Source organism: Marinimicrobium locisalis (assembly GCF_039822625.1).
GTDB lineage: Bacteria > Pseudomonadota > Gammaproteobacteria > Pseudomonadales > Cellvibrionaceae > Marinimicrobium > Marinimicrobium locisalis.
The window spans coordinates 1-57042 of sequence record NZ_JBDLLG010000003.1; the positions used below are offsets into that span (position 1 = coordinate 1).

The 57042-nt window shown below is 56.5% G+C and carries 55 protein-coding genes (1 of these 55 only partly in view); 20 read left to right on the forward strand and 35 right to left on the reverse strand.

What is annotated here, in order from left to right; translation table 11 throughout:
• The first annotated feature begins 377 nt into the window (after positions 1 to 377).
• On the forward strand, positions 378 to 797 hold the full coding sequence (locus AAE514_RS02960; RefSeq protein ID WP_347330017.1) for a hypothetical protein: 420 nt from the start codon (positions 378 to 380) through the stop codon (positions 795 to 797).
• A 58-nt stretch (positions 798 to 855) separates the two neighbouring features.
• Here AAE514_RS02960 and AAE514_RS02965 read toward each other — a convergent pair whose 3' ends face one another.
• Together AAE514_RS02965 and AAE514_RS02970 are read right to left on the reverse strand one after the other, a co-directional pair.
• Positions 856 to 1167, reverse strand: a complete 312-nt coding sequence (locus AAE514_RS02965) for a winged helix-turn-helix domain-containing protein (protein WP_347330018.1) — start codon at positions 1165 to 1167, stop codon at positions 856 to 858.
• 2 nt (positions 1168 to 1169) lie between these two features.
• Positions 1170 to 1766, reverse strand: a complete 597-nt coding sequence (locus AAE514_RS02970; protein WP_347330019.1) for a hypothetical protein — start codon at positions 1764 to 1766, stop codon at positions 1170 to 1172.
• Between the two features lie 147 nt (positions 1767 to 1913).
• On the opposite strand from AAE514_RS02970, the gene AAE514_RS18550 reads away from it, so the two are divergent.
• Entirely contained in the window at positions 1914 to 2294 is a 381-nt protein-coding gene (locus AAE514_RS18550; protein ID WP_430623873.1) for a DoxX family protein, read from the forward strand.
• Positions 2295 to 2424: 130 nt separating this feature from the next.
• Here the strand turns inward: AAE514_RS18550 and AAE514_RS02975 are convergent, their stop codons facing one another.
• The 3 genes from AAE514_RS02975 to AAE514_RS02985 are packed head-to-tail and all read right to left on the reverse strand — an operon-like array spanning position 2425 to position 4078.
• Entirely contained in the window at positions 2425 to 2949 is a 525-nt protein-coding gene (locus AAE514_RS02975; RefSeq protein ID WP_347330020.1) for a hypothetical protein, read from the reverse strand.
• Between the two features lie 42 nt (positions 2950 to 2991).
• The gene (locus AAE514_RS02980) at positions 2992 to 3756 is read right to left on the reverse strand and encodes a hypothetical protein (protein WP_347330021.1); all 765 of its coding nucleotides are present in this window, start codon (positions 3754 to 3756) and stop codon (positions 2992 to 2994) included.
• Positions 3757 to 3769: 13 nt separating this feature from the next.
• Positions 3770 to 4078, reverse strand: coding sequence for a hypothetical protein (locus AAE514_RS02985; protein WP_347330022.1), 309 nt, complete (start codon positions 4076 to 4078; stop codon positions 3770 to 3772).
• A gap of 497 nt (positions 4079 to 4575) precedes the next feature.
• On the opposite strand from AAE514_RS02985, the gene AAE514_RS02990 reads away from it, so the two are divergent.
• Together AAE514_RS02990 and AAE514_RS02995 are read left to right on the forward strand one after the other, a co-directional pair.
• Positions 4576 to 6165, forward strand: coding sequence for a glycoside hydrolase family 43 protein (locus AAE514_RS02990; protein WP_347330023.1), 1590 nt, complete (start codon positions 4576 to 4578; stop codon positions 6163 to 6165).
• Between the two features lie 71 nt (positions 6166 to 6236).
• Entirely contained in the window at positions 6237 to 6518 is a 282-nt protein-coding gene (locus AAE514_RS02995) for a DUF503 domain-containing protein (protein ID WP_347330024.1), read from the forward strand.
• Positions 6519 to 6608: 90 nt separating this feature from the next.
• Here the strand turns inward: AAE514_RS02995 and AAE514_RS03000 are convergent, their stop codons facing one another.
• Entirely contained in the window at positions 6609 to 6890 is a 282-nt protein-coding gene (locus tag AAE514_RS03000) for a peptidylprolyl isomerase (RefSeq protein ID WP_027328242.1), read from the reverse strand.
• Positions 6891 to 7073: 183 nt separating this feature from the next.
• Between AAE514_RS03000 and AAE514_RS03005 the strand changes: the two genes are divergently transcribed.
• From AAE514_RS03005 to AAE514_RS03025, 5 genes are all read left to right on the forward strand, one after another.
• The gene (locus AAE514_RS03005; protein WP_347330025.1) at positions 7074 to 7652 is read left to right on the forward strand and encodes a TetR/AcrR family transcriptional regulator; all 579 of its coding nucleotides are present in this window, start codon (positions 7074 to 7076) and stop codon (positions 7650 to 7652) included.
• A gap of 40 nt (positions 7653 to 7692) precedes the next feature.
• Positions 7693 to 7980 (forward strand): YciI family protein, encoded by a 288-nt coding sequence (locus tag AAE514_RS03010; protein WP_347330026.1) that lies wholly within the window; start codon positions 7693 to 7695, stop codon positions 7978 to 7980.
• 25 nt (positions 7981 to 8005) lie between these two features.
• Entirely contained in the window at positions 8006 to 8617 is a 612-nt protein-coding gene (locus tag AAE514_RS03015; RefSeq protein WP_347330027.1) for a DNA-3-methyladenine glycosylase I, read from the forward strand.
• A 300-nt stretch (positions 8618 to 8917) separates the two neighbouring features.
• Entirely contained in the window at positions 8918 to 10513 is a 1596-nt protein-coding gene (locus AAE514_RS03020) for a methyl-accepting chemotaxis protein (RefSeq protein WP_347330028.1), read from the forward strand.
• A 75-nt stretch (positions 10514 to 10588) separates the two neighbouring features.
• On the forward strand, positions 10589 to 11137 hold the full coding sequence (locus AAE514_RS03025; protein ID WP_347330029.1) for a DUF2058 domain-containing protein: 549 nt from the start codon (positions 10589 to 10591) through the stop codon (positions 11135 to 11137).
• Positions 11138 to 11236: 99 nt separating this feature from the next.
• Here the strand turns inward: AAE514_RS03025 and AAE514_RS03030 are convergent, their stop codons facing one another.
• Positions 11237 to 13180 carry a choice-of-anchor I family protein gene (locus AAE514_RS03030; protein ID WP_347330030.1) on the reverse strand — a complete coding sequence of 648 codons (1944 nt, stop codon included), beginning with the start codon at positions 13178 to 13180 and terminating at the stop codon, positions 11237 to 11239.
• Between the two features lie 474 nt (positions 13181 to 13654).
• Between AAE514_RS03030 and AAE514_RS03035 the strand changes: the two genes are divergently transcribed.
• Together AAE514_RS03035 and ppk1 are read left to right on the forward strand one after the other, a co-directional pair.
• Positions 13655 to 13969 (forward strand): DUF4156 domain-containing protein, encoded by a 315-nt coding sequence (locus tag AAE514_RS03035; protein WP_347330031.1) that lies wholly within the window; start codon positions 13655 to 13657, stop codon positions 13967 to 13969.
• A 209-nt stretch (positions 13970 to 14178) separates the two neighbouring features.
• Positions 14179 to 16269, forward strand: coding sequence for a polyphosphate kinase 1 (gene ppk1 / locus AAE514_RS03040; protein WP_347330032.1), 2091 nt, complete (start codon positions 14179 to 14181; stop codon positions 16267 to 16269).
• A 104-nt stretch (positions 16270 to 16373) separates the two neighbouring features.
• On the opposite strand, the gene AAE514_RS03045 is transcribed toward ppk1, so the two are convergent.
• Both AAE514_RS03045 and AAE514_RS03050 read right to left on the reverse strand, forming a co-directional pair.
• On the reverse strand, positions 16374 to 17879 hold the full coding sequence (locus tag AAE514_RS03045; RefSeq protein ID WP_347330033.1) for a Ppx/GppA phosphatase family protein: 1506 nt from the start codon (positions 17877 to 17879) through the stop codon (positions 16374 to 16376).
• A 9-nt stretch (positions 17880 to 17888) separates the two neighbouring features.
• Positions 17889 to 19772 carry an ATP-binding cassette domain-containing protein gene (locus tag AAE514_RS03050; RefSeq protein ID WP_347330034.1) on the reverse strand — a complete coding sequence of 628 codons (1884 nt, stop codon included), beginning with the start codon at positions 19770 to 19772 and terminating at the stop codon, positions 17889 to 17891.
• A gap of 78 nt (positions 19773 to 19850) precedes the next feature.
• Here AAE514_RS03050 and AAE514_RS03055 point away from each other — a divergent pair, with 78 nt between their 5' ends.
• Positions 19851 to 20345 (forward strand): TIGR02444 family protein, encoded by a 495-nt coding sequence (locus AAE514_RS03055; protein WP_347330035.1) that lies wholly within the window; start codon positions 19851 to 19853, stop codon positions 20343 to 20345.
• A gap of 11 nt (positions 20346 to 20356) precedes the next feature.
• On the opposite strand, the gene AAE514_RS03060 is transcribed toward AAE514_RS03055, so the two are convergent.
• The 9 genes from AAE514_RS03060 to AAE514_RS03100 form a co-directional block, all read right to left on the reverse strand.
• Positions 20357 to 21259: a SphA family protein gene (locus AAE514_RS03060; protein WP_347330036.1), complete on the reverse strand. Its 903-nt coding sequence runs from the start codon at positions 21257 to 21259 to the stop codon at positions 20357 to 20359.
• A 14-nt stretch (positions 21260 to 21273) separates the two neighbouring features.
• Complete coding sequence (locus tag AAE514_RS03065) at positions 21274 to 21906, reverse strand: putative antibiotic biosynthesis monooxygenase (protein WP_347330037.1); 633 nt, start codon at positions 21904 to 21906, stop codon at positions 21274 to 21276.
• Between the two features lie 7 nt (positions 21907 to 21913).
• A complete protein-coding gene (locus AAE514_RS03070; RefSeq protein ID WP_347330038.1) occupies positions 21914 to 22495 on the reverse strand; it encodes an acyl-homoserine-lactone synthase in 582 nt (193 codons plus the stop codon).
• 382 nt (positions 22496 to 22877) lie between these two features.
• Entirely contained in the window at positions 22878 to 23810 is a 933-nt protein-coding gene (locus tag AAE514_RS03075; protein WP_347330039.1) for a hypothetical protein, read from the reverse strand.
• A 316-nt stretch (positions 23811 to 24126) separates the two neighbouring features.
• The gene (locus AAE514_RS03080) at positions 24127 to 25026 is read right to left on the reverse strand and encodes a LysR family transcriptional regulator (protein ID WP_347330040.1); all 900 of its coding nucleotides are present in this window, start codon (positions 25024 to 25026) and stop codon (positions 24127 to 24129) included.
• Between the two features lie 209 nt (positions 25027 to 25235).
• Positions 25236 to 27119 (reverse strand): asparagine synthase (glutamine-hydrolyzing), encoded by a 1884-nt coding sequence (asnB, locus tag AAE514_RS03085; protein ID WP_347330041.1) that lies wholly within the window; start codon positions 27117 to 27119, stop codon positions 25236 to 25238.
• A 42-nt stretch (positions 27120 to 27161) separates the two neighbouring features.
• The gene (locus tag AAE514_RS03090; RefSeq protein WP_347330042.1) at positions 27162 to 28415 is read right to left on the reverse strand and encodes an FAD-dependent monooxygenase; all 1254 of its coding nucleotides are present in this window, start codon (positions 28413 to 28415) and stop codon (positions 27162 to 27164) included.
• A 24-nt stretch (positions 28416 to 28439) separates the two neighbouring features.
• A complete protein-coding gene (locus tag AAE514_RS03095) occupies positions 28440 to 30371 on the reverse strand; it encodes an anthranilate synthase family protein (protein WP_347330043.1) in 1932 nt (643 codons plus the stop codon).
• Entirely contained in the window at positions 30352 to 31185 is an 834-nt protein-coding gene (locus tag AAE514_RS03100) for an isochorismatase family protein (RefSeq protein WP_347330044.1), read from the reverse strand. Before AAE514_RS03100 ends, AAE514_RS03095 begins: the two co-directional genes overlap by 20 nt.
• 509 nt (positions 31186 to 31694) lie before the next feature.
• Here AAE514_RS03100 and AAE514_RS03105 point away from each other — a divergent pair.
• Positions 31695 to 32444 (forward strand): helix-turn-helix transcriptional regulator, encoded by a 750-nt coding sequence (locus tag AAE514_RS03105; RefSeq protein WP_347330045.1) that lies wholly within the window; start codon positions 31695 to 31697, stop codon positions 32442 to 32444.
• 292 nt (positions 32445 to 32736) lie between these two features.
• Positions 32737 to 33828 (forward strand): 3-deoxy-7-phosphoheptulonate synthase, encoded by a 1092-nt coding sequence (locus AAE514_RS03110; RefSeq protein WP_347330046.1) that lies wholly within the window; start codon positions 32737 to 32739, stop codon positions 33826 to 33828.
• A gap of 210 nt (positions 33829 to 34038) precedes the next feature.
• Here the strand turns inward: AAE514_RS03110 and AAE514_RS03115 are convergent, their stop codons facing one another.
• The 3 genes from AAE514_RS03115 to AAE514_RS03125 form a co-directional block, all read right to left on the reverse strand.
• Positions 34039 to 34653: an FMN-dependent NADH-azoreductase gene (locus tag AAE514_RS03115; RefSeq protein WP_347330047.1), complete on the reverse strand. Its 615-nt coding sequence runs from the start codon at positions 34651 to 34653 to the stop codon at positions 34039 to 34041.
• A 538-nt stretch (positions 34654 to 35191) separates the two neighbouring features.
• Positions 35192 to 36013, reverse strand: coding sequence for a 2,3-dihydro-2,3-dihydroxybenzoate dehydrogenase (locus AAE514_RS03120; protein ID WP_347330048.1), 822 nt, complete (start codon positions 36011 to 36013; stop codon positions 35192 to 35194).
• Between the two features lie 339 nt (positions 36014 to 36352).
• Positions 36353 to 37414 (reverse strand): histidine kinase, encoded by a 1062-nt coding sequence (locus AAE514_RS03125; RefSeq protein ID WP_347330049.1) that lies wholly within the window; start codon positions 37412 to 37414, stop codon positions 36353 to 36355.
• A gap of 308 nt (positions 37415 to 37722) precedes the next feature.
• Here AAE514_RS03125 and bamJ point away from each other — a divergent pair, with 308 nt between their 5' ends.
• Positions 37723 to 38481: a BamJ family beta-barrel-assembly machinery protein gene (gene bamJ, locus AAE514_RS03130; RefSeq protein ID WP_347330050.1), complete on the forward strand. Its 759-nt coding sequence runs from the start codon at positions 37723 to 37725 to the stop codon at positions 38479 to 38481.
• Between the two features lie 77 nt (positions 38482 to 38558).
• Here the strand turns inward: bamJ and AAE514_RS03135 are convergent, their stop codons facing one another.
• Genes AAE514_RS03135 through AAE514_RS03145 form a run of 3 tightly spaced genes read right to left on the reverse strand, consistent with a single transcriptional unit; the run spans position 38559 to position 40621 of the window.
• Positions 38559 to 39575, reverse strand: a complete 1017-nt coding sequence (locus tag AAE514_RS03135) for a WD40 repeat domain-containing protein (protein WP_347330051.1) — start codon at positions 39573 to 39575, stop codon at positions 38559 to 38561.
• 48 nt (positions 39576 to 39623) lie between these two features.
• Positions 39624 to 40091: a sigma D regulator gene (rsd, locus tag AAE514_RS03140; RefSeq protein WP_347330052.1), complete on the reverse strand. Its 468-nt coding sequence runs from the start codon at positions 40089 to 40091 to the stop codon at positions 39624 to 39626.
• A gap of 41 nt (positions 40092 to 40132) precedes the next feature.
• Positions 40133 to 40621 (reverse strand): disulfide bond formation protein B, encoded by a 489-nt coding sequence (locus tag AAE514_RS03145; RefSeq protein WP_347330053.1) that lies wholly within the window; start codon positions 40619 to 40621, stop codon positions 40133 to 40135.
• A gap of 198 nt (positions 40622 to 40819) precedes the next feature.
• Here AAE514_RS03145 and AAE514_RS03150 point away from each other — a divergent pair, with 198 nt between their 5' ends.
• Complete coding sequence (locus tag AAE514_RS03150) at positions 40820 to 41272, forward strand: flagellar basal body-associated FliL family protein (RefSeq protein WP_347330054.1); 453 nt, start codon at positions 40820 to 40822, stop codon at positions 41270 to 41272.
• 36 nt (positions 41273 to 41308) lie between these two features.
• On the opposite strand, the gene gshA is transcribed toward AAE514_RS03150, so the two are convergent.
• The 3 genes from gshA to AAE514_RS03165 form a co-directional block, all read right to left on the reverse strand.
• Positions 41309 to 42919, reverse strand: coding sequence for a glutamate--cysteine ligase (gshA, locus tag AAE514_RS03155; protein WP_347330055.1), 1611 nt, complete (start codon positions 42917 to 42919; stop codon positions 41309 to 41311).
• Positions 42920 to 42975: 56 nt separating this feature from the next.
• The gene (locus AAE514_RS03160; protein ID WP_347330056.1) at positions 42976 to 43278 is read right to left on the reverse strand and encodes a hypothetical protein; all 303 of its coding nucleotides are present in this window, start codon (positions 43276 to 43278) and stop codon (positions 42976 to 42978) included.
• A gap of 139 nt (positions 43279 to 43417) precedes the next feature.
• On the reverse strand, positions 43418 to 44425 hold the full coding sequence (locus AAE514_RS03165; protein ID WP_347330057.1) for a LacI family DNA-binding transcriptional regulator: 1008 nt from the start codon (positions 44423 to 44425) through the stop codon (positions 43418 to 43420).
• Between the two features lie 629 nt (positions 44426 to 45054).
• On the opposite strand from AAE514_RS03165, the gene AAE514_RS03170 reads away from it, so the two are divergent.
• From AAE514_RS03170 to AAE514_RS03185, 4 genes are all read left to right on the forward strand, one after another.
• Positions 45055 to 46107 (forward strand): LacI family DNA-binding transcriptional regulator, encoded by a 1053-nt coding sequence (locus AAE514_RS03170; protein ID WP_347330058.1) that lies wholly within the window; start codon positions 45055 to 45057, stop codon positions 46105 to 46107.
• 130 nt (positions 46108 to 46237) lie between these two features.
• Entirely contained in the window at positions 46238 to 47737 is a 1500-nt protein-coding gene (locus AAE514_RS03175; protein WP_347330059.1) for a xylulokinase, read from the forward strand.
• Between the two features lie 82 nt (positions 47738 to 47819).
• Positions 47820 to 49151, forward strand: coding sequence for a xylose isomerase (xylA, locus tag AAE514_RS03180; RefSeq protein ID WP_347330060.1), 1332 nt, complete (start codon positions 47820 to 47822; stop codon positions 49149 to 49151).
• Between the two features lie 322 nt (positions 49152 to 49473).
• On the forward strand, positions 49474 to 50892 hold the full coding sequence (locus tag AAE514_RS03185) for a sugar porter family MFS transporter (RefSeq protein WP_347330061.1): 1419 nt from the start codon (positions 49474 to 49476) through the stop codon (positions 50890 to 50892).
• A 55-nt stretch (positions 50893 to 50947) separates the two neighbouring features.
• On the opposite strand, the gene AAE514_RS03190 is transcribed toward AAE514_RS03185, so the two are convergent.
• The 8 genes from AAE514_RS03190 to pepP all read right to left on the reverse strand — a co-directional run.
• The gene (locus AAE514_RS03190) at positions 50948 to 51499 is read right to left on the reverse strand and encodes an NUDIX domain-containing protein (RefSeq protein WP_347330062.1); all 552 of its coding nucleotides are present in this window, start codon (positions 51497 to 51499) and stop codon (positions 50948 to 50950) included.
• Between the two features lie 37 nt (positions 51500 to 51536).
• Positions 51537 to 51890, reverse strand: a complete 354-nt coding sequence (locus AAE514_RS03195; RefSeq protein WP_347330063.1) for a DUF3301 domain-containing protein — start codon at positions 51888 to 51890, stop codon at positions 51537 to 51539.
• 161 nt (positions 51891 to 52051) lie between these two features.
• A complete protein-coding gene (locus AAE514_RS03200; protein WP_347330064.1) occupies positions 52052 to 52264 on the reverse strand; it encodes a cold-shock protein in 213 nt (70 codons plus the stop codon).
• Positions 52265 to 52552: 288 nt separating this feature from the next.
• Positions 52553 to 52921: a hypothetical protein gene (locus AAE514_RS03205; protein WP_347330065.1), complete on the reverse strand. Its 369-nt coding sequence runs from the start codon at positions 52919 to 52921 to the stop codon at positions 52553 to 52555.
• Positions 52922 to 52933: 12 nt separating this feature from the next.
• Positions 52934 to 53686, reverse strand: a complete 753-nt coding sequence (locus AAE514_RS03210) for an AAC(3) family N-acetyltransferase (RefSeq protein WP_347330066.1) — start codon at positions 53684 to 53686, stop codon at positions 52934 to 52936.
• A gap of 6 nt (positions 53687 to 53692) precedes the next feature.
• Positions 53693 to 54919 (reverse strand): UbiH/UbiF/VisC/COQ6 family ubiquinone biosynthesis hydroxylase, encoded by a 1227-nt coding sequence (locus tag AAE514_RS03215; RefSeq protein ID WP_347330067.1) that lies wholly within the window; start codon positions 54917 to 54919, stop codon positions 53693 to 53695.
• Positions 54916 to 56190 carry a 2-octaprenyl-6-methoxyphenyl hydroxylase gene (gene ubiH, locus AAE514_RS03220; protein WP_347330068.1) on the reverse strand — a complete coding sequence of 425 codons (1275 nt, stop codon included), beginning with the start codon at positions 56188 to 56190 and terminating at the stop codon, positions 54916 to 54918. Before ubiH ends, AAE514_RS03215 begins: the two co-directional genes overlap by 4 nt.
• A 53-nt stretch (positions 56191 to 56243) precedes the next feature.
• Positions 56244 to 57042, reverse strand: partial view of a Xaa-Pro aminopeptidase gene (pepP, locus tag AAE514_RS03225; RefSeq protein WP_347330069.1) — the 3' portion only. The gene runs 530 nt beyond the window's last position; 799 of the gene's 1329 nt are visible here — the last part of the coding sequence; the start codon falls outside the window, past its right edge; the stop codon is at positions 56244 to 56246.

Genomic DNA, 57042 nt, shown 5'->3' on the forward strand with positions numbered 1-57042 from the left:
CGAAATAGTCTCTACGTTTAGGCCGAAATTATACTGGATTTCCACAGGAATTTACGAAGAGCCGCATTTTTAAATATGGCTTTTTGGTGACCGCGCTTGCGTTGGCAACGCATGCAAACAGTTCGGACCTGAAAGTATTCCCTGCCTCTGGAACCTATCTTGATAAAAATCAATTTGATTTGACCTTTATTGCGCAAACACCTGGCGCTCGTATTCAACACTTGGAGCTCGTATTGAATGGTATTCCCGCTCCTGCACTGGCCGAGCGTTGTTCGTCGGCCAGCAGAACTGAAAAAGGGTTTTCCTACATTCAGTGCAAGAACCTTAGTGGCGCAGCGCTTGGCTCGGGGCCAGTCCAACTGGAGGCGGTATCACACATGGATGACGGCGAAGCCTTGCGCGCCGCAGTACAGTACGAAATCCTATCAACTGCCCCGTCCTACAGTTATACGTTCGAGCTGGCCACCAATAGCCCCAAAACGGTAGAGCTAACGAGCGGCTATGAATACGCCGTCACCGCTTCTGGCCAAGCCACCCTGTGGGCAGAGAACCCTGACTTTCCCGTTTCCTCTCCCTCGGGAAATGGAACTACATGCAATACCTACAACTGTCTCGTACCCGGCGCACCCACCGGCGCCTTGGTCGTCAAGGTCGGCGATAGCAGTTGGAGTCTGCTCGGAAGCCACGGCACCCTGAACCTTCCCTACCCGGAAGAAGTTAGCTTTTCGGTAAATGATCGGCGACTGGAAGACAACATCGGCGCTTACCGAGTCAACATTACTCGAATTCGCCAGTAGCTTTACTGACGCTTACTCGGCGCTCTACCATATTTCAGTCAACGAGGAGTGACATGCCTCAACCCTTGAGGCCCGTCGCTCCCAACATGCTTTCCAAATGGTTTAAGTAGGCTAAAAAAGCCTCCCGCCCCAACGCCGTCAGTGCGACTTCGGTGACCGGCTTTCGCCCTTCAAATCTCTTACTGATAGTGATGTACTCTTTGCCCTCTAGCTTCCTCAAGTGGGTACTCAGGTTGCCGTCGGTGGCCTTGATCTGGTCGCGAATAAAGGTGAATTCCGCCTTTTCCACCCCCGCCAGTACCGCCATCACAGCCAGCCGGATGCGCGAGTGAATCAAGTCATCCAACTGGGTATGATCAAAATCCGACACCGTCACACTCCCGCTGCCACTTGCTGGCGTTGTTTCATCCTTATCAGTACGGTGCCGGGCACCACATACAATACCAACAGCATGAGACTCATCAACAGCAGCACATACATGCCCGGCCACACAAACATCACTAACGATCCAAGCCACCAGCCGAAAGCCAGGTTACGTAGCCAGGGGTAACCGGCGAGCACGCCGGTCAAAAACACACCCGTTCCAATTAACGAGGAAAAAAGCGCCGGCATATGCTGCCCGGGAATCGCTCCCGTGCCCAGACCCGCAAAAAACAGTATCAATTGCGTTACCCCCACTGCCAGCCACACCATACCGATCAACCGGCCGGCGGGTGCCTGAACCGGCTCACGCATATCCTGCCGAACCAGATAGAAGTTCCCCACACTGCCCAGCACAAAACACGCCGTCCAGGTGATAAAAGGCGTCTGAGTCCAGCCTTGGGTGATCTGCAACCAAGTCACCAGCAACGCGGCGCCCACGGCAATGCCCCAGACAATAAAGTAGCCACCGCTAAGACAGGCGGCACGGCGGGTATCGAGCATTAGCTCACGGATATAGGCGAGGTCGGTTTTAGCGTCATTTTTCATGGTCAAGCGTCCTATGCAGTCGGTTTACGTTTGCTTTGTAAAACAAAGTACTTTTCATTCTATTCGGAGTCAAGTGTTTTTTATTGCTTTACGTAGCGAGTTGCAGGCCACCTACAACTCCGGGTCGCTTTCAAGCTCGGCCGCAAGATGTTGCATTACCAAGCGTATGCGCTCGACGCTTCGAAGGTCTGGGTGCGTCAGCAGCCACAGGTTAGACGTCTTCCTGGGTTGAAAAGGAAGTACGGACTCAATCCCCGCTCTTGCCTGATCGCTGGGGAGGCGACTGCGGGCATCGCGATCCTTCTAGGCATTCACACGCGGTGGTTCGCGTTGGCGATGATCCCGGTGCTACTGGGGGCAACATGGGCGTACACCGGCAACGGCTGGCTTTTCACCAATGAGGGGGGAGGTTGGGAATACCCACTGCTTCTGTCAGTACTTGCCGGGGTACAATCACTGCTCGGGGACGGCCGCTATTCAGTTCTTAACCTCAGGCCCTCCGTGGGCGCCATGAGGCCCTCTGCCTGAGTAACCGCCGGAACCTCTTGAGTCATCGACGGGGCGTTTTAATGACATAATCCGCTTCTAGAGCGCCCTCTGTCCCGCGCAAGGGCTCAAAGATGGCGAAAACGCATCCATTCAGTTCTTACACGGCACTCTACAAGCCACCAACCCCCAGATAGAACTGAATTTCCGCCACAAACTCATTGCCTTCCGGAAGCCGCTCAAAACCGATGGTATGCTCAACATTATCCGAGGACCGGGCCGCCTGCAGGGGCAGCCCATACTCGAAGGATTCATCCAGCGTCAGGTCCCGCTGGTTCATTGTCATATTGACGATGTCCTCAAGCGGCGATTTTAGCTGATAGTCCTGGTCCACACTCGTAATAACACTATGGATGACGCCCAGCCCTTTCTCGAAGCTGGAATCGTTGACTTCGGTTAAACGATAAACCACCGTCAAGTTATACATCGTGCAGTATTTCTGCTCGATGTATACCGAATCTCCGCTTTCGAGCCTCAACTCTCGCTTTACAAGGTGTTCACCGCTGTCCTTGTCACGCTCTCTGCTTTCACTGATCACCTGGCCAGAAACGGGCAGCTCCAGGCCGGGGGTGACTTGGTCAGAATAAGAGCAATCGACACCGCTGTCTTCATGCGCCCAAGCCGCACTCGAGAGCATAAGGATGCACGCAGAAAAGGCAGTCTTCAGCATATCACCGATTTACTGGTAGCTTTTAATTATCTGCCAGTCTCCCTCTGCGTCAACTGACAGAACGAAAAGCCGCAGATGCTGATAGCTTCCTCCATCCACGGAATCCCGCGAAGAAATTAGAACATCCTCCACACCGTCGCCGTCAAAATCCCCACGACCGACCGGCTCCAATCGCTGCACCCCTCCCGTCGTATAAAAATCTACAACGTGTGGAGAAATAGCGTCTAGCTTACGAATTTTATTGATATCCCCCCAATACTGAACCGTTGGATCGTTGCGGTTCTTGTCGGATTCCGTTTCCGACGTTTCGAGCGCCAGCTCCGGCGGGAGCTGGTCCGGACTCGAGGCGTTGAGAATAGACTCTGGAATATAGGAGGTACGAGGGTTATCTGCGCTACTCAGCAATTTCGTCGCCCGACACATGATAGCCAGCTCCACAAAGGCATTCATCTCATGCTCACGTAAAGTACGGGTTTCTGGCGTAACTTCTTGAAAGTACTCTTCGCAACTTGAAACGGTCCCCTCTTCTTCGCCGCGGGTATTGATTATGTCAACGGGAGCATACCACTCTTTGCTTAACAGCCCGGATAGTTCCCCTCTCCGTTCAACATTCACGTCTTCAGCCAATAGCTCCGGCATTTTAAAGCCGGAGTACCAGGAGACGGTGTACGCTCTTTTCTCTGTAGCTTTACCCCCCGAACAGCCCCCCAATAAAGATATAAAAAGTGCTATAAACACCACCGGAACAATGCCTTTGCCTTTAACAGAAAACATAGAAATGATCCTATTACTTTGAGTTACCCGCACCAACGGCTTTCTTAGAATCATCCACGCACGCTTCCAGTAGGTCCTTAACGTATTTGTTGCGCGCATCAGATATGGGGGATTTTCGATTTGAGCTGTCTGCGGCTTTCTGCCAGTCCTTCGCTTTTACTGCGGCATTGAAGTTCGGCCAGTTGTTATTGAGCTCGGTCATTCCAAGATTAAATATCAAATCAAACAAGGCCAGGCGAGCCTTGCTAGGGAAGCCGTCAAAATCGCTGTATTTTCTTTTCAGCTCGCCTTCAAAACCATGCTCATCGACGCTCTCAAGCATAAAAAGTCTCTATCGAATAGGCGCGGCCAGTATATCCAACCAAACCAATATTCAGAAGAGAATCAGGCGACAACTACCCCGACATAGAGCAATTGCTCACAGGCTACAGGGCCACGAAAGATCGCCGAGGTACTCCTGAGAACCCCGAACGAACACCTCAGCACCCGAAAGCCTCGTCGTATGGACCCAACCGGCGGCAACCGCATTGGCTTTAGTGGAAAAATCGTGCAAAATCGGGGCATCCAACAATAAGTAGCGGCAGCTGCACGGTATGTAAGCGCTAACAAACGACAATAGGGAGTTCCGAATGCAACCTTACCCTAAAGAGCTGTTAAGGAAACTCTGATTAATCGCTACACAACTTGATGTGTACTCAAAAAATCAGAGCTTCCCTAAACAGGCGCGGCCAGTATATTCAACCAAACCAATATTCAGAAAATAACCCTGACGTCTAGCGCAATCGGATAACGGCTTAGACACTATGGAGCGCAAGAATAATGCAAAAGTTAATGCTAGCGAGCTTCGCTATCCTTACCGCTGCCGCGCTGGGCGGTTGCGTGACCCCTGGGGGCCCACAGGCCCGAAACCCCATTATCTGGGCGGATGTGCCGGATGTATCGGTCATACGGGTGGAAAATACCTATTACATGAGTAGCACCACCATGCACATGAGCCCGGGTTTGCCGATTATGAAATCGGACGATCTGGTCAACTGGGAGCTCGCCAGTTACGCCTACGACACACTGGTGGACAACGAAGCCATGAACTTGCAGCGGGGGCAGAATGCCTACGGCAAAGGTTCCTGGGCAAGCAGCTTGCGGTACCATGAGGGGCGGTTCTATGTATCCACTTTTTCCGATACGTCTGGTAAGACCCATATTTTCAGCACCGAGGATGTGACCAAGAGCAACTGGCGGGAACAATCGTTTGAACCCGTGCTGCACGATCACACTCTGTTCTTTGAAGAGGGCCGCGTTTATATGGTCTACGGCAGCGGCGATATTCGCCTGGTGGAGCTGGAAGACGACCTGAGCGGCATTAAAGAAGGCGGCATCAATAAGGTAATCATTCCTGATGCCGGCGCCGTGGCGGGCGATGACATTATGCTGCCCGCGGAAGGCTCCCAGCTTTATAAGGTCAACGGCTATTATTACCTCTTTAATATCACTTGGCCGCAGGATGACATGCGCACCGTGGTGATTCACAGAGCGGAGAAATTGACCGGCCCCTACGAGGGACGGGTGGCCTTGCAAGATGAGGGAATCGCCCAGGGCGGGTTGGTGCAAACCCCTTCAGGTGATTGGTACGCCATGCTCTTTGGCGACAGGGGCGCGGTGGGCCGAATTCCCTACCTGGTGCCGGTTCATTGGCAGGATGGCTGGCCTGTTCTGGGTGAGAATGGCACCGTGCCCGATCGGTTGAATGTACCGGTGGAAAACAGCAACGTGTCGGGACTCGTCCAGTCCGACGATTTCAGTACACCGACGCTGCCCCTCGCCTGGCAATGGAACCACAACCCGCACCAAGAAGGCTGGTCCCTGACCGACCGCCCCGGTCATCTACGCCTGACCAACCATCGCCTCGTGGATAGTGTCCTACAAACCCGCAATACCCTCACCCAACGAACCTTTGGCCCCAAGAGTCATGTGCACACCAAGCTGGATGTGAGCGGCCTGCGCGATGGTGATGTAGCAGGCCTTCTTTTGCTACAAAAACACTATGGGTATGTCGGCGTGAAACAGGAAAATGGCCAGCGCTCCGTCGTGATGGTCAGCGCGGAAAAGGAAGGAGACGCCTCCCGGGAGCTGGCGAGTCATTCAGTGGAGCAGAGCATTCTCTATTTGAAAGCGGAAGCCGACTTTCGAAAGCAAAAAGATCGGGCCCAATTTTTCTACAGCCTCGACGGCGAGCAATGGACTCCCATTGGCGAACCGCTCAAAATGAGCTACACCCTTCCGCACTTTATGGGTTACCGATTTGGCTTGTTTAACTTTGCGACCGAAACCCAGGGCGGAACGGTGGATTTCGACTATTTTAGAATAGCCCCTCCGCAGCCAATCGTCGAAGGACCACGGCTGAAGCAATAGAGTGCTTCGGTGGCGAGTTAGCGCGAAGCGGCGCCCCTGAAACGAACCCTATGCCTTCAAAGAGGTGGACCATGCATATTGCCATTCTGACCTGCAACGTTTCCCTCCCCGGCTGCGGCTCGCTCAAGGAGAAGCGCCAGCGCATGGGCGGGCTGCACGAGCGGCTGGGTAGAAACCCCTCGATTGCGGTCTGCGAAAGCGGGGAGCGCGACCGTCACGAGGCGAGCGAGTGGTCGTTTGTGGTGACGGGTTTGTCGCGAAGGGATGTGGAGTCGCTGTGTAGCGATATCGAAAACAGGCTCGAACGCTCCGTGGATGGGCGCGTCTTGGAGGTTAACAGAGAGTTTCTGTGAGGGCTGGAATGGCAGGCTACCTCTAGCGGGGATGGCGCGCCAGTCCGTGCCCCACGACCAACCCGGATACCGGATTGGTCGTGTAGGTTTTTAGTCCTGGCGCTGGGTCACTTCCAACAGGTGGTAGCCAAACTGGGTTTTAACCGGGCCCTGGACTTCGTTGACCGGTGCGCTGAAAACGACTTTGTCGAACTCGGGCACCATTTGGCCTGGGCCGAAGGTACCCAGGTCACCGCCACTGCGGCCCGAGGGGCACTTGGAGTGGTCCTGCGCCAGCTTGGCGAAATCTTCGCCCGCTTCAATTTTGGCTTTCAGCTCATTACAGGTGTTTTCGTTGTCGACCAGGATATGGCGTGCAGCTGCTTGAGGCATAGTCGTGGCTCTCGTTCGTGAGTTCATGGGTGTCAAATGAAGCGCATACAATAATCGGTATCACATTTCAGATCCAGTCGGAGCGGGCACTTGACGCTCTAGGACGATTGTCCTATATTTACCAGCGAACTTCCGAAGCCCAAGCGCCCTTGTAGAATCGGGCGACACACAAGACGCAATCTCATGGCTCGCTCCACCAAACGTGATGACATTGTCGAAGCCGCCGACCGCCTGTTCTACCGGCAGGGCTACGAGCACACCTCTTTTGCGGATATTGCCCGAGAGGTTCAGATATCCCGCGGCAATTTTTACTACCACTTTAAAACCAAGGACGAGATTCTCGATGCGGTAATTCAGGCGCGCTTGGGGCATACCCGCCAGATGTTGTCGTTGTGGGAGGCGGAGGGCGACCGGCCCGAGGACCGTATTCGCAGCTTTATCCATATTTTGATCGTCAATCAAGCCAAGATCCTGCGCTACGGCTGCCCCGTGGGGACCTTGTGCTCAGAGCTGGCCAAGCTCGGCCACCCATCCCAAGCCGATGCCAACCAGCTGTTTACCCTGTTTCGAGCCTGGCTTCGACAGCAGTTTGTCCAGCTTGGAAGAACACAAGATGCCGACGATTTGGCCATGCACCTGCTGGCCCGCAGCCAAGGGGTAGCTACCCTGGCCAACGCCTTTCACGATCAGCCATTTGTCGAACAGGAAGTGAAAACCATGTGCGACTGGCTAGCCCACTACACCGAAGCGGCGGCTTCATAAACCAACCCCCACACCGGAACCACCAAAGGAGGGATATTCGATGTTTGTTGTACTACTGAAATTTTCCAGCAACAAGTCTCAAGCGAGTGAGTTCATGCAGGGCCACAACAGTTGGCTCCAACGTGGCTTCGATGACGGCGTTTTTATTTTGGCCGGAAGCTTGCAGCCCAAGCAGGGAGGGACGGTACTCGCACACAATATTTCCAGAGAGGCGCTTGAGGAGCGGTTGGGCCAGGACCCCTTTGTGAAAGAAGACGTGGTCGCCCCAGAGATACTGGAGATCACTCCATCCAAGGTGAGCCAGGAACTGGCTTTTTTGATGCCCTGACCGCATTTTTACAAGGAGACAAACAGTGACTAAAACCATTCCCGGCCCCGACGGCAAGCCACGCTGCCTATGGTGCGAAGAGCTGCCCCAGATGATTGAATACCACGACGCCGAATGGGGCTTTCCCATAGACGATGATCGGCGCCTGTTCGAAAAGTTGTGCCTGGAGAGCTTTCAGTGCGGCCTTAGCTGGCGCACGATTTTGGCCAAGCGGGAGAACTTTCGGGCCGCCTTTCACGGGTTTGATTTTAACAAGGTCGCTCGATTTACCGAGCGCGATGTCAGCCGCCTACTTAAGGATGCCGGCATTGTTCGGCACCGGGGGAAGATTGAAGCGGTGATCAATAACGCCAAGCGGGCTCGGGAACTAATTGCCGAGGAGGGGTCGCTTGCGGCCTACATTTGGCGCTTTGAGCCCACGGCGCCGGCCGATGTGGATCCACAAACCGTCAGCACGTCGCCCGAGTCGGTGGCTTTGTCAAAGGACTTGAAAAAACGGGGCTGGAAGTTTGTCGGGCCCACCACTGTCTATGCCTTTATGCAGTCCATGGGGTTGGTGAATGATCACGCCCACGAGTGCTGTATGAGAGTGGATATTGATAAGGCGCGCCAGCGGTTTAAACGCCCGGCCGCCTGAGATAAGGGCGAAGGCGATGTATTGCGCCCCTTTTGACGGTTCAGCTCCCCTCGGTGGCCGCACGGTGGGCGGGCGCGGACCCATGCCCCAAAGCCTGGGGAGGCCCTTCTTTCATGTGACGTCAAAATCATTTTAAAGCGCTTGACCTGCGTCAAGGCGGCGGCGAGCTCTCGCAGACTAAACTTCACCATCAGGACACAGCGCTCAAGATCAGGGCGCTCGTGACGATACCCTTTAGTAAGGTCGGCTCCGACTCGACACTCCCGTTGTTTTTATTGTCATCCATGGTGGTTCTTCAGCATGCGCACCCAGTTTGCCTTCGCCTTGAATGCGCTAATGCGCACCCTGGGCTTCAAATCCATCAATGCCCAGTTCTCGGTGTCCTTTTTCCTCATTATCGCCCTGGCACTGTCCGCCTCGGCGGTATCGTACCTGTCATTAAGCGCCACGGCCGAGACGGTGGATGTGGCCGGTCGCCAACGCATGTTGATCCAGCGCCTCGCAAAGGAGGCGATGCTCACTGAGCAAGGGGCATTGGATGCCTCCAAGCTAAACGCCACCATCGAGCTCTTTGAGCAATCCCACCAGAGCTTACTCAGCGGCAATGACAGTGAAGGCATTCAGCCGCCGGAGACCCCAGAGATCCGTGAAGCTTTAGGGGCGGTTTCTAACGAGTGGAACCGGTACAAAACGCTGGTTTTCGACTATATCAACTCGGGCAATGGCGCCCTGCTGGAGGAACTCAATCAACAGAGTGAACAATCGTTTCAGGCGATGAACCGAACGGTGGGTCAAATGGCTGAGGCTGCCAACGCCAACGTCAAGCAGCAACAGAGCGTTGTCCTTGGGCTCAGCCTGGCTATCACCGCCATTGCCCTCATTAGCCATTTCTTCGGCTTGAGCTGGCTCATGCAACAAATCGGCTTGCTGAGAGAACGCCTGAACCTAATGTCCGATGGCGACTTCTCCACCCCCATTGAAGTGGAGAGCAGCGACAACGAAGTGGGCCAGATGTTCTCGGCGTATAACGCGGTGATTCAGCAGGTGGGTGACCTGACGCGAGGCATTCAGCAACTGTCGGGCACCATCGTCACACAGATGGGGACGCTGGAGCAGGCCGCGGCGAACACCGAGCAAAGCAGTCACACCCAAAGCCGCGAGCTCGAGCAGGCCGCCTCGGCCATGAACGAGATGTCGGCCAGCGTGGGGGAGGTCGCCAGCCATGCTTCCGATGCCGCCACCCAAGCTGATGAGGCGAACCGAGAGATCGGCCTAACCCATACCGTGGTGCGCGATGCGCATCGCACCTTTGATGAGCTCAATACCACCATGGCTGACACGGTGAGTATCATGCAGGAGCTAGATCGCAACAGCCAGGAAATTGACAAGGTTTTGACCGTCATTACCGGCATCGCGGAGCAAACCAACCTGCTTGCGCTCAATGCCGCCATTGAAGCGGCACGCGCCGGGGAACAGGGGCGCGGTTTTGCCGTGGTGGCCGACGAGGTGCGGACGCTGGCCCAACGAACTCAGCAGTCCACAGCGGATATTCAGGAGATTATCGAGCGCTTGCAGACACAATCCAGACGCGCGGTGACTTCGATGGCATCGAGCACCGAAAAGGCCCAGAGCAGCTCCGAACAGATCAGTGAAGCCAATCGGGCCCTGGAAAACGTCCTCTCGGCCATCGACCGTATCCAGGAGATGAGCACCTTGATCGCCACGGCCGCTCAGCAACAGTCCCAGGTGTCTCAGGAGATTGATCAGAACATTACCAATATCTCCCGAGGCGCTGGCGAGAGCACGCGCACCAGCGCGGAGCTGCGAGACTCGGCCCGCCACCTACAAACAGACACACAGGAGCTGGGGACCCAACTGGCCGCGTTGAAGGTGTGAGTAACCCGCCGTTTCGCGGTGCGCGCCGAGCTGGCATAATGAGAGCCCACGAGCACAACCCAAACGGTAACGATTATGCCTTCCCTACAGGACCAACTGCAGAAAGCCGGCCTGGTGGACGACAAAAAGGCCAAACAGGTCAAGAAAGAGCAGCGCAAGCAAAAGAAACAGGCGCGCCACACCGGTGAAGACCCCCATGCGGAGATTCGCCAGTCGGCCCAGGCCGCCCGGGCGGACAAAGCCGAGCGGGACCGGGCGCTGAACCGCGAGCGCCAGGCGGCGGCGGACAAGAAAGCCATTGAAGCGCAGATTCGCCAGCTGATCGACACCCACCGGCAGACCAAGCGAGGCAGTGGCGAAGGGGAAGTGGAGTACAACTTTACCGATGGCACCAAAATCAAAAAGTTGCTGGTCAGCCCCCAGGTCCAACGCCAAATCATTCGCGGGCAGTTGGTCGTGGTACGCGCCGGCGAGAACTACGAACTGATTCCCAAAGTAGTCTCCGACAAGATTGCCGAGCGCGATCCGGGCTATATTGTGGTGGCCAATCAGAAACCCGACGACAGCGTGGACGAGGATGACCCCTACAAGGACTACGTGATCCCCGACGATTTGATGTGGTGAGCCCAAGGCTGATGCCAATAAGGGGCGGGTAGAGAAGGGAAAACGGCACCGTCCCTGGCGCCTGGGGCAAACACCCCCATCCGTTATGGTTGTGCGATTTTATTCTTCGAATTCCAGGTTAACCTGGTAGACAGCGGTGGTGCCGCTGACTTCGTTGCCCACTATCAACAGGGGCTCGCCGTTGGGTGAGTCCTCGGCGGCAATAAATGTGGAACCTTCGGGCCCCAAGTCGCCCGCCGCCTCCAGATTCTCTGCCGGGTTGTCCACCCAGTTGTCGCGGGAGTTGTAGTAATCAACAAACTGGGCGCTGTTCGGGTCGGTCACGTCGTACACCATAATGCCGCCCATTCGCTCCAGGCTAACAAACGCGAAAACGTTCCCTCCGATATGGCCGATGCTCACGCCTTCCGGCTCGGGGCCCTTGGCATCGCTGCGGCTATCGAAATCGTCGCCATCGTCATGGCCGGAGTTGAAGTAGTCCGCGCAGGGAATGTTGCGCCTTGAACCGGCCCTGCACGCTTCGCTGGCAAGGTACTGTTCGACGCTATCCCTCGCTTCCCACACCAACTCACCCTCGGCATTCCAGATGGCGAAGTCACGGGTTCCGAAGGTATAAAGCCGGTCGTACATGAGGCGGTCGCCTTCCGGGTCTTCCTCACCCTGAGCGTTAAACATCACCGGCTCGCCGGACTCGCCCACACGGTAACCGTGGGTCCAAGTTACATTCAGACGCCCAAGGTTCTCATCCTCGCGGCAATCGCCCGCATCCCCAGCGGTGGCGCCGCAGTAGCCAAAGGCCTCTGGGTTGAGCAGCGCGCCGCTGGCCATGGCCGCCAGATGGGCGGGCATGTCCTCACCCACACGACGGGCGAAGCCGTCCGGATGCACCAGATGTTTAACCCGGATTTCCTCAACAAAGCCTTGAGAGGTGTCGCCGTCCCAGTAGGCCTGGGTGTCTTCACCCCAGGCACGGGCATCGCCTTCATTGGCAGTCACGATATAAGTTTGGCCACCGGCGCTATAGCTGGCAATCGCATCGGGATGGTACGTGCCCCAAAGGCCTGGCCAGGTAGTGATGTTGATTTCATCGTCCTTATCACTGACATCCAGGCCACGACCGCCGCCATACATTTGATCTTCCCGCCCGTGGTTTCGATACCCCAGCGGGAACACATCGGTGACGGTGGCGGCGGCCACGTCGATACGAGCCAGGGCGTTATTCTCCTGCAACGAGACGAACGCCAGGCTACTGTCCTCGGATACGGTGATGTACTCAGGCTCCAGATCCTGAGCGACGGAGGCGTTGGGCCCGAATAGGCGAACACCGCTGGCCCTAAGCGCCTCTTTGCGCTCATTGAAGGACTGGAAGTCGGCGGTGCGAATGCGAATGTTTTCCAGGTCGACGAGGGTCAGAATGCTAACGGAACCTTCCGGATCAACGCGGTAGTCATCGCTGGGCTCGCCTTCGTTGGCTGCCAGTAGGTACTGGCCATCCGGGGTGAAGGTCACCATGTCCGGTTGGGCACCCACTTCTACGTAGGTGATACGCTCCAGGCTCTCGGCATCGTGAAGGGCCACATAACCGTTACCGGTTTTGACCGGGGCCTCTACCGCCACCGCCACCAAACTCCCATGGACGGCAACGCTGTTCACCACTGAGCCTTCCTCAATACCGGTGGTTTCAATGGTACCGACTTTCGTGGGTCGAGTGGGGTCACTCAAATCGAGCACGTCCACCGCGCCCGCCCGGGCGTTGACCACAAAGGCGCGCTGGGTTCCGGCATCAAAGGCGGTCACTTCGGCCGCCGACTCATCAAACTGACCGGTGGCATAGCGGCCAATGAGACTCAGCGAGAGGCTGGAAGGCGTCGCATCTTGGTCATCCTCCACCCTATCGGTTTCCTCGTTATCGGAATCATCATCCGCCGGTTGCTCGCGCCCCGGGCGATCCCCCACCTCGTTTTCGTCTTCGTCACTGCCACAGGCGACGAGCAAGGCCGCCAGGCACAGTGCCACTAACAGTCTTAGCCAGCTCGGCATCATTATGCTTCCTCTCGGTTTCGCGTATCGAAATCAACGTTTGGGCACCGAGGCTAGAGCCCTGTTGTGACAGGGCCGTGTAGCTTCTGTGACGGTTTGACGACAAAACCTATCGAGCTTCATTGATAGCGATGGCGAACCGTGACGCCCAGAGCCAGCAATGGCTGCAAGGGGCAACCGCAGCGGCGCTGGTGGCTTCTGGTGGTGGGACTACAACCGCGCGCTTCGGTGGAAGCAGCCTGGAGGGCATCGCGCCGGTCACGAACGGCACACTCCTTGTGATAGCCCTGGCCTGTTTAGCCAAACGCCAGCCGGTGCCCAAAAGCCTCTGTGTACCGCTTCTTTGCGGCAGGTTCGGTTGTGAGAGGGGGCCGCCCTTTGGTATAAGGGACCACACCTTTTGGGGAACCTGCTCCCGACGGTGGAGTCTCACCGGAGCTGAACGGACCCTATTTCACTGATTGAGAGGATACCTCCATGAAGAAACTGTCTCTGCTCGCCCTGAGCGCCTGTTTTGCCGCTAGCGCCTGTACCTGGGTTAACGTCTCGGAAAAAGCCGAAGATGTGGTGGTGGGCACCATGGGCAACGTGCGCGGCTGCGAAAAACTGAGTGACACCAATGTCAGCGTCGCCGATAGCCTGGGGCCAATCGCCCGCAGCGAAGAGAAAGTGGCTAAGGAGCTGGTAGCCATGGGTAAGAACGAAGCGGTCGAGCTGGGCGGCGACACCATTGTGCCCAAGACTGAGCCCAAAGACGGTCGCCAGACTTTTTCCATTTACGACTGCCAGTAACCCTCGCCCCGCCGTCGTCCGCCCTCTTGGGCGGGCGGCTGAACAAGCTTTCCCCGTTAGCACCTAACCCCGCCCCGGTCCGCCATTGCACCGTGAAACGTTCACGCCGGCCGGCCTGCTATACTCGCTGATAGCACGGCTCAAAGGGAATCCCCTGGCGCCTGACTTATTATTGTCATGTCTTTGTCATAAGGTGGGCAGCGGTTTTTATGACGCAACAGGGTTACATGGTGTCCAACGCATTTTTCAACCGCGAGCTCAGCCTACTCGAGTTTCATAAGCGAGTGCTTTACCAGGCTTACGACCACTCCTTGCCGCTAATGGAGCGACTGCGCTTTGCCTGCATCTTCGCCACCAACCTGGACGAATTTTTCGAGGTGCGGGTGGGCGGATTGGTGGAGATGCTGGAGCTGAATACCTCCACTCCCGCCGGCCCCGATGGGCTGACCCAGGAACAGACGTTGGCCGAGGTATGCGAACGTGCTCACTCTCTGGTGTATGAGCAGTACTACATCCTCAATGAGCAGCTTCTGCCGATGCTGCGCGAGAACCACATTCGGGTACTGCGTCGGGAGGAGTGGAACGAGCTCCAAATCAGCTACCTGAAACAGGTGTTTGAAACCGACATTTTGCCGGTGCTCAGCCCGATTGGGTTGGACCCGGCGCACCCGTTTCCCCGAATTTTAAACAAAAGCCTAAACTTTATCGTCAAGTTGGCAGGCAAAGATGCTTTTGGCCGGAACTCCGGCCGGGCCATTGTGCAAGTGCCCCGCTCGCTCAACCACATGATTGAGTTGCCCTCCGAGGTGGGCGGTGAAGGCCGGACTTTTGTTTTTATTTCGTCCATTATTCACTACTTCATGGCCGAGCTGTTTATCGGCATGACGGTCATCGACAGCTATCAGTTCCGTCTAACCCGCAATTCGGACATCTTTCTGGATGAAGAGGAAACTGAGGATTTGTTGCGCGCCGTGCAGGGCGAGCTGGTCTACCGCCAGTACGGGGACGAGGTACGCCTGGAGGTAGCCGATACTTGCCCCAAGGAGCTTGAAGACTTTCTGGTCCAGCGCTGTGAGATTACCGAACGGGATGTTTACCGCATCAGCGGGCCGGTCAATATGAACCGCTTGTCGGACTTGTTCGACCTGATTAAAGACAGTCGCTATTATTTTGTCCCCTTCGTGCAGGCCATGCCCAAGCTGCCCAAGCGAGCCAACAGCTACTTTTCAGCGCTAAAAAAGCAAGACATTCTGCTCCACCACCCTTTCGATTCGTTTCATGCGGTGGTGGATTTCCTGCGCGAGGCGGCCGCGGACCCCAATGTGTTGGCCATCAAGCAGACGCTGTACCGCACCGGCACCAACTCGCCGGTAGTGGACGCATTGGTGGCCGCCGCCAAGGCCGGCAAGGAAGTGACGGCCATTGTGGAGCTGCGCGCACGCTTCGACGAAGAGCAAAACGTGGCCTTGGCCGAGCGCCTACAACGCTACGGTATTCACGTCATCTATGGCGTGGTGGGTTTCAAAACCCACGCGAAAATGCTGCTGGTGGCACGCCGCGAAGAGAGTAAGCTGCGCTATTACGTACACCTGGGCACCGGCAATTACCACCCTAAAACGAGCATGCTCTATACCGATTACGGTCTGATGACCTGCGACCGGGACATGGGGGCCGATGTCTATCGGGTTTTCCTCCAACTGAGCAGTTTGGGAAAAGCATCGAAAATGGAATGCTTGCTCTACGCGCCCTTTACACTGCACAAGGGCATGGTGCGGCGCATTCGCACCGAGAGAGAAAATGCCGAGAACGGAAAGCCCGCGCGCATTATCGCCAAGATGAACTCATTATATGAGGAAGAGCTCACCAATGAGCTCTACGCGGCCGCCCAGGCCGGGGTAAAAGTCGAGTTAATCGTGCGCGGCATCTGCCAGCTACGCCCCGGCATTGAAGGGCTTTCCGATAACATTCACGTTCGCTCCATTGTCGGGCGCCTACTCGAGCACAGCCGGGTTTTCTATTTTGAGAATAGCGGCAACCCGGAGCTGTACTGCTCCAGCGCGGACTGGATGATTCGCAATATGTTCCACCGGGTGGAGACCTGCTTTCCAATCAAGCACAAGAAAATTCGCGACCGGATTATTGAGGACCTGGAACTGTACTTGGCGGACAATACCCACGCCTGGATTTTGCAGCCCAATGGTAGCTATGAGCACTTGCAACCGAAAGACGGCGAAGAGCCGATTGATTCACAGGCGATTCTGTTGGAGCGGTGGGCGGCCCGGCAGTTGACGCCGGTGTAGAGTCGGCCGCAGAGGTTGCGGATGCGCAGGCTTATCCGCCCTACATGGAACCTCTCAGTAACCCGTAGGGCGGATAAGCTTGCGCATCCGCCATTGCAGGGACTTCACGCGGCAGCCAGCGTTAACTCGTACCCAATTTCTTTAAGATAACCCGCCTCCCCTTCCAAGTCCGCCTGGGTCAGCGGATTGGCTTCCAACCAATTGCCGGGAATGGTCAAACTCAGACGTTTGTCCTCCGCCTTGAACGTCATGGGCGGCAGTTCGGTTTTTTTCTGCGCCCGGTTAAAAATCACCGCCAGGCGCAGCAAGATCGCCAGGTGCACCAGCTCGGTGTTATCCATCGGAAATTTTTTCGCGGGAAAACGCTTTCGGTGCGCCAAGGCCAGCGCCGCCAGCTGGGACTGCTCGGCCTTGGAGCAGCCTGCCAGATCGACGTTCTCGATAATATAGGCGCTGTGCTTGTGGTAGTCGGAGTGGGAGATATCCAGCCCGACGGGATACAGCCGCGCGGCCCATCCCAGCAGCTTGGACGCCTCCTCCGGCTCCAGCTTCCAACCATCGGCCACCTGCTCCACCAGTGACCGGGCCGTGGCTTCGACCGCCGCCGCCTTGGCCAGGTTGACGTGGAACCGCTTGGCCAGCGCATCGACGCTTTGCTGGCGAATATCCCGGTTCTCGAGCCGGCCCTTGAGGTCGTACAGAAGCCCTTCACGCAGTGCCCATTCGGCCGCCTGCATGGTCTTGAAGCGGAGACTCTCAAAGAGCGTCGCCAGAATAATCACCCCGCCGAGAAACACCGGCTCCCGATCACTGGACAACCCCTTAAGGTTAAGATCCAGCTTGCCATGGTCCCGATAGGCTTTAATAATTTTCTCCAGCCCTTCGGCCGTAACCCCGCCGTCGGACCAACCATTTTGGCCACAGACCTTGGCGGCGGCCTTGACCGTGCCCGAAGCCCCCAGCACTTCTCCCCAGCCCCGCTCGGTGAACTCATCCACTACCGGCGTCACCTCCTGCTGGCAGGCTACTCGTGCTTTTTTGATCAGTTTGTCGGTGACTTTGCCGTCCAGAAAGAACCGCTTGGTCAAGGCCACGCAGCCCATGCTCAGGCTTTCCTTAAGCTCCGGCGACATACCCTGGCCCAGAATGATTTCAGTACTGCCCCCGCCGATATCCACCACTACTCGACGGCCCTCTCCCGGCGCAATGCAGTGAGCCACCCCGAGGTACACCAAGCGGGCCTCTTCTTCACCGGAGATGATTTCTACCGGATGGCCTAACCGGCTTTGGGCTTCACTTAAAAAGTCCCGGGAGTCGCGGATGCTACGCAGGGTTTTGGTGCCCACTATCCGCACGCGGCGCGAGGGGTAGTCCCGCAGCCGCTCGCCGAAGCGTTCCAGACAGGCCAGCGCCCGATCGCGCACATCCTCATCGAGCCGTCCGTCTTCCGTCAGCCCCCACCCCAACCGCACCGGCTCCCGGAGTTTATCCAGCAGCGTGACTTGGTCATCTTCCCAACGGGCGATGATCATATGAAAGCTGTTGGAGCCCAGATCAATCGCCGCGATATGACTCGCGCGGGCGCCAAACAGGCGGGATAGATTAAACATTCAGTGTCCCTAGGCCGATTGCTCCAACTCTTCACTCAAGGTGAGCCAGGCTTCCTCGTACTCGTCCAGCTCCCCCTGAGTCTCGCCCTGAGATTTTAGCAGCTCCTGCAGACGCTGCTTATTGGATTCTTCATAAATCTGCGGGTCTGACAACTCGGTTTCAAGCGATGCCAGCGAGGCGCTGAGCTGCTCCATGCGGCGTTCAAGTTTTTTGAGTTTATCGGTCAGCGGCTTGAGTTTCGCCCGACGCGCGGCGGCTTCCTGGCGTTGGGCCTTTTTGTCCTGAGCCGGTGCGGGCGCGGCGGCGGCTTCGGCGGCATTGTCTTCTTGCCGACGTTGCAACAACCAGCGGTAATAGTCGTCCAGGTCCCCTTCGAACGGCTGAACCTGGCCGTCCGCCACCAAGAGAAATTCATCCACGGTACTGCGTAACAGGTGTCGGTCGTGCGAGACCACCAGCACCGCGCCTTCAAAATCCTGCAACGCCAGGGTCAAGGCCTGGCGCATTTCCAGGTCCAGGTGGTTGGTGGGCTCATCCAGCAGCAGTACGTTGGGCTTTTGCCACACTATCAGCGCCAGCGCCAAGCGCGCCTTCTCTCCACCGGAAAAATGGGTGATGGGCTCGAAGGCCATATCCCCCCGGAAGTCGAACCCACCGAGAAAGTTTCGCACTTCCTGCTCCCGCGTTTCCGGGGACAGGCGCAGTATGTGTTGCGCGGCGGAAGCCTTCAGGTCCAGGGCGTCGAGCTGATGCTGGGCGAAATAACCGAGCTTAAAGTTGTCCCCGGTGTGACACTCGCCACGCTGGAGCGGCAGCTCTCCCGCCAGGGTTTTGATCAGGCTGGACTTGCCCGCACCGTTGGGGCCGAGCAGCCCGATGCGGGTTTCAGGCAGAATACCGAGATTCACATTGGCCAGCACCGGCGTTTCCCCATAGCCGATATCGGCGTCATTGAGGTTAATCAGGGGCCGGGACATTTTCCCCGAGGGCAGAAAGCGAAAGTCGAAGGGCGAGTCGACGTGAGCCGGGGCAATGGTTTCCATTCGCTCAATAGCCTTAAGGCGGCTTTGGGCCTGGCGGGCTTTGTTGGCCTGGGCGCGAAAACGCCGCACGTAGGCCTCCATGTGAGCAATCTGTTCCTGCTGCTTTTTATACGCGGCCTCCTGCTGGGCCAGATTTTCGGCCCGCTGGCGCTCGTAGGCCGAATAGTTGCCCACGTATAGGTTGAGCTTCGCCCCCTCAAGTGCGACGATCCGATCCACGACATTATCGAGAAAGTCCCGATCGTGGGAGATGATGATTAAGGTTCCCGGGTAGCGCAGCAACCACTGCTCCAGCCATAACGTGGCGTCCAGGTCCAAGTGGTTGGTGGGTTCGTCCAGAAGCAGCAGGTCCGAAGGGCACATCAGGGCCTGAGCCAAGTTCAGGCGAATGCGCCAGCCCCCCGAGAACGCGGACACCGGCCGCTGTTCATCCCCGGGCGCAAACCCCAGGCCGCTCAGCAGTTGCTGAGCTCGCGCCGGGGCCGAGTAAGCCTGAATATTCTCCATCTCGGCATAGAGTCGAGCGAGCCGCTCGCCCTCATGCTGCGCCTCCTCGATGGCGGCTTCCAGGCGCCGCAGCTCGGTATCGCCATCGAGCACGTAGTCCAGCGCACTACGATCGAGGGTTTCCACCTCCTGAGCCATGTGCGCCACCCGCCATTGCCGGGGCATGTCCCACTGGCCGCCGTCGGCCTGTAAGCCACCGAGCAACAGTTGGAAAAGGCTGGATTTACCGCTGCCATTGGGACCGATCAGCCCCGCTTTCTGGCCGGGAAACAGAGTGAGGTCCGCGTGTTCCAGCAGGAACTGGCGGCCGCGCTGAAGAGAAACTTGCTGAAATTGAATCATGGCCAGTATTCTATCAGGTCTGATTGGGGAGGGGCGCCCCTCCCCGCAAACCAACGACGCTCTCGAAGGACCGCGGCCATGAACCCCGCCCCACTGAATACCCCTTTATGGGACTTCTCCCTCGGTTTGTACCGGCAGCCCGGGGTTGAAGCACTGTGCCTGTCGCTGCAGGACGACTGGGGCGCGGATGTTAACCTCCTGCTCTGGCTCTGCTGGCTAGAACAGGAAGGCCTGGTTCTCAATGAAACCCGGTTGCACCTCGCCGACGCTTCCATCGCTCCGTGGCGCCGCGACGTCATCGTGCCCCTTCGGCGAGTGCGTCAGCACATTAAACGTGAATACGGCACTCAGGACTCCACCGTGGAAGCCAGCCGCCAGGCCATCAAGAGCGCGGAACTGAAGGCGGAGCAAGCCGTACAGGAGCGCCTGGAGAAGCTCGCCCTCACTTGGCTGGACAATGACCAGCGCGCCCCGGTAGAGCCGGGGGCCAACCTGAGCGTTTACGCCCGCCTACTGGCCTTGCCCCACGCCAAGGAGCAAGAGGCGCGCCGGCTGCTCCTTCCGGGCCGCTGAAAACCGGCCTTCTACAGCACCTTGGCGATGCGCAGGTGGTAGCGGGCACCTTCCGAGCGGTTTTCTGCACCGGACTCGAAGTAACTATTAAAGTTGATGGTAAACTTCCCATTGTAGTAACCCAACCCTGGGCCGATCGCAAAAACCTGTTCCTTGGAGCCCGCAATATCCCGCCCGTTCAACTTGTGTTCACTCAGTTGCTTTAGCGCGTATCCAGCGACCCCAAGACGAAAGTGCTCACTTATCTTATAGGAAGTGGAGAGGTTCATGTGAAAGGCTTGACCCGCCTGGGTGCTTTCAGCCTCCTGCAACAGGCTGGGGGATTCATTTTCGTCATTCCACAAATAATGAATGCGGGTACTGACGGCCCAATCCTCAGACAGCTCAAGAGTCGCCGCGTAGTATGGATTGAAGCTGGCGGCATTGCTGCCAATGTTCACGCTCCGATCGGCGCTATAGGTGCCTGTCGGGAGGTTAAAAAACAGGTTGAGCCTGTGCTTATACGGTCGACCGAATAGGCGCGAATCCGTCCACTGAATCATAAAGGGGCTGATGCCAATATCTCCAAGTCCGCTTCCACGACCGCCGAAAGCCTCAACTCTCGCCAGAGGAATCAATGCCTCGTAGCCATAATACCCACCCAATACTTTCCGGTCGGTTAAACGTGCGATTAGCGTCGTCGTCGAAATGCTCTCAACCTCCCCATCGAGGGGGAGCGCATGCCCCTCTTGGTCGGCGAAGGTATCGGCAAAGTAATAAGAAGGCGTTTCCTGAATAAGAATACCGGGGCCACCCACCCCATCCAGAAAACTTGTGGCCCCAAGATTGACTTGGGGCAAAGAAACCTGAGCCGCCACCGTGGGAGCGCTAACGATGCCGATGCCCGCCAGCAGCCTAAAAATCAGTTTGTACATAAAGTCACCTCGTTCTAAGAATTATTCAGTTTGGATACTCTCTTGCGCTTCGGGTGCAACCACGGCCCCAGCAGTTTTTCCAGCCAAGGCATGACCGGGTACGTCATTAGTAAACATATGACCACCACGGACAGAAAAACCCCAAACAGGTAGGGCAACTGCACCAAAATAGGCGCCAAAATAAAGTTGGTAAAAAGAACCAGTGGGTAAACCGCCAATATGCCCAGAACAACCAGCTTGTAGTACGCCGGTGGCTTTACCTCGTCCATCAAGGGGGCGGACTCTGGCTCCAATTCATAAGAGATGTGGAAACCCGTTCTGGTAATGACCAAGTCCCTGGCTCGGGCGATAAGTTTTCGGCAGGCGGATGATTCAAGCCATTTTCTTAAGTTCTCAAATGTGTCAAATTTCATCAAGACAATGTATTCCTCATTATGACTATCCCGAGGCCTGACAATATCAATTCCGGAGAAGCCCGAGAAAACCTTTGCCTCCTGGCTAACGCTACGGGTCCACGCCTCATAACGGACCACTTCATCAGGCCCAACCAGCGCTGCGGTAACAGCGGTCGCAAACTGCCTAGGCAAGCTACTATCATTCGTTGCCTGCGGCTCTGAACTCTGATCCGAGAAACACATATCTTTCATGGTGTACCTATACCTTAAGATTCAAACTTTCATCGACATCCACCCAAAGAGCAATCGACTTTTCAATACCGACCTGCATTGACTGTCCATCACCCATTCTTCGGGTTTTGACACCCAGAATTCGTAGTATTCTTTCACAGGCAACAGTGGTTACCAGGACGTAGGACTTAATCGCCTTTAATGACGCAAAGTCGTAGAATGATTTCACTAGTTTTGCGGTATTCTCGCTCACCATCCCTGGATTTCTTGTATCATGATCCTTACATACGCCGAACCGACTAATTTCCCAAACATCAGGGTCTTGAGGAAGGCGCTCTCCCCGCAGCAGCTGAGGGAACACAGTACCCAGCATATAGGGCCCTTTGGTAGGCAGGGCTCGCCAGCATCCCACAACCTTCTTTTGATTGTCCGTAAGTGCAATATGGCTGACCTCAAGCGCATCGAACTCGTCTTTCTCCAGGCCATTCTCCGAGTTAACCTCCCAACCGAGTCGATGAGAGAATATTTCACTTCGGAGCCTGTAAACATCGTTAATCAAACTGGTTCCTACGCGGGCTTCGTCAGCTTCGATAAAATGAATATTGTCCATCTTCAATTTTCCTTACCTTTGTCAGTGAGTATGTGACAAAAGGTAAAGGGACCCTCGCGTAATAATTAGCTGTGACATCTGACACATAATCCGCGTGCGGCGCCACACCTGCCTATTAATAGGTATGGAACATTCTACAGGGGTCAACATTGAATAGATTCAGCTATAATGACGTTGTGGATGAATGTGTTGTTTCACAATGACTCAGACCTAACAGAGGAGAACTTTTGTCGATCGGTCCGCCCGCAAATAGACAGGCAGAGAACCGATTCAACCCTTCGAACAACCAAGCACGCTCTAAGCGGAACCAAAATAACGTACGGCCGGAACAGCATGCTTTAATTCCGATCTATGTTAAATAGATACAACCCGTTCGTATTAATCAGAAAAGAACCCTAGAAAACTTTATTCTAACGCCTCTTTTCAGAACGCTACTACCGGTCATCTGCCACCCCTCCAACCCCGGAAAATTACCGCGACTGATGGCATCGTCCTCTACTCCATCCGACTCGCCTGAAAGAACCATGCAGTAATGTACAACTTCATCAATCAGATCTAAATTCATCAAGTCCTTTATCATCTCGGCACTTCCGACGAGAGACAACGTTGGAAGCTGAAGTAGATTCTGATAACGGAGAACCTGTATAAAATCCTCAATACTATTAATTCGATAAACAGGCGGTTCTCCGTTAGCAATATTCTTTTCAGGCACAAAGGGTGCATCCTTCTCACCACCTTCGACAGCAATGGCATGGGTTCTACTAACCGTGTCCCGAATATTTAGATTTACCCCAACATCCTCTTCGAAGCCATTTATTGACAAACTGGATCCGTTTAGGTGAGACATGGTTATTCCCGTTACCCAGGGCCTATTCTTTGTCAATAAAGTATAGGGGCCGTGATATATTTGATTGCCTATTTGGTCAACGGGATGTTCAACTATCTTGACACTTGTGGCATTGGCAAAGCGTTTGTCATTAATCTTCTTCCACCACTGCTCCGCGATCTTTGGAATATGAAGCTCCCATATATTGGCCTTCTCCAATGCCTCCAACAATTCCTTTTCATCGACAAATAGCTCATAGGGAGGACTCGACAAGTACACCGCTTCAGCACCGCGTGCCCGACTGATTGACTCGAACAACGTATTGCTCGGGTACCCAGCCATGGTGGAACCGGACGTCACATTACTTCCTTTTACAATAAGCCATGCCACGCCAGCGTGATACGAGGTGTTAATCGCCTTGTCTATTGCCAGACTCAAAGCGGCGGGAGGTCGGGCTGCATCTTCTGCGCGGTCGGTCTCTTTGTTCATACTGAGTCATACCTATATTGCGGGGAGCCCGGCGGGAGGCACCGCCAATTCGGGTGCCACTATCTGGGAGGAAGGAATCAACTGCCATAGGGCGAGACGCGAAGACCTGCTCCATGCTTCTACTCCTCCTCATAGGCGTCCACACGGGTAAAAGTGAACTCTTGCCTACGGTCCTCCGATCATCATTAACAGAAGCATAGCGGGCCATCTTCCCCGACGACACTGTCACATTCCACAGGGTGCTCTGTGCTCGCTGGTTTTGACGAGTTCGGCCTCTGTTTTCTGAACAGAAAGCCGAACAATGACTGACGTCAAATTATTCGTGAAGATCCGGGTTCGCCGCCGCTTCACGTATGATTTTTGCGAGCTTTCGCGCCGCCGGACCCGCCGACTCCGTATCGGCAAAGGCAAGATACAGCGCCACACGACGCTCCGCGCCCTGCTTCAGGGGCAGAGGTTTTAGTTCGCCTTTTTCCAGTTCGCTCTTGATGGCTTCCTTGGGAAACCAGGCATAACCCATTCCCATGGACGCGGCGCGAATGGAGGTTTCCCTGTGGCTTACGGTCCAGCGTGACTCTGATATTTCCATCGCCGCCGGCGTGACGCGGCGAGTGCCGCTGTCGCGAAACATCAGCTGACGGTGTTCCCGAAGGTCTTCCATACACAGCTCTCGCTCAAGCTGGTGCAGGGGATGAGACGGAGCCGCGACTGCCACCAATGCCAGATGCATCAAGTAATCACCAACACAACCGGTCGGAACCTGAGCACAAATCGCGAAGTCAACCTGCCTTTGCTCCAACAGCTCCTCCGTCCCCCCGAGCACCGACTCGTGCAACTCAATGCGAGGTTCGGGTGACTGTTGAGCGAACTGCTCAAGGCATCCAAGCAACAACTTGGGGGGGAAGATCATTTCCACCGCCAGGCTGACCTGTGACTCCCATCCAGCGGCCAACGAAGTGGCCTTCTCTTCAAGTTGGGAGGCCTGGCGCAGCAAGAACTGGCCTTGCCGGAAGAGCACTTGGCCCGCGGTCGTCAACTCTGCTTTCCGGCCCACCAAGTTGAAAACCTTTATTCCCAGTATTTCCTCAATCTTGCTTACGGCATAACTGAGTGTCGATTGGGACTTGTTCAATTGAGCAGATGCCCGCGAGTAGCTTCCACCCTCCACAACTGAAATGAGCGCCTGCCAGTGCTCGAGTGATATTTTTGGTCTCATAAAATTGTTCCATTTGGTCATTCGGGAATACAGAAAACGGACCCAACCGAAGATCCATGACTGATGAATTGCGCGATCCTATTTCCAGGTAGTCGACGGTGCCCAGGGCCGGGTGAGCTTAGTACTCCCCACTGGGCATTCGATGACCTGAGCAGGGGGCCGATTCGGCCGCCCTGTTCATCGACGACTCAATGTTGCGTGCGCTTCAATCAGCTTGCCTTTCGAAGCGGTGCATTGTCGCCCAGATCGACAGTAACATCGTACTCTCTCACCCAGGTTCCAAATTCAACCAAACGTTCCAGCACCGCGCGAGCACTCCAGGGGCCGCCTACCGAATAGGCACCCTGGGGAGCATCGAGCATTTTTTGAATATGGCTTCTGGGAATCAGCTTCAACACCGGTGAGTCCGGGGTAAGGATGGACTTGACCCGTTCACGTAGAGCGAGCTCGTACCCTTGGTCCTGAGTTGAAGGGTACGGGCTCTTCTTCCGATCCAGCACGGAGTCAGGAACCAACCCGCGCATGGCCTCGCGTAACAAGCTTTTCTCACGTCCGTCGTAGCTCTTCATTGCCCAGGGCGTGTTGAAGACGTACTCAACCAGCCGGTGGTCGGTGAAGGGAACCCTGATTTCCAGGCCGGCGGCGCCGCTGATACGATCTGAACGATCAAGAAGGAAGTTCTCCCACCGGGTCAGGTTCAAGTAGTTAATCTGGCGCATGCGTGTCTCCGCATCAGATTCCCCCTCCAGCCGGGGCATCTCCTCTACCGCCTCCTGATAGCGGCTCTCGATATAGCTGCCCAGATTCAGTGAGTCCCACAGGCCGAGTGACTGAAGCGCCCCAATTCCGCCAGCCTTCTCAAACGGGTGATGCCAGGGGAACGAATCCAGCGCGACGGCTTCAGGGTCGTGGAACCATGTGTAGCCACCGAAAAGCTCGTCAGAACCCTCTCCGGATAACGCCACCGTCACCTGGTCCTTCACTGATTTACACAATAGGTAAAGCGAATACTCCATGTCCCCCGTTGATATGGGCAAGTCCTGAGCCTTCAGCGTGGCTCTGCGTGTCTTAGAATCCATGATGTCGTCATTGTTCAGCATGACGTTGATGTGCTCAGCGTTGACCTGCTTGGCCACCTCAACCGCAAAGGGCGTATCGGGATCTTCCCACTGTACGTTCGAAGAGAACTGCTCCTCATAGCCGTCAAAGTCGATTGAGAAAGCCAGGAATGGATCGGTAGCGCCCTTTTCTTTCAGTGCGTTCGCGGCAAGAACGGTAATAGCGCTTGAGTCCAGACCTCCCGATAGCAGAGTCCCCAACGGCACATCCGCCACTACCTGATGGTCGACAATATCAACCATTAGATCGCGAATATTGCCGATGGTATTGGGTAGATCATCGGTGTGCTCTTTCGCTTCTAGGGACCAGTAACGGTGTTCACTCGTACCGGTACGACCGCAGCGCAGAATGGTGCCGGGTTTTAGCTCAAACATGCCCTGAAATATGGCGTGGCCGGGCGTTTTCACAATGCTGAAAATTTCCTGAAGGCCCTCAACATCCACTACGGCTTCCACATCAGGGTGGGCCAGTATGGCCTTGGGCTCGGAGGCAAACAGGATCTCGTCGTCCAGCGGATAGTAATAGAGAGGCTTAACACCCATCCGGTCTCGAACAAGAAGAAGCTCTTGAAGCTTGACATCCCAGATGGCGAAGGCGTAGATGCCATTGAGGCGCTCGGCGAAACTATCTCCCCACGCCAAATAAGCGGTCAGAACCACTTCTGTATCACTCTTGGTATTGAAGCTGTAGCCCAGCTCCATGAGTTCGTCCCGTAGCTCTCGATAGTTATACACCTCTCCAGTATAAGAGATTACAGCCCTCGGCCCGCTGGCATCGCTGACTGTCATCGGTTGGGCACCCCCTTCCAAGTCGATCACCGACAAGCGGCGGTGACCCAGGGCGATGTGATCGTCCAACCAAACTCCCTCCGCGTCAGGACCTCTGCTGGTTAAGGTGTCTGTCATGGCCTGGGCGATTTTGTGCTGGTTGCTCAGGTTTCTTGCAAAACTCATCCATCCGGTCATTCCACACATAGCACTTATTTCCTCTTCTCACATTGTTTCGTTAATGGTTCTTTAAGCCACTGCGTTAAGTGACGATCTTTGGGTTTTTCCGGTTGCAGCCTCGGCTTCACTGCGCTGTTCGCGGTCTCCGATAAAGGGCGGCCTGGCACCGTGCAACCAGTCGAGTACCGAATGCAGGTCACCGGGCGTCATGGAGGCGAAGGTAGCGTTTCGATTAACTGCCAAGTCTCCAGAGGCGTGATATATCTGCGCCCCCATGTACCTTGCGGCATGCACTACATCGGCGGTTCTGTCCTTCCGGATCAAGTTGTAGCGAGTCAAGGCGGCCGCCACACTATCGGCCGCCGCCTCCTTCAAAAGCTCGCCGAGAAGCACGGCATCTTCCAGTGCCATGCAGGCACCCTGTGCCGCATACTGGAGCATTGGGTGGGCGGCATCCCCAAGCAAGGCCACCCGCCCATCAGTCCAGCATTCGATTGGGTCTCGATCACAAAGGACCCACTCTTTCCAGCCTTCACCAAGATTGATCAGGCGCTTGGCCTGGCGATCCAGTCCGCCAAACAACTCCTTGACGGAGTCGGCGCAAGCCGGCTTCCCTACCACGGGTTTGGTCGCTTGATTGTCCACCGTGGCCGCAAGGTTCATGTACTTTCCGCTGGCGATGGGGTAGTGAACGAAGTGCCACTTGGGCCCGGCCCAAAGAGTGACTGCATTCCATCGAAGGTCTTCGGGGACCTTTTCCATCGGTACAATGGATCGGTAAATGGTGTGACCGGATACCTTCGGATCACCGTCGCCCACGAGTTGCCTTCGAATGGAAGAGCGAATACCGTCTGCTCCCAGCACCGCGTCCGCACGGATGTTTTCCCCTCCTTCGAGATTTACCTGCGCATACGTCGCACCCTGGCTGTATCCCACGACGGAACATGACGTTACGAGCTTAATGGCGGAATTGGCTTGGCAAGCGTCCAGGAGCGAGTGGTATAGGTCGGTCCGGTGAACCACCATGTAGGGGTTCCCAAATACAGCCTCGTACTCCTTCCCTAGCGCCAGTTGCGTGATGGTCGACCCCGACGGGCCGTCCATTAAGCGCAATTCATCAACGGGAACCGCCAGTTCCTTGACCCGCGAACCAACCCCCAGATGATCCAGCGCATGAAAGGCGTTAGGCGCCAACTGAATTCCCGCGCCAATTTCGGTAAACTCCCGATTTCGCTCCAGTACGATTGCCTCATGACCCGCATTAGCGCAGGCAATCGCGGCTGCGAGGCCACCTATGCCTCCGCCTGCTATCAGAATTTCCATACATTTATCCTCAATTCTATGTGCTCACGCCACGCTGTTTAGGGCAGCCCTATCGCTCGGCTGGGACTCCAGTACATGCGCGAGAATGCTTTCGAAAATTCGAACCCCATCGAGTGTTAAGATCGATTCAGGATGAAACTGCACGCTGTAAAAACCTGGCCCTCGAATAGCATGTACCTCGTCGGATGACGCATCTCGCGCGACCTCTGCAGTTAGCCGCCCACCTGGCAGCAAAAACTGGTTCTTGGATAGCCGGGCGGCGAATGTGTTGTAAAAACCAACGGTCTCGGTACGCTCAAACAACGAGATGGGTTTTTGCACGCCCTGATTGGGATCCTTGCGTCGGACGACATCGAGTCCAAGAATGAGTGACAATACTTGATGACTTAGGCAGACCGCCGCGAAGGGCTGACCGGTTTTCAGAAAGCGCCTGATAGTAGAGTGAAGGCGCGCCACCTTTGGGTCAGCTAGATCCGAGGGATCCCCGGGACCAGGTCCCATTAGAACGAGATCATGTTCACGGTTTATCGGGAGGCTCTCATCAAATTTTCGTACCTCGACCTTACACCCCAATGATGTCAGCTGGTGTTTGATCATCGCCGAGAAAGTATCTTCAGCGTCAATTACCAGCACTTTTTTTCCGGAAAACTTGGCGTTCTCGGAAGCCCTGCTGGCTCGTTCCGATAACCAAAATGGGGCAATGGAGTTGTTTCTCTCGTTTAGAAGCTCGACAACTTCGGGGCGATTACCAAAGCTCCCGCCTAAGTGAATCCCTATTGCCGACAGAACGCCAGCTGCCTTCGCTCTTGTCTCTTCGGCCTCGGCCAACGGAGTTGATCCACGCACCAAGGTCGCCCCCACCTGTAACCGAAGGCGTCCCTCCCTATTGATGTCGGCCGTGCGAATCAGAATGGACGAGTCCAATGTTCGCTGGCCGTTATCCGTTCCTATAAGTGCAGCCACACCGCTGTAATACCCCCGCCCGGCAGGCTCGTACGCACGGATCACTCTTGCGGCACTTTCTATGGGACTGCCCGTCACCGAAGGGGCAAACATCGTTTCTCTCAGTATTTCGAGAGGTCCGACCGACGAAGTGCCCTTGATGTAGTACTCTGTATGGGCAACATGCGCCATTTCCTTTAGGCATGGCCCTTCTACCACGCCACCGGATTCGCAAATTCGCCCCATCATCTTAAGCTCTTCATCAAGCACCATATAGAGCTCTTCAGCCTCCTTTCTATCTCCCAGAAAGCTCAAGACTTCTGACAACTTCGCCCCCGAAGCGGGGTACCGGTAGGTTCCGCTAATCGGGTTCATAACCGCCACGCCCTGGTTGAGCGTAATATGACGCTCCGGAGTTGCACCCACCAGAACTCTATCACCGGTATAAGCGATGAACGTCCAGTAGGAGCCCGAAGACTTAGCCACCAGATTCTTGAAGATCGCCAAGGCGCCTGCAACTGAGTAGTCTTGGAAGTTACCGGTAAAGGACCGTTGAATAACAAAACTCGCGCCTTTTCCTTCACCGATCTCCTTTCGAAGGATCTCACTCACTGTTTTGGCGTAATCGTCATCTCCCATATCGAACTTAGCATTGGAAAGCGGCATATCTATGCCGGGAATTGCCGCCAACACATCAGCTTTTGACATGCAGCTTTGGTGATCAACATCCATTACCAGCAATTCAGAACCGTCATCTTTGGCTTCAAGGCCGCGCTCACCAATTTGTTTATAAGGAATGAGAATAAACTGCTCATGGCGATCCTTTCCGCCTTTGTCATTGGGCTCTGATAGTTCAACACTGGCTAAAGACTCATGCTCGGAGAACTTTCCCGTAAGAATATCGACTCTATCCGGTCCCGACACTTCGGGACGGTAAAGCACGGCAAAGTTTGGTGGACATGAACCAAGCAACGACTCTATGGAAGAGGGTCCATCACGATAGTTCGGGTTCATGTTTCATCTCCAGCTGTGTTAGCGTTTGAGCGGCCGTAGTCACGTAAGCACACCGAAGTGAGGCATACTCCAGTGCCATGGCATGATCTTCTTCAGAAAAATCCCCTGTCGCATCAGATACGATGAAAGGCTCGATATCGTGAGAGAATGCATCCAAGGCGGTCGCCAATACTCCAACATGGGCATAAACACCACAGATTATTAATTGATCGCGTCCGGCTTCCCGCATCCTGTTCAGCAAGTCTGTTTTAACAAATGCGCTATATCGCCACTTGGTTATCATCCAGTCACCTGATTTCGGCGCGAGCGATGGAGTAACCTCTCGTTCCTCGGGTGCGGTGGTCATGCCAGATCCCCAGAAATCTTTCAACAATCCACGCTGTTCACTCGTCATGCTTCCCGGCTGTGCAGTGTAGGCAACCGGTATTTCCGCAATTGAGCAGGCGTCTCTCAACCGAGCCGCGTTCTTTACCATATCCACAAGGGGAGCGGTGTTTCTTGGAAAGGGCCGAAGGAAATAGTTCTGCATATCGTGTATAAGCAGCACGGCACGATCGGGATCCACGTTCCACTTAGCGATATTGGTTGTGACGTTCCCAGGCACGGGGTACGGTGCAATTGAAGGTATTTTCGACATAAAGGTGGCTCTCCTTAGAAAGTTGTTGATGATATTCATCGGTATAAGCAAGTCACGCCAAACAGCCGTACTACCCATTGCCGTCATTATCATGGCGTCGCCGCGCTCATGCGCTTTCGTCAAAAATTGTCGACCTAAAGCATTCGCACTCCAGGCCGGCCATCGACGATAAGTCATAAGCCCACCAAGCTTTTATGCTTTGCTACTTGGTTTCAGTAGGCTAAACAAGCCGGCTTCTTTGAGATAGCTGCTATATTCGACAGGGTCTTTAAATTCTTGCGGGTTGCAGACGACCCCAATTTCCTTCAATGCGATAAAATCGTTCAATTTGAGAGAGCAGAAGTGGCAGATAACTCTTCTTTACTGGAGCCGATATCAGGAAATTTTCGAACCTACGGGCGACGGACAGGAAGGGTCATACATGGATGTATCGTCTTTGGAGCATGCAGCCTACTAACAAAGTGCTGCGCATAATTCCGCATATCTGCACTGCAAGGCGTTGACGTTACTAACGCAATGATTGGAAATTTATAGGTAGGGTTGACAGGTTTCTGGAGGTACGTCCATAATAACTCTTTCGTAGATTTTGTATTCTATGATTTAGTTATGGACGCGGAGTCGAGCACCGCTTGGGGTTTCAGCTGCTTTGCCCGTACTCTTCTGGTTAAAACTAGTTTGAGTTACTTATGGAAGTTTCCGGATTGCGTGGCCTTGTTTCGGACCTTGAACGCTCCCAAACAAAGGAAGATTTAGAGTCAGTTTGTGGTGATTTTTGTCGACTGGTTAACACCCCTTGGTATTTAATGGGGGTCATCTCTCTCCGTTCCCTTAGTACGACACCGAATATAAATATCCTGACTAATTACCCCGATCAGTGGATGAAGCTGTACACGGAAAAGAGCCGGCAGCGAACTGATCCCGTCGTATCGTATATTATCGCAAAGAATGCACCTATCTACTGGAGTCATCTTATGACTCTGGACCAGTTCAAAACCGCCGAACAGCAATTACTCATGCAGCAGGCAACCCAGCACGGCTTGGTTAATGGACTGAGTGTTCCTATCCACTCGGTATCTGGAGACATTGCTGTCCTTAGCCTTGCTATAGATACTGAAGGAGAGGAAGGAATTAAGTTGCTGGATAACGCACTGCCCTACGCGAATATGTTCGCCATGCATTTGTTTGAGCGCTATATTCTCGTTCTGGAAGATGAATATTTAGTCGAGAAGAAAGTAACGCTTTCGGAACGTCAGAGGCAGTGCCTATTCTGGGCGTGCCAGGGAAAAACCACATGGGAAATCGCAATGATTTTGGAAATAAAGGAGAGAACCGTAGAGTTTCATTTAAACAATGCCACTCAAAAGCTAGGCGCAGCAAATCGTCAGCATGCAGTATCTATTGCTTCAAAAAAGGGGCTAATTGAAATTAGCTTATGAGGTTTCTCCGACAGCATTACTGCACCCTAACTCCGAAGTTTTATCCGTTATTGCACTAGAGGACCGGCATACTCACATTCCAATACCCGCTATTTAATTTCCCTCCCGCCGCAGAATCCCCTTGGACTCATGCTACCTGTTTGATTCAACAGGCTGAACTATGACTGGGTGCGTGCCATGATGACGCCTCAGGGCATGAGCGTTAATAACCTTCGCTTTCGCCTGGTGCGAGGCCTGAAGGCAAATGCTGCAGGTCTCACCGAGTATCATTTAATCGAGCGAGGAAAATTCTGTGGCAAATCGAAGAACGGTAGAAAATATCAATGTGAGCGCGTGCCGCCCCATTATACCTCCGGAGGAGGCACACCGTAGAGTTCCCATGACCAACGATCTGGCTGAGTTTATCGACCAGTCCCGAAAATCGATTGTCGATATACTGAATGGAGATGATCACCGGATTGTTCTCATTGTTGGCCCCTGCTCCATTCACGATCCAGAAATGGCAATGGACTACGCAAACCGATTGGCTAAGCTGGCCCAAGAAGTACAGAAAACGATACTCGTTGTTATGCGAGTTTACTTTGAGAAGCCTAGGTCCACTACCGGATGGAAAGGTCTAATTAATGACCCCAATCTCGACGGAACCTTTGAGGTAGAAGAGGGATTGTACACGGCGCGAGCACTTCTTAGACAAATTACCAGAATAGGACTTCCGATAGCAACCGAGGCACTTGACCCTATTGTTCCTCAGTATATTCAGGACTTCGTTTCCTGGACCGCCATCGGCGCTCGCACCACCGAGTCGCAAACGCACAGGGAAATGGCAAGCGGCTTGTCCTCTCCTGTAGGCTTCAAGAATGGTACTGACGGTAACCTGGACGTGGCTATTAACGCCATAAAGTCCGCCGCCTCTCCCCACTCGTTTTTGGGCGTGGATGAATTTGGTCGAGCCTCAGTGGTACAAACCAAGGGAAACGAAAATTCTCATATTGTACTGCGTGGCGGAAAAAGCCCAAATTATGATCCGGCTAGCGTTCGTGAGTGCGAGTTGCAGCTAGCCAGAAGCGGTCTCCGGCCTAGTATTATGATTGATTGTAGTCATGGAAATTCAAAAAAAGACCACAAAAACCAGCCTACCGTAGCAGCCGATATAGTGAGACAGATTATCGAGGGCAATCGCTCAATCAAGGGCTTGATGATCGAAAGCAGTCTTCATTCTGGCAACCAACCATTCTCCTGCGGCCAAACACACCTACTTTACGGCGTTTCGATCACCGATAAATGTATAGACTTCTCCACCACCGAGAACTTGGTTTTCGGTATCCATGAAGCACTAGAAAGGACTAGGGTCGAGAGCCGTTCCACAGCGGCGGCCCTCGCCTGAAGAGGCGTTTTAAAACCCGGAGCGGAAAGGTCGCTCCGGCTTTTTGGAGCCAGGTAGTTATTGGTAAAACCGTCTTCGTAGCCGCATCCGGTAGCCTCGCCAACCCTCTCCAGCCAATAGAGAAGCACTGTTTCACTAAGCGTGACAATAGCCATTAACCCGACACTGGTCATGGCCGGGTTAATGGGTCGAACCAAGTAAGGTTAGTCGTTACGCAGTAACCTCATCAACCGCCAACATTTCCTTCAAACGATTTTTTGCCTGGGTAATTATGCTCTCTTTATTCGCTCCCTGGTCCAACGCCAAGCCTTCGGCGCGCACAAAATGGACATCCTGTATTCCTATAAACCCCATTATTTTCTCGATATAGGGACCGACTAAGTCTTCTCCAGTCGCATGATACACGCCACCCGAAGCATTTATAACATACACCGTCTTATCGTCCAGAAGGCCAACCGGGCCAGTTTCCGTGTACTTGAAGGTTACCCCCGCTCTAGCGATAAAATCAAGGTAGCTCTTAAGCTGAGAGGGTATAAAAAAGTTATAGGTTGGCACACCTAGAATGATGGTGTCGGCAGCTTTCACCTCGTCGATTAGCTCATTGGAGGTCTCAACCAGGGCCTTTCCTTCAGCATCAAGGGCCTCAGAAGTGTTCGAGAACGCGGCAAGCGTTTCGCCAGTCAAATGCGGTAACCCGCCCGTTTCCCTGATGGTAATTTTTGCGCCTCGGTGCTGGCTCAGCAAGTCTGCAGCATAGTCGCTTAACGATTTACTGACGGAGTGCTCTCCTAGAATACTGCTATTGATTTGTAGAACGTTTTTCATCGAATTCTCCTAAAAGTTTGCTGCTGATCCCAGCGTCGGTACTTCTGTCACATAAAGGCTTGAACTAACTGGCTAGCACATGACCGCATGCCTCAGGAGCCCCTAGTCGCACTTTCTTTCAGCTATGATCGACTGTCCAACTAGCGCAGGCTCACCGCTTTACATTGCCAAATGCACTCATGCCCCCGGCGTGCCTTCTCAGTCGTTTAATCTACCTTTCTCCCAATAATCTTCAACTGTGGCATCCCACAGGTTCCAATTTACGAATTCATGGATACGCGCGTGCCAGGATTCGGCGATCGTCTCCCCCAGGGCACTTAAAGCCCTATCAGAGCGGCGGGGGCTTGCGGCTGAAACTTATGGGCACGACCTGCTGAAACGGTCTCGGTCATGGGTAGACGCAAAGGCATGCTCAGGTCCCAACGGAACCAACCCATGGACTTGCACCGCCAAGACGGCTGCGAAGCGGGCTGACGATCCAACGCCCCTTTTCTAAGTGGCCCATGCTGCTCGATTCTGTCGTCTACCGATTTAACGATCAAACGCCAAGTGTCGCCCCGCCATCGACGGTCAAGGTTTCCATTGTGATGTGGCGAGCCTGATCCGATAACAAAAACATGACTGCATCGGCCACGTAGGACGGCCGGGCCACACGCCCCAAGGGGATTCCCACCCGGTAACGTTCCTGTGAGCCCTGTATGGACGATGTTGTGTTGCCGGCGCCAGTTAACGAGCTCAGCATGGGGGTTTCGGTTGAGCCCGGAGAAACGATATTGCACCGTATGCCGTGCTTAGCCAGCTCCAAACCCAAACATTTGGTCAACGCAATAACAGCAGCCTTTGAAGCCGCATAGGCGCCCATCTCCAGGCGCGCCGTTGACGCGGCGTTAGACGCCACGGTAACCAGTGCGCCTTTCCCTCCACGCGCCAACATACGACGACTAACGGCACGCGATACCCAGAAAACGCCCGAGGTGTTGACGCGCATAGTGGTTTCCCAGTCGTCGTCGGCCATATCGGTGATTTGGCCTGTACGGAGGATTCCCGCAGCGTTGACCAAGTAATAGATAGGGCCAAGCGCATGCTCAACATCGTTCACGAAGTTTTCCACACCCTGGCTGGAACCGATGTCAACGATAAATGCGTAAACGCTTAAACCCTGATCACGTAGCTCATTGATCATCGTCTGTAGCGCTTCTGAATTTCGGTCCACGGCCGCGACGATGTGGCCAGCCTCCGCCAACTGCCGGACAATGGATGCACCAATACCACCCGCCGCTCCCGTTACGACAGCGACTTTACCGGTGGATAGGTTGTTTGGCTCTGCGTGAGAGGAATCGAGCGTCCGCGATCTGGCCATGTTGATTACCTCAAGGTTTTTGGATTAGTTGAGGTTATTTAAGAGGGTTTTTGGCCAAGTAAAAAGCTCAAAAAATCTAACGTTTTGTTCGAGAGAGTCGAAACATGTGCTTCGGTTGGCTGGAAGGCAAAGGTGGGGTGGCGGCCGCGGCGATGTAAACGGCAGTCCTGGGCCGGTGGGCGACAAAGAGGAAGGGGCGCACTCGTGACAGGAAGCAGCCTAGCGTACCTCCAACATCAAGTCCCCATCCGGCACGACGTGTTGGATTTGACGCCGTTACGTTGGGCGCAAAAGCGGGAGGCGAGAGCCTCCCGCTTTTGCTATCAGCCCTGGGGCCGCTTAGAACTTGTCATCACTATTGAAGAAGTCCCGGCCAAATAGGCTACCGGAGGATGGCCGATCCGATACCGGTTCGGCCTTGGGCTTGTCCTTATCTTCGGGCTCTACCAAGTGAGTACCTTGGTGCCCGGGTGCCGGCGGAACCGGACGCTCCGGAGCTACCGGCGGCGCTTCGGGGTTGCGATCAACTCCCGCGTCGCTTTCGCTCGCGGACCCCGGGGCAGGCGTGGCCGGCTCGGAGGGTTTGGGTGCGGCCTTGGGAGCCGGCTCTTCCGTGGGAGTGGGCTTCTTGCTCTGAGCCGCCGCGTCGGCGGAAGGGGTGCCGCTAGCCCGCTTGCTGGCCGGTGCCTTCTTGGCGGGCGTTCTTTTGGCGGCGGTTTTCTTCTTGGCCGTAGCCTTACTCGCAGCCTTCTTCGCCGACGCTTTCTTGGCCGTGGTTTTCTTAGCACCAGCTTTTTTCGCTGCGGCCTTTGTGGTCGCGGCTTTTTTCGCGGTTGTCTTCTTAGCCGTGGCCTTTTTTGCGGTGGCTTTTTTCGCTGTGGCCTTCTTCGCCGTAGTCTTCTTGGCAGCCGCTTTCTTCGAGGCGGTCTTCTTACTTGCCCCGGTGCTCTTGGTGGATGCCTTTTTACGGGTGGCCCGCTTACTGGCGGCCTTCTTCTTTAGCTTTTTCTCAATTGCCTTGGTGGTCTTCTTGATTTCGCGAGCCAACTGATCTGCTTGCTTCTTGTCGGCCTTAGCGGCGGCGTGTACCTCCTTGGCTTCGTTTAGCGTCGTCTGAGCACTATCAACTATTTTTTGCTGAGCGGCGACCGCTTCAGTGGCCTTACTCAGACGCTGGCGGGAAGCGGCGGTTTTGGATTTCACTTTGCCCGCGGCGACCTTCTTGTTTCTAAGCGTTTTCAGCTTACGCTTGGCCGTGTCCAAGGCTTTTTTTGCCTTGGCGACATCTTTCTCGGCCTGGGTGAGTTTCTTGGCGCGAGCCTGGTCCAGCTGCCCCTGGACTTTTTCGACCTGCTTCTCTAGGTCGGTCACGCTGACGGTAGCTTTTTTCTTGGCGGCCATAGTGAGATTCCTGTGCAGTTGGAGAGTGAACGATTACCAGCGGAAACACCTGAGGTTATTGTAGTATCGTCTGGCAAAAATGTGTATGGCAGCACAGTAATTTACGCGCGTTTGGCAAAAAATTCGAGGGTTTGACGCCGTTTGCGGAACCTTAAGCCGCATTTGTGGACCAACTGGGTCCCAAACGGGGGATTCCCACCGCAAAAAGGGCCCATTTCGCCGCTCACTTGGGTTACCATGGAGCGCCTGAAATAGAAGGCCTGCGACTTGGGCAGACTGATAAACCACTATAAAAGAAGGTGCAACGCATGAAACGCAATGTACGAATACTCGCTGGACTACTCGGCGCTACCGCCCTTATGGTCGGCTGCAGCCAGTCCGAGCCAGAACAGGAATCCGTTAAGCTGGAAACCCTGGAAGAGAAGGTCAACTACGTTTTCGGCACCAATTTGGCCGAAAACCTCGAGCAAGGTGGCGTGACCATCAAGCCGGAAGCCTTTGCCCAGGCGCTGCGCGACAAGCGTGACGGGAATGAGCCGAAGCTGAGCGAAGAAGAAATGCGCGAGGTGATGCAGCAGTTCCAAGAGCAGGAAATGGCGCGCCGCGAGAAGGAGCAGGAAGCCGAAGCTGAAGCGAACGAGAAGGAAGCCGAGGCATTCTTTGCAGAGAACGCGGAGAAAGAAGGCGTCCAGGAAACCGAAAGCGGCCTGCAGTACAAGGTGCTTGAAGAGGGCGAAGGCGCTAAGCCCAGCGCGGATGACACGGTGACCGTGCACTACCGCGGACGCCTGCTCGACGGCACTGAATTTGATAGCTCCTACGACCGCGACCAGCCCGCCACTTTCGCTCTGAACAGCGTTATTTCCGGCTGGACCGAGGGGCTTCAGTTGATGCCGGTAGGCTCTAAGTACGAACTGTACGTTCCCGCCGACCTGGCCTATGGCCCCGGTGGTAATGGCCCAATTCCGCCCAATTCCGCTCTGATTTTTGAAGTCGAGCTGCTGGAGATTGAAGAGGGCGACACCTCGGGTGACCAGGCGCCCCAGTCGGATAGCGACGACGAATAAACGTCTTGCTAACCGAAACAAAAAAAAGCCGCTCATCGGAGCGGCTTTTTTTTGGCTAGTGATCTGATCCGTTTTCCTCAATATGTGAGCTCGTGCACAAATCCGTCGGAGCTGAGTGCGCGATAGAGGTCCGGGTTATCGGTAAACGCCAAGTCCACCACGGACACCGACACCGGATGGAACGCCTTGCGCTTGGGCAATCGCCAACTGAAGGCCAACCGACGTTCCTCCAGGTCCCACAAATCAATCCGCCCGGTAGGCTGCCCTGTTAAGAGCCAGGTGCCCTCATCGCTGAAGCGGGCACTGGTGATCTGCGCTCCCCGACGAACATGCTCCTCATCGAGAGGCAGTTCCCACACCATGTCGCCGTTGGGCTGCCAGAGCTTCGCACGCTCGTACCGGCCCGAGGAAAGCAGAAGGTCGCCACCGGGCGCCATGGCAACCAGTTCGATGGGGGATTCATGCTGCTGATGCGCGAGAGGCTCACCGGTGCGAGCATTCCACAGCGTGGCGGTACCCGCATCCGACCCGGTCAGCGCCCGCTCCCCGTCCTCACTCAAGGCGACGGCGCCCACTCGGTCACTGTGGGCCAGGTTGCGCACAATGCCGCCGCGCCGCACGTTGTACAGCGACGCTCGGTGATCGGCCAATCCGAGCAGTGCCCGTTCACCTGCGGGGCCCAACTGGCTGGCGAGAATCTCCGCCGGGCTGCTCCAATACTGCTGCGCTTGACCGGTCTCACGGCTCCACAATACGAGGGTACGTTCATCGGTGGTGAGCGCATAGTCATTCTGCGGGGAGAAGCTGGCGGTGGTTAGCAGCGTATAAGTGTCCGCCTTATGGTTCCAGCCGTAAAGGCGCTCTCGAGAGTCGAGCCGCCAGAGGCTTCCCCCCTGGTAACCGGAGCCGACGACGGCCCACTCGCCATCCCAGGAGAGGGCACCGGTCTGGACGCTTCTGGCCGCCACCTCAAGACTGGCACTGGGCTCTGCGCCTCGATCACACCCGGAAAGGGCCCCCAGCGTAAACACCAAAGCCGCAAGGCTCGGGGGAAGCCGAAGTGCTCTGGGGACAAGAGTATATGAATGACCCATGAAGGCTGTGCCTCACTCACGCAAAGCGGCGATCGGGTCGCCGCGCTATCAGGCCACCAGGTCCTTGTGTGCGGTATGGAGCACCGCAATCATCCGGTCCTCGGCGGTAAAGCGGGTTTCCAGGGTTTCCCCCAGGAAGGACAAGTCCCGGTCCAACGTTTCCAGGTCGTCGGTTTCCAGGTACTTATCATTGAAATCGAGCACTTCCTGAGTGGTCTGATCGACAATTGCGAACAACTTGCTGGCTTCCTTGAGCGCCTCTTCATCCTCGAACTCACGACCTTCCTTAATCAGTTGGTCATACACTTCAAAATGGCCGGCAGAGACGTAATCCACCAGAATTTCACACAAATGCCGTAGCTTGCCACCGCGGACTTCCTCGTCGGCCTTCGGTGCCTTAAGCGCACTAAGCTCGCAAAAACTCACCAGCATTTTGCGTCGTTCTTCAAGCCAGCGGTCGATAATGGTGCTGACGCCGCCCCAGCGCTCTTTTGCATCTTTACAGTTATCTAACATACCAAGTCCTTACAACACAGAAAATTAATCACTCAGCACCATTAGCGCCGACGCAGCACTTGCCAGAGGTTCAGCAGTGCCAACCCAATAAAACCGATCAGTGTCCAGCCCGGGATGCTGATGCCGAACAACTCCCAGGCCACTTCCGCGCAGTTGCCGTCTCCGGTCAACATTACCCGCAAGGCATCCATCAGAGGAAAGGTATCGAGCATGTATTCTACCCCGGGGCCACAGGCGGGAACCTCATCCGCGGGAAGGCTTTGCAACCACAGCTGGCGACTGGAAACCGCAGCACCGGCCACGGCGGATAACAGCCCCAGGGTACCGTAAACGGCTCGGCCAAACCGCCCGGGGTGGTGTAAAAATGCCAGCAGCGCCCAAAAACCGACAAGAATCACGAAAATACGCTGACTAACGCACAGCGGACAGGGTTCCAAACCTATAGCGTGCTCCATATACAGCGCCACAGCCATCATGACCAAGACGGCAAGCACAATCAAAAGGTTGGTGAAACGAACGGTCAATGGCATAGTCTGCTCTCTTATGGCTGTTAGACTACAATGGTACGCAAAAACGCACCGGCTGCGCTACCGCCTAGTGCACACGGCTGGAGCGATTCACGGCGTGCTTGGAGCGGTCAACGGCCCGTCTGTAGCGATTAACGGCGCGCCAGTAGCGATTAATGACCGGTAGCGATTAACGGCCAGAGCGATTAACGGATAGCCCCTATGTTAAAAATCCAGTATTTCACGCGTAGCTATGCCTTTACCCGCTTTGGCTGGCCCGCCCTCGCGCTCGCTTTCCTCACCCTCGGTTTGGCCTTCAGTGCGATGGCCCAGGAAGAAGAGGGAGCGGAAGGTCAGATTTACGTCCCCCTCAGCCAGCCGCTGGTGGTGAACTACGGCGGCCCCGGTCGGCTGAAGTACCTCCGGGCCGAAATCTCCGTTCGGGTGGAAGACGGCTCCGATGCGGCGATTATCCGCCACCACATGCCGCTGATCCGCCACAAAATGGTCATGCTGTTCAGCCGCCAAGGCGAGGAAACGGTGAATACCCAAGCGGGGCGCGAACAGCTTCGGCAAATGGCGCTTAGTGAAACCAATGAAGCCCTGGCTCAGGAAGAGGGGCGCGAGGGCATCGTCACCGATTTGGTGTTTCGCAACTTTGTTGTCCAGCGCTAGGCAGTGTTGTCCAGCGCTAGACAACATGGCTCAGCGCTAGCGCGTCGACTCGGCACAGCCACAGTCTTCGTACTGGGTGTAGTAGGCTGCCAGGTATTCCTCAAAGCTACCGGTGTCGGCCGCCTCCACCGCTTTCTGATCCTCCAGGGACTGAGCCGCCATCTGCACGAACCGCGCTTGTGTTTCGGGCTCCAGCGGCCGCTTCAGGAACTGCTCCCGATGGCGCTCTGCAATCGACATCCCGTGGCGGAAAAAGGTCAATTTCTCGCGCCGCATTTCCTCAAGCACTCGCGCCGAGGGCGTCAGGTCTGGATCGGCCAGTTTACTCTCCTGCGCATCCACCGCTCGGCGGAAGTGGCCGTCGCCGTCGGCCTGGTCCAGCAGGCCCGCACAAGCGCGCATATCCACCAACAAGGCCTGCGCCCACTCGGCCATCCCCACTTCCCCTTCTCCCCGGCGCAGGGTCAGGCCGGGCTCTCGCCCGCGATAGACAATGCGGGCCTGATTGTCCTGAATGTTGCGGTATTCTTGATTGTGGGTTTGGGGGCTGGGGGCCAGCAGGCAGTAGAGTAGAAACGCATCCAGGAAGTGAATCTGCTCGGCGCTGATCCCCAGCGGCTCGTAGGGATTGAGGTCCACACAGCGCACTTCCACATACTCCACGCCGCGCAAGCGAAGTGCCTGTAACGCCGTTTCACCACGACGAGTAGTGCGCTTGGGGCGAACGCTGCTATAGAACTCGTTTTCGATCTGCAGCAGGCTGGTGTTGAGCTGCTGATAGCGACCGTCCGCATCGGTCAGGCCAATCGCCTGATAATCCGCATGGGGCTGGGTGATGGCTCCGCACAGCGTGGTCAGGTAGGTGGACAGGTCGTTATAACAAACAATCATCCGTTGCTGGGCATCGCTTTGGTACCCAAGATCCCCCATACGCAAAGAGGTGGCATAAGGGGCGTATAGGGTGTGTTCATCGCCGTGGAAGGGCTGCAGCTTGTGTTTGCGGCCACGGACAAAGGAGCGGCAGACCGCCGGCGCCGCACCGAAGAGATATATCAACAGCCAGGAGTAGCGCCGGAAGTTGCGAATCAGGTCAAAATACCGCTCGGTTTTGAAGTCCTGCAGGCACTGGGTGTCCCCCTCCTGGGACTGCAGTTCGCGCCAGAATGCCTCGGGGAGGGAAAAGTTGTAGTGCACTCCGGCAATGGTCTGCATGATTTTGCCGTAGCGGTAAGCCAGGCCCCAGCGGTAAACGGTTTTCATTTTGCCACTGTTGGAGCGACCGTACTGAGCCACCGGAATCCCCTCTTCCCCTTTGAGTGCGCAGGGCATGCTAGTGGGCCAGAGCAGGTTGTCTTTGAGCACGCTGTAAGTGTAGCGGTGGATGTCATCCAGCTGTCCCAACAGCGCGGAAACACTGGTGAAAGGCTCGGTGATGAACTCCAGCAGGGCTTCGCTGTAGTCGGTCGTAATATGCGGGTGCGTCAGCGCCGAACCGAGCCCGCTCGGATGTTCGTCCTGAGCCAGCTCGCCGCTGGTGGTCACTCTCAGGCTCTCTTTCTCCACGCCCCGGCGAATGCCCCGCAAGGTCGGGTTGGCGTCAGCTGAGAAGTGGCTCAGCAGGGCGTGGAGGCGGTTGGGATGGGACAAGGGACGCTCCTTAACAAATCAGCCTTGCAGCGGCGCTCCCGGCACGGGCCCGCCTGTCAGTCTTGTTCATTGGGGGCGGGCTCACCCGGCTCCCGTTCGGTCGCCGGGGGTTTGCGCTTGGGCCGAGGCTCGGGCATATCATCCTGGGCCAGCGTGGGCAGGCCTTTCTCGTCCGCTTCACAGGGGAGCACTCGAATGCGTTGCTCAAAGTCCCGGGCGCTGATTTCCACCATCTGGTTAACCGCTTCGTCCTTGTGGGGGGTTTTGTACAAAGCGCCGCGGTCGCGGCCATCCAGCCAGTCTTTCTGCTTCCCCAGGAAATACCCCTCCTGGTTGCGCAGTATGTAAAGCTCACTCATCGATCACCTTGCTGTGGTCACTCAAACTTCGGTCGACGTCGTGCGGGCGGAGGCGGCCCCGCCGAAACCGGAATTGTTCAGGGTTACGCGAGCGAGTGCAAGGGGTTTTTGAGCAGAGGCCCAAATCGGTGACCGTAATTTACACCGCTCCGGTGGTGGACCCCCGCACGATCAGGGTGTGCTCGAGAATGTCGCACTTTTGAAAGTTGCCTCCCACGGGGCCGTCCATTTTGACCGCCTCAATCAGCAAATCCACCGACTGGCAGGACAGGGCATCAATAGGCTGGCGAATCGTGGTCAGCGGCGGCCAGACGGAGGTGGCGAGGCTGGTGTCGTCAAAACCCGCCACGGCAACATCCTCCGGCACGCGCAGGCCACGTCGGTGCAGCACGGCAATCACGGCGCTGGCCATGTCGTCATTGCTGGCAAGAATGGCCGTGACCGGGGCCCCGGAATCCAGGATTTTTTCGCACGCGATCATGCCATCGTCAAACTCGAACCGCCCCTCGGCGACCAGATCAGGGTTAACCTCCAGCCCGTGCTTGGCCATGGCTTCGCGAAAGCCTTCAAAGCGTGTCAGGGCAACGCCCTGACGAGTGTCCCCCTTGATAAAGCCGATCTGCCGATGGCCGCAGGCAATTAAGTGCTCGGTGATCTCAAAGGTGGCTAGAGAGTCGTTGATCGATACATAGGGAGAACGGGATAGCGCCAGCCCCGGCCCCAGCCGAACATAACAAATGCCGGCGTCATCCAGAGCATCCAGCAGGGGCAGGTATTCACACAGAGGAGGCGGGATGATCATGCCGTCGAGCCGGTAGCGCTCGGTCAGCTCCGCCACGACCGACGCCACATCCGGCTCGCCGTAGTCACAGGACTCCAACACCAGATGATAGCCCAATTCATTGCAGCGCTTGAGCACCCCGATGAGGTACTGGCTGATGTAGTTACCGAGCGCATTGTCGTAGAAGAACCCCATCACATAGGACTGGGTGCCGGAGAGGCTGCGGGCGGAGATGTTGAGGCGGTAATTAAGCGCGCCGACAGCCTCCATCACCCTTTCCCGCGTGGCGGCCGCTACCCGCTCGTTGTTCAACACCCTGGAAACCGTCATGAGGGACACGCCAGCGCGCTCGGCGACGTCTCTCATAGTAACCTTAGTCGATTTTCCTGCTCGTCGTTTCCTACTCATCCTGTGTCCATCGTCTCACTCGGTCTTGCATTCCCATGCCCATTCCCACTTCTTGGGCACTGTTTAAGCTACACACTTTACGGAACGCACTTGGTTTTAGAATAACATGGAAATCGACGCGACGAATTAGCCCGCCGCGCTCTCGGCCTCCTTTAAATTTCCCTCACCCGCTTTTCACGCCCCGTTCCTCCCTGATCTCACGGCTAGGCGAGACCACATCCCCTGAAATCCACTCAGAAAGGAAACGTTTTCACGCCAAACTCCTCTTCTGCCCGTTTTTCATAACCTCAGCCCGAAGGATTCATATTTCTTATAACCAGGGGGCCACCTTTCGCTACCCGCCCGGCCATAAGCCCTTAAAACCCTTTATAAATCAGATGGTTGCATAATTTAACCCAGCAAACCCGCCGGCACCAAAGGGAGGCTTTGCCCTGTCGCTTCTTGGCGGATAAAGAAAATACTTGCATCACCACTGGAGGCCACGGCATACTATTTTCAAGTGTAGAGCGCCTGTTTTGCGTCTGCAAATGAAAACGTTTCGATTTTGTGAAGGGCTCAATTCCGGTAGCCACTGGTGTTCTGTAAAAATGTCCATTAAAGACGTCGCCAAAATCGCCGGGGTCTCCATCTCGACCGTCTCGCGCTGCCTGAACAGCCCCGAGAACGTGAAGGATAAAACCCTGGCCGCCGTCCAGTCCGCCATTGAGCAGACCGGCTATGCCCCCAATGCGCTCGCGCGCAACTTCCGCCGGGGCAAAACCGGGCTGGTAATGGTGGTGCTGCAATCGGTGGGGCTGCCATTCTGGGAAGGCGTTATGCGGGGCATTAATGGCGTGGCTCGGGAAGAAGGCTACTCGATTCTGATTCGGGAAACCGCCAGTAGCCTGCCGGAGCTGGATGACTACCTGAAAATGGTGATGTCCAAAGAGGCAGACGGCATCATTATTCTCGCCAGCCCTTCGCCCTTCTCAAGTGCCAGCGCCTATTCCACCCAGGACCGGCGCACCCCCATTGTGCTCGGCTGTGAAAACGTCACGGATGAGCTGGCCCACATTCCCAGTGTGCGGGTGGATAACCGCCAGGCCGCCAACGAAGCCACACGCTACTTACTTCAACTGGGGCACGAACGCATTGGATTTATTACCGGCTCGCGCGGTTCTCTGCTGACCCGGGACCGAGAGCGGGGCTACTGGGATGCCATGAAGACCAGCCCCCTCGGCCAGCACCGCGACTGGGTAGTGAACGGCGACCAGAGCATTGAAGGCGCTCGGCGCGCCACGCGCAAACTGCTCAGCCTCGCGGAACGCCCCAGCGCCATTTTTTGTGCCAACGACGAAATGGCCATGGCCTGTATTTATGAGATTAAGCGCAGCGGCTTAAGCGTCCCGGAGGATGTCTCCGTGCTCGGCTTCGATGACATTCGCTACGCCGCCATCATGGACCCGCCGCTGACCACGGTGGTGCAGCCCACCGAGGAAATCGGCGAGCGCACCATGCGCCGGCTACTTAATGCCATTGAAGGCCGTGACATCGGAGAGGCGCCGGAGATTGTCGAGCACCGGCTGATCGTGCGCGAATCCACGGCGCCACCCCAGAGTGAGACCACCGCCGGGGAGAAGCGCCGGGAATTGCCCGTCTAAAGGCGGGCTGCTATACCATTAGTTGGTCACGTAAACCCTAAGCGGCTCCCGACGCCACAAGGCAACTGAAGCCATAAGGCAACTAAGGGACAACCGAACAGACAACACGCAGATGAGACGAGACACACATATGTACTTTCTAGGCTTAGATATCGGCAGTTCCTCGGTCAAGTTGTCCGTTATTGACGGCGACAGTGGCGAGCGCGTGGCCAATGCCACCTACCCGCCCCAGGAAATGACCATTGACGCTCCCCAGTCCGGCTGGGCCGAACAGGCGCCGGAAGACTGGTGGGAGGCGATTCAAAAGGGCTGCGAACAGATGTGGCAGACCAAGCCGGAGGCCAAAGACAAGATTGGCGCCATCGGCATTTCCTACCAGATGCACGGCTTGGTGGCCCTGGATAAAGACGGCAAGGTGCTGCGCCCCTCCATCATCTGGTGCGATAGCCGCGCGGTCGACACGGGCGAGAAGGCCTTTGCGGAACTGGGCCAGGAATGGTGCATGGAACACCTGCTGAACTCACCCGGTAACTTCACCGCCGCCAAGCTGCGCTGGGTGCAGGAAAATGAACCGGAGCTGTACGACCGGATCGACAAAATCATGCTGCCCGGGGACTATATCGCTTACAAGCTGACCGGCGAGTGCACCACCACCGCCTCCGGTCTGTCCGAAGGCGTATTCTGGGACTTTTCCGAAAACAAGGCCTCCGACAAGTTGCTCAAGCACTGGCACATCGACCCCAGCCTGCTGGCCCGGCAAGTCCCCAACCTGGGCGTGCAGGGCGAAGTGAATGAGCAGGCCGCCCGCGAGCTGGGCATCAACGCCGGTGCCAAGCTAGCCTTCCGCGCCGGTGACCAAGTGGCCAACGCCATGAGCCTGAATGTGCTCGAGCCGGGCGATGTTGCCACCACCGCCGGCACATCCGGGGTGGTTTACGCGGTCACCGACAAAAACATTGCGGACCCGGACCAGCGCATCAACACCTTCCTGCACGTGAACAAGGGCGAGGCCGAGGTTCACCGGGGCCTGCTGGCCTGCATTAATGGCGCCGGGCGCATGAACAGCTGGCTGCGGGGCGTACTGAGCGCCGGTGGCGATGTGTCCTACCCGAAATTGAATGAGCTGGGCGAGTCGGTCGCCCCGGGCAGTGACGGCCTGAACGTCTATCCGTTTGGTAACGGGGCCGAGCGGATCATGCGCAACAAGCTGTTGTCCGCGCAGATGGACGGCCTGGACCTGAACCGCCACAGCGTCAACCATGTGGCGCGCGCCACCCAGGAAGGGGTGGCCTACGCCATGAACCTGGGTTTTGACTTGATCAAAGGCCTGGGGGCGGAAACCCGTGTAGTTCGGGCCGGGCACAGCAACATGTTCTTGAGCCCGATCTTCAGCAGCGCTTTCGTCAACCTGACCGGTGCGCCGCTGGAGCTGTATCAGACGGACAGTGCCGACGGCGTTGCCCGCGCGGCCGCCTGGGGTTGTGACTTCTACACCAACCGCGAGGACGTCTTCCGCACCCTGACCCGCAAAGCGGTGTTGGAGCCGGAGGCCAAGCTGCAAGCCCAGTATCAGGAACTCTACGGCCAGTGGCGTGAAGCCGTCGAGCGGCGCCTCAGCGACGCCCAATAGCAACATCAGAAACCCGGGCCTCTCCTGTTTATTTGGCCATGGCCCGATCCATTATCCACACAGAGCAAAAAAGGTTTTTACCATGAGCATTACACTAGGTGATAAAGAGTACTTCCCGGGGGTCGACAAGATCCAATACGAAGGGCCCGAGTCCGACAACCCCTTTGCCTTTAAATGGTATGACGAGAACAAGGTCGTCGCCGGCAAAACCATGAAGGAGCACTTCAAGTTTGCCGTCTGCTACTGGCATACCTTCTGCGGCGCCGGTCACGATCCGTTCGGCCCCGGCCCCTTCCACTTCCCCTGGAGCGAAGGCAAGGACCACGAGACCCGCACCCGCATGAAGCTGGACGCGGCGTTTGAGTTCTTCACCAAGCTGGGCACCCCCTACTACTGCTTCCACGATGTGGACGTCATTGAAGAGGCTGACTCCCGCGCGGAAACCCAGAAGCGTCTGTTCAACTGGGTTGAAATGGCCAAAGAAAAGCAGAAAGAGTCCGGCGTAAAGCTGCTGTGGGGCACCTCCAACCTGTTCACCAACCCGCGGTTCATGAACGGTGCTTCCACCAACCCGGATTTCGACGTGGTCGCCTTCGCTGGCGCACAGCTGAAAGACGCGATTGATGCCACTATCGAACTCGGCGGTGAGAACTATGTGTTCTGGGGCGGCCGTGAAGGCTACATGAGCCTGCTGAACTCCGACATTAAGCGCGAACAGGAACACCTGGCCCGCTTCCTGACCATCGCTCGGGACTACGGCCGCGCCAATGGCTTTAAGGGCAACTTCCTGATCGAGCCCAAGCCCATGGAGCCGACCAAGCACCAGTACGATTTCGACAGCGAAACCGTCATCGGTTTCTTGCGTCACCACGGCCTGGACAAGGATTTCAAACTGAACATTGAAACCAACCACGCCACTCTGGCCCAGCACACCATGGACCACGAGATGCAGGTAGCGGCCAATGCCGGCATGCTGGGCTCCATCGACGCCAACCGCGGCGACTACCAGAACTCCTGGGATACCGACCAGTTCCCCTACAACATCAACGAAACCGTTGAAATGCTGTTGGTTCTGCTGCGTCACGGCGGCTTCCAGGGCGGTGGCGTGAACTTCGATGCGAAGCGTCGTCGCAACTCTACTGACCTGAACGATACCTTCCACGGCCACATCGGCGGCATGGACGTGTTCGCCCGCTCACTGCTGATTGCGGACGACCTGATCCAGAAGTCTCCGTTGGAAAAGATGCGCGCCGAGCGTTACTCCTCGTTCGATAGCGGCAAAGGCGCCGAGTTCGAGCAGGGCAAGCTGTCTCTGGAGCAACTGGCCGAGATCGGCAACAAGGTAGGCGAGCCCAAGCAAATCAGCGGCCAGCAGGAACTGTACGAGAACATCATCAACCGCTACGTGCGTTGATAGCGTCTCGCTAGGCAATAGCCGCTAAGGGGCCGTGTTTTACGAAACACGGCCCTTTTTTTATTAAGGGCACCTCTAAAGACACTTTTTCATGGAGGTACGACAGGGACCGGCGGCTACTGGAGTATCCTACTCCGGCCTGATAAGCTAGCCCGGTTCCGAGCCGTGGTGTAATAATAAACGGCAGGCACCCCTTGGCCGGCGGCTTTCCAGAACTTTGCCCGAGCGCGCCGGCGGCGAGAGTCGACATGGGGGCAGCACCCGGTTCAACGATAACAAGCCATATAAACTGCCTTCGATCCAACAAAAATAGGTATGCTCCATGACAACTCAATCTCACCCCGAACAGGGGAGTACCGCTTTTGTCGTCCTGATCAGCTGCATTGCCACCATCGGCGGCTTTCTGTTTGGTTTTGACAGCGGCGTTATTAACGGCACGGTAGACGGTCTACAACAGGCTTTTAACTCCGACAGCGCCGGCACCGGCTTCAGTGTTTCGTCCATGCTTCTCGGCTGTGCCTTCGGCGCGCTTTTTGCCGGCCGCATGGCCGACCGTTTCGGCCGCCGCGCACTGCTAATCGCCGCCTCGGTGTTCTTTATCGTCTCCGCCTGGGGCTCCGGCGTCGCCGGCGGCACGGTCGAGTTCGTTATCTACCGGATCATCGGTGGGCTTGCCGTGGGCGCCGCCAGTGTCATGGCACCGGCCTATATCAGCGAAGTGGCCCCGGCCCGCTATCGCGGCATGCTGACGTCGGTACAGCAGATCGCGATCATCTCCGGCCTGACGGCCGCGTTTTTCAGCAACTACCTTCTGGCCAAGTTCGCCGGCGGCTCCACCACCGAGTTCTGGATGGGCTATGATACCTGGCGCTGGATGTTCTGGATGGAACTGATTCCGGCTTCGATTTTCTTCCTCGCCCTGCTGGGCATTCCCGAAAGCCCGCGTTTTCTGGTGGCCTCCGGCAAAACCGAAAAGGCCAGCGCCGTGCTTTCTCGGCTTTATGGTCGCAGCACGGCGGAAACCAAGGCCAAGGAGATCAGCGACTCATTGGCAAGCGACCACCACCGGCCGCGCTTTCGTGATCTGCTGAGTAAACAGACCGGCATGGTTCGGCCCATCGTGTGGGTCGGTGTTGGTCTGGCGGTTCTGCAGCAACTCGTGGGCATTAACGTTGTATTCTACTACGGCGCTGTTCTGTGGCAGGCCGCCGGCTTCTCCGAGAGCGATGCTCTCGCGATCAACGTGATTTCGGGCAGTATCAGCATCGGTGCCTGCCTGATTACCTTTTTCTTCGTGGACAAAATCGGGCGCAAGCCGCTGTTGTGGTTCGGCTCCGCCGGTATGGCGCTCAGCCTGGGGCTGGTGGCTTACGCCTTCGCCGATGCGCCGGTCAACCTGGAAACGGGTAACCTGAACCTCTCCGATGATGCCGGTCTGTTGGCGCTGATCGCCGCCAACACCTACGTGTTTCTGTTTAACCTGTCCTGGGGTCCGGTCATGTGGATTATGCTGGGCGAGATGTTCCCCAACCAGATCCGCGGCTCGGGCCTGGCGGTGGCGGGTCTGTTCCAGTGGCTGGCCAACTTCCTGGTGACTTACACCTTCCCAATTCTGCTGGCCGGTTTGGGGCTGTCCCTCACCTACGGCATTTACACCTTCTTCGCCGCTCTTTCAGTGGTCTTTGTGCTCGTCTTTGTGCGCGAGACCAAGGGCAAAGAATTGGAAGAAATGGAAGGGTAACACTTGGGCAGAAGGTGTCGGATTACGCCCCTTTCGGGGCTAATCCGACGATCCTCTAACGCCGGCGCGCCAACTGCAACAGCGCCACCACCGAAATCGCATCGGTGATTTCACCCCGGTCGACCATCGCAATGGCCTCTGTCACGGGCAGCTTTCGCACCTCGATATCTTCACTGTCCTCCAGCGCTTGAGCGACGGGAGACAGGTCTTTGGCCACGTAGATCACCCCGGTTTCATCGGTCACCGAATTAGACAGCTGTAACCTTTGTAACACCTCCCACTGTTGGGCCTCCAGGCCAACTTCCTCTTGAAGTTCGCGCTTGGCGGCGACCAGCGTTTCCTCGTGCGTGGGGCACCCGCCTTCGGGTATTTCCCAAGTGTACTCATTTAAAGTATAGCGAGTTTGTCGGACTAGCCAGGTGTTACCGTCTTCATCAATCGGCACCACCCCCACCGCCGTGTTCTTAAAGTGCACAACGCCGTATATGCCATCGCTACCGGCGGGGGTAAGCACTTCCTCATGGGAGACTTTTATCCAGGGGTTCTCATACACACAACGTGCACTTTTACGTTGCCAGCCTCCGATTTTTTCGTTCACGCTTGTCATCAAACCTCATTGCAATAATGAATCATCGTAAAGGGGGCTATTCAGCAAGCCGATGTGGTTCCAGCTCCACCCGCTGGATATGACGACCGAGCATTAATACACGACCGAAGTATCGATCACCGCCGGTCACCGTAAATTCGAAGTGGAAAGCTCGCCACAGGCCGGGACGCCCCCGGGAGTCACGCTTGATCCAGAGCTTGCGCATATACACGGTCTGGTCCAGCATCTGCACCTGCATTTCCTTGCAGTGTCGGCGAGCCGCGGCGAACGCCCGGTCCTTTGCCTGGAAAGCGCGCCAACTGTAGTAAATAAACAGCCCCAAAACCAGCAGCCAAAAGAGTGCGTTTAAGTCGAGCATGGATTCAACCGGATCAATGAAAACGCCAAGCATACCTTGTGCGCTCCCGGCGAACTACCCCGAAGCGGGTCACCGGTGATAAAGCCAAAGGGGAAGGAGGGCTCGACGAAAACGTTGAGCCGCAGGCGGTGCCGAGGCCTGGCCCCGGACACCGGCGGGCGAAAGAAACCGCCGCGCGAGGTTATCGGGCCGAACTACAGAGGCGTTACGTTTTCCGCCTGGGGGCCCTTCTGGCCTTGGGTCACTTCAAAAGTGACACTCTGACCTTCCTTTAGGGTGCGACGGCCGGAACCGTTAATGGCACGAAAATGAACAAAGACATCGGAGCCGCCTTCACGCTCGATGAAGCCATAACCTTTGTCGTCGTTAAACCACTTTACAACCCCAGATACCATTTGATCTGACATACTTTCCTCGTCTTGCGTACTCGTGCCGGCGCTCGAAAGAGCCAACGTCGATAGGTAAACGAACACAACCACATTGCGTTCAAGCGGAAGACCCGAAACGGGCCATGTGCTATCGGAAGGGTCGAACAAAGGAACTGGAGGGTGCCTCGCGGGAGCCTAGTCTTTGGCCGCTCTCAATCTCTAGCAAGAAAAATTAAAGCACTTCATTTTGGGCAGTTCAAGCACAATTTGATGAAACTTTGCGCAGGTACCGCTATCGATGCACGCCGATCGGCGAAGGGGCGGACATTACGACGGAGGCCGCTTGGAAGGAGAGCGCTTCGATGAAGCACGAGACGCCAGCGCCTCGTGTAGGTAAATTGACAGGGCCACCAGTGGAATACTCAAAACCATCACCACCCGTTTTAGCAGCTCGAACTCCAAGCCCTCCTTGGCCAATTGGTAACACGCAAGATACCAAACCCCACTGGCAAAATAGGCCCAGCGGTAGCGAACCAGAACACCCACGGCAATCAGCACGGCGACCGGAGCCAGCAACAAACCATAGCCGCTGGTGTGAAACACAAACGCAACCCCTGCCGCCAACAAGCTCAACGCGAGAAAGGCATTCAGCAAGCGGTCTACCCGGGGTTTACTCAACAACGAACGGTTGGTCATGGCCACGGGACGTCAGAGCTTTTCGACAAAGTACATTGGGTCCTGCTCCAGCGCTTTCAGGCCAGCGTCCCAAGCCGCTTGCGCATCCACCAGCATACAGTCGGCGGCCAGAAGCTGACCGCGTTTGATCGCCTCGGGGGGCAGCAGCGGTTCCAGCCGGTCATAGCGCTGGCGGTAACCTTCAAAATTGTGACAGCGCACGGAGCTGGTCACCTGCCGGCCCCGCGCGTCGGTCAGAATGAAGTCCACCGGTTCGTCCTGCAGCAGGTAGGGGGGCATAACCTGCTCTTCCAGCGCGTGCATGGAGGTATTCACGCTCATGTCACACCCCAAAAACAGGATGCGGCCGTCGAATTTCGGCAGGCGCGCAAAGGGGGAGTGTTCACCGCAGGGGGTGTGGTCGTTCTCATGCCCCACCAGCAGGTCGGGGGTGTTCGGGCCGATAGCCGCGGCCGAGTGTGTCGGGTGGAGGCTTCGAACCACACCCTGTTGGCGCCGGAACACTTCGCTCAAGCTCCCCACACAGGAGGGGGTGTCCTCGGTGTCGAACATCGGGTTGTCGGCGTCCACGGCCTCATAGCTCAGCGTCGGCATGGCGAGGGTGCCCCCGGGGCCGAGGGCGCGGCGCAGCCCCGCGATCACGATATCGGCCGGCATGGCTTCGCCCAGAGAGCGAAGCGAGGCGTGCACCATTAGGGTGTCGCCGGGTTTGACGCCCAGGTCCTTGAGCAGATTGGACAGTTCAAGATGGGGGTTGATATTCATAGCAGGTCATACTCCCATTGCTTTGCGAGCAAGCGTGTTTTTTACCAAAGGCAGTGCATCTACCCGCCGTAATCCCAAGTTGCGCAGGACCATCCAGGCGGGGGAGCGACTACCGAACAAACGTTTGAAACCCTCCATGGTGGCCATCATTCCCAGGTTGTCCCCCAGGCGTTGACGTTGATAGCGACGCAAAATGGAAAACTCATTCAGTGGCAACCCGCGAGCCAGCGCCCGTTCCACTTCCGCGGCCAGGGCTTCGACATCCTTGAGCCCCAGGTTAACGCCCTGCCCGGCGAGGGGATGGATACTGTGGGCCGCGTCCCCCACCAGGGCGATACCGGGGCGAACATACTCACGGGCATGACGTTGGTACAGAGCAATTGCGTGGCGCTGGTCCACCTCGGTCACGGCTCCCAAGGCGAACTCGAACTCGCGCCCCAGGCGCTCGCGAAAGGCCCGCTCGTCCAATGCCATCAGCTCGTCGGCCAGTGCGCTGTCTGCCGACCAGACGATGGAACAGTAGTGTTCGTCCCAGGTGGTTCCAATCCGGCAGCGCAGGGGCAAGAACGCCAGCGGTCCGGTTCGCATAAAACGCTGCCGGGCGGTCTGGCCGTGAGGCCGCTCGGTACGCACGGTGGTCACAATGGCTTTCTGGTCATAGGGCCATTCGCGCACGGCAAAGCCGGCAATATCCCGCAGCGAGGAGTGAGCTCCATCCGCGGCCACCACCATAGCGGCCGACAACCGGCGGCCATCGTCCAGCGTGATGGCGGTCAAGCCAGTGTCCTGAGGCGGTTGAATACCGACCACAGACGCCGGCCGGTACCAGTCCACCACGGACTGATACGTCAGCGCCTGACGAAGGTGACGCACCAGCACGCTGTTTTCAACAATATGGCCGAGTTGATCGCAGTCAAGTTCATCGGCGTGAAAGCCGATCCGGCCACTGGCCTCGCCGTCCCACACGCTCATATCCCGATAGGGGCAAGCGCGCTCAGCCTCAATCTGGCGCCAGAGGCCGAGCTGCTCATATAACCGGCGCGAGGCCGGCGTCAGCGCCACCACCCGTGGGTCAAACCGTTCCTCGCGGTAGACGGGCAGTTCGGCATCGCTCGCCTCCACCAGAGCCATGCGACGGCCCTCGCGCGCAAACACCGGGGCCAGACGCAGCGCCAGGGTGGCACCCACCTGCCCGGCGCCCACAATTACGAGGTCGTACGGCGTGTCAGTCACTCATCGGCCTCCAGTGAGATAAGGCCGGCACCGGAACGCCCGGAGGCCAGCCCCATGGTTTGTGTCGCAAATCCGGCTTTGGCGCCGGGCACCCAGTCCAGCCCCAGAAAACCCAAATGACGCAGCGCCATCCAAGCCGGACGTCGGTTGGAAAACAGTTTAACCAAGCGGTCGCTCAACTCGGTGGTGAGTGTCTGGTCCCATTGGCGTTTTCGCCAATACTCGTTCAGCAGCGACAGCTCCCCCGGGTCCCGAGCCTCGCGAAAGGCCCGGTTCAGAATACTGGCCAAGGCCGCCGCATCCCGCACCGACAGGTTGAACCCCTGCCCCGCCACCGGGTGCAGGTAGTGGGCACTGTTACCCAGCAGCACCAGACGGGAGCGCACTTGTTCACTGGCCTCGGCCAGCGCCAGGCGCCAACTGCGGCGCTGGCCAACCCGGCTCAGGCGGCCCAGGCGCCAACCAAACGCCCGCTGCAGCTCGGTGAGGAAAACCTCATCCGGAGCCGCCATCATCGCCTCCGCCCTAGCGGGGGGAAGCGTCCAGACCAGGGCCGCACGCCGGGCGTCCGCTCGTTCATCCAGCGGCAGCAAGGCCAGGGGCCCCGCCGGCGTAAATCGTTCAAACGCACGCCCGCGATGGGGTCGCTCGAAACTGACATTGGCGATGATGGCCTGTTGATCGTAGTTGCGCCGCTGGTGCTCGATACCCAATTGCCGGTGAAGCCCCGAGAGGCCGCCATCGGCCAAAACCGCCAGACGGCACGTGATCGTCGCCGGCGCCGCTTCACCCGATAACCTCAGGCTCATGCTCTGAGGCCCGGGCACAACCGCTTCGACTCGCACCGGCGCCAGCCATTGGGTATTGGCCTCGGCCGCCTCTCTTAGACAGGGTGCGAGCCAGGCGTTCTCCACCACGTAGCCAAGGGCCGAACGGCCGCGCTCCTGCGCACTGAGCCGGGCACCTCCCAGGTGACCGCGATCTGAAACCAGCACCTCGCGAATGGCGGTCGCGTGCTCGCCAATCCGCGACCACAAGTCCTGACGCTGAAAGAATTCCACCGTCCCCGCTGACAGAGCCGTCGAGCGGTTGTCGTAGTCAAACTGATAGTGAGTGCTCGCTTTCGCAGGTGGTTCCGAGGCGTCAACCACCGCCACTCGCCAACCTGCTTCGCCGGAGGACAACAGCCGGGCGAGCAATGCCCCAACCATGCCACCGCCAATAATGGCGATATCATAATCCACGGCAGGCTGGGCCATAGTGTCATTCATCTCAGTCTCTACTCCCGCATGGGTCTGGCTTGGTGTCGCTTTGGTCTGAGCGATTAGGCCTCAGACCGGGCTTGGGCCATCAGCGCCTCGACTTCATCCACCTCCTTCGGCACCGCCTCCGTAAGCACCTCGCAACCGTCTTTGGTGACGGCCACATCGTCCTCAATACGTATGCCAATGCCGCGCCATTTCTTTGCCACCCGCTCGTTGTCCGGGGCCACATAAAGGCCGGGCTCCACGGTCATGACCATGCCCGGCTCCAACAGCCGCCACTGGCCATCAATTTTATAATCGCCCACATCGTGTACATCCAGGCCCAGCCAGTGGCCCACCCGGTGCATATAGAATTCCCGATAGGCCTCGCTCTCAATCAGCTCGTCCACCTCGCCCTCAAGCAGCCCCAGCTCCACCAGCCCTTCGGTCAGCACCCGAACGGAGACCTCGTGGGGCCGGTTCCAGTGGTTGCCTGGAACAATTTCGGCGATGGCCGCTTTCTGGGCCTTCAGCACCCACTCATAGAGCGCTCGCTGTTCCGGGCTAAAGCGGCCGTTCACCGGAAAGGTCCGGGTGATGTCGGCGGCGTAGGTTTCGTATTCACAGCCGGCGTCAATCAATACCAGATCACCGTTTTTTAACGGTGCGCTGTTTTCAATATAGTGCAAAATGCAGCCGTTCTTGCCACCGCCCACAATAGTGCTATAGGCCGGAAAGCGAGCACCGGCCATGGCGAATTCGTGGTGAATTTCCGCCTCCAGTTGATACTCCATTACCCCCGGTTGGCAGTAGCGCATGGCCCGACTGTGGGCCCGAGCGGAGATTTCCCCGGCATGGCGCATCAGGCGCAATTCGGCG

Coding starts and splice junctions, on each gene's coding strand:
- AAE514_RS03185 (WP_347330061.1), top strand. CDS start 49,474: ATGACAACTCAATCTCACCCCGAACAGGGGAGTACCGCTTTTGTCGTC.
- rsd (WP_347330052.1), bottom strand. CDS start 40,091: ATGTTAGATAACTGTAAAGATGCAAAAGAGCGCTGGGGCGGCGTCAGC.
- asnB (WP_347330041.1), bottom strand. CDS start 27,119: ATGTGTGGAATGACCGGATGGATGAGTTTTGCAAGAAACCTGAGCAAC.
- AAE514_RS03165 (WP_347330057.1), bottom strand. CDS start 44,425: ATGAGAGACGTCGCCGAGCGCGCTGGCGTGTCCCTCATGACGGTTTCC.
- AAE514_RS03045 (WP_347330033.1), bottom strand. CDS start 17,879: ATGTTTAATCTATCCCGCCTGTTTGGCGCCCGCGCGAGTCATATCGCG.
- AAE514_RS02980 (WP_347330021.1), bottom strand. CDS start 3,756: ATGTTTTCTGTTAAAGGCAAAGGCATTGTTCCGGTGGTGTTTATAGCA.
- AAE514_RS03200 (WP_347330064.1), bottom strand. CDS start 52,264: ATGTCAGATCAAATGGTATCTGGGGTTGTAAAGTGGTTTAACGACGAC.
- AAE514_RS03100 (WP_347330044.1), bottom strand. CDS start 31,185: ATGACTTATCGTCGATGGCCGGCCTGGAGTGCGAATGCTTTAGGTCGA.
- xylA (WP_347330060.1), top strand. CDS start 47,820: ATGAGCATTACACTAGGTGATAAAGAGTACTTCCCGGGGGTCGACAAG.
- AAE514_RS03120 (WP_347330048.1), bottom strand. CDS start 36,013: ATGGCCAGATCGCGGACGCTCGATTCCTCTCACGCAGAGCCAAACAAC.
- bamJ (WP_347330050.1), top strand. CDS start 37,723: ATGAAACGCAATGTACGAATACTCGCTGGACTACTCGGCGCTACCGCC.
- AAE514_RS03005 (WP_347330025.1), top strand. CDS start 7,074: ATGGCTCGCTCCACCAAACGTGATGACATTGTCGAAGCCGCCGACCGC.
- AAE514_RS03145 (WP_347330053.1), bottom strand. CDS start 40,621: ATGCCATTGACCGTTCGTTTCACCAACCTTTTGATTGTGCTTGCCGTC.
- AAE514_RS03035 (WP_347330031.1), top strand. CDS start 13,655: ATGAAGAAACTGTCTCTGCTCGCCCTGAGCGCCTGTTTTGCCGCTAGC.
- AAE514_RS02960 (WP_347330017.1), top strand. CDS start 378: ATGGATGACGGCGAAGCCTTGCGCGCCGCAGTACAGTACGAAATCCTA.
- AAE514_RS03075 (WP_347330039.1), bottom strand. CDS start 23,810: ATGAACAAAGAGACCGACCGCGCAGAAGATGCAGCCCGACCTCCCGCC.
- AAE514_RS03060 (WP_347330036.1), bottom strand. CDS start 21,259: ATGTACAAACTGATTTTTAGGCTGCTGGCGGGCATCGGCATCGTTAGC.
- AAE514_RS03090 (WP_347330042.1), bottom strand. CDS start 28,415: ATGGAAATTCTGATAGCAGGCGGAGGCATAGGTGGCCTCGCAGCCGCG.
- AAE514_RS03095 (WP_347330043.1), bottom strand. CDS start 30,371: ATGAACCCGAACTATCGTGATGGACCCTCTTCCATAGAGTCGTTGCTT.
- AAE514_RS03195 (WP_347330063.1), bottom strand. CDS start 51,890: ATGCTTGGCGTTTTCATTGATCCGGTTGAATCCATGCTCGACTTAAAC.
- AAE514_RS03160 (WP_347330056.1), bottom strand. CDS start 43,278: ATGAGTGAGCTTTACATACTGCGCAACCAGGAGGGGTATTTCCTGGGG.
- AAE514_RS02975 (WP_347330020.1), bottom strand. CDS start 2,949: ATGCTCTCGAGTGCGGCTTGGGCGCATGAAGACAGCGGTGTCGATTGC.
- AAE514_RS02985 (WP_347330022.1), bottom strand. CDS start 4,078: ATGCTTGAGAGCGTCGATGAGCATGGTTTTGAAGGCGAGCTGAAAAGA.
- AAE514_RS18550 (WP_430623873.1), top strand. CDS start 1,914: ATGTTGCATTACCAAGCGTATGCGCTCGACGCTTCGAAGGTCTGGGTG.
- AAE514_RS03175 (WP_347330059.1), top strand. CDS start 46,238: ATGTACTTTCTAGGCTTAGATATCGGCAGTTCCTCGGTCAAGTTGTCC.
- AAE514_RS03080 (WP_347330040.1), bottom strand. CDS start 25,026: ATGAGACCAAAAATATCACTCGAGCACTGGCAGGCGCTCATTTCAGTT.
- AAE514_RS03070 (WP_347330038.1), bottom strand. CDS start 22,495: ATGGACAATATTCATTTTATCGAAGCTGACGAAGCCCGCGTAGGAACC.
- AAE514_RS03190 (WP_347330062.1), bottom strand. CDS start 51,499: ATGACAAGCGTGAACGAAAAAATCGGAGGCTGGCAACGTAAAAGTGCA.
- AAE514_RS03010 (WP_347330026.1), top strand. CDS start 7,693: ATGTTTGTTGTACTACTGAAATTTTCCAGCAACAAGTCTCAAGCGAGT.
- ppk1 (WP_347330032.1), top strand. CDS start 14,179: ATGACGCAACAGGGTTACATGGTGTCCAACGCATTTTTCAACCGCGAG.
- AAE514_RS03055 (WP_347330035.1), top strand. CDS start 19,851: ATGAACCCCGCCCCACTGAATACCCCTTTATGGGACTTCTCCCTCGGT.
- AAE514_RS03115 (WP_347330047.1), bottom strand. CDS start 34,653: ATGAAAAACGTTCTACAAATCAATAGCAGTATTCTAGGAGAGCACTCC.
- AAE514_RS03050 (WP_347330034.1), bottom strand. CDS start 19,772: ATGATTCAATTTCAGCAAGTTTCTCTTCAGCGCGGCCGCCAGTTCCTG.
- AAE514_RS02970 (WP_347330019.1), bottom strand. CDS start 1,766: ATGAAAAATGACGCTAAAACCGACCTCGCCTATATCCGTGAGCTAATG.
- AAE514_RS03030 (WP_347330030.1), bottom strand. CDS start 13,180: ATGATGCCGAGCTGGCTAAGACTGTTAGTGGCACTGTGCCTGGCGGCC.
- ubiH (WP_347330068.1), bottom strand. CDS start 56,190: ATGAATGACACTATGGCCCAGCCTGCCGTGGATTATGATATCGCCATT.
- AAE514_RS03000 (WP_027328242.1), bottom strand. CDS start 6,890: ATGCCTCAAGCAGCTGCACGCCATATCCTGGTCGACAACGAAAACACC.
- AAE514_RS03105 (WP_347330045.1), top strand. CDS start 31,695: ATGGAAGTTTCCGGATTGCGTGGCCTTGTTTCGGACCTTGAACGCTCC.
- AAE514_RS03020 (WP_347330028.1), top strand. CDS start 8,918: ATGCGCACCCAGTTTGCCTTCGCCTTGAATGCGCTAATGCGCACCCTG.
- AAE514_RS03170 (WP_347330058.1), top strand. CDS start 45,055: ATGTCCATTAAAGACGTCGCCAAAATCGCCGGGGTCTCCATCTCGACC.
- AAE514_RS03205 (WP_347330065.1), bottom strand. CDS start 52,921: ATGACCAACCGTTCGTTGTTGAGTAAACCCCGGGTAGACCGCTTGCTG.
- AAE514_RS03065 (WP_347330037.1), bottom strand. CDS start 21,906: ATGAAAGATATGTGTTTCTCGGATCAGAGTTCAGAGCCGCAGGCAACG.
- AAE514_RS02995 (WP_347330024.1), top strand. CDS start 6,237: ATGCATATTGCCATTCTGACCTGCAACGTTTCCCTCCCCGGCTGCGGC.
- AAE514_RS02990 (WP_347330023.1), top strand. CDS start 4,576: ATGCAAAAGTTAATGCTAGCGAGCTTCGCTATCCTTACCGCTGCCGCG.
- AAE514_RS03210 (WP_347330066.1), bottom strand. CDS start 53,686: ATGAATATCAACCCCCATCTTGAACTGTCCAATCTGCTCAAGGACCTG.
- AAE514_RS03025 (WP_347330029.1), top strand. CDS start 10,589: ATGCCTTCCCTACAGGACCAACTGCAGAAAGCCGGCCTGGTGGACGAC.
- AAE514_RS03125 (WP_347330049.1), bottom strand. CDS start 37,414: ATGGCCGCCAAGAAAAAAGCTACCGTCAGCGTGACCGACCTAGAGAAG.
- AAE514_RS03135 (WP_347330051.1), bottom strand. CDS start 39,575: ATGGGTCATTCATATACTCTTGTCCCCAGAGCACTTCGGCTTCCCCCG.
- AAE514_RS03150 (WP_347330054.1), top strand. CDS start 40,820: ATGTTAAAAATCCAGTATTTCACGCGTAGCTATGCCTTTACCCGCTTT.